We start from the raw sequence: 57,671 nt of genomic DNA on the forward strand, positions 1-57,671 counted from the left end.
GACTGTTACCAGAATGCGTTGGCGGAGCGGGTGAACGGGATTTTGAAAGGAGAGTTATTGCTACAAAGCCCGCAGGATTTGGCGCAAGCGCGGGAGATGGTGCGTGAAGCGGTGGATATTTACAACGCGGAGCGGCCGCATCATGCGTTGAAATACAGAACCCCCGATGCGGTACATAGGGGGTTCTGAGTAGAGAAATGCTAGTTGAAAATGTGTAAACCTATTTCAGGACTAGACATCTTTTCCCCTGTGCACTCACAGACACATTAATCCCCATGCTCTGCAAAGCAGCTTTGTCTGTTATCTCTCTATCATTGAACACTGAGTTAACTCATGTTTACTTTTTCACGTAACAGATAAACCAGTTTTTCAGCGCCGATGTTCAGCATGAGGCCAACTGATCTTGTCTGTGTAAAATCTTGTTTGTTGGCATACAAAAAGTTGTATAGATGACGGTCTGCAATGGGCTGGTGTGGGGTTCAAGATTCATTTGATATGGAACTGTCTGGTTCAATGCATACTTGCCAACCAAGGCATCAGGTTGTACCGAAACCTGAATCCTCCTTTCGTAGAAATGAGGGGGGTTGTCATATAGCAAACCTGCCTCAGGTCTTGTTCAACAGATGATCAACTCAGGTTGTATCTACACAGATGTACATATAGGTAACTGTCGTTGGTATAGATTTGCTTCCCAGGAGCTAACCAGCTCCCCTATCCTAGCGGCAGCACAATCTATACACGGGATATTGGTTACGGCCCTTCCCTACACAATTAAGTGTTGAAACTGAGCCTGACGCTGGCCCTGATACGCGAGACGTCAGTAACCGCTGCTCAACGATTCTGTTTAAAAGGCATATAAAAATGCCGCCCGGCTTTGCAACCGGGCGGCATTGATCATCTTCTGTTATCGAGGATGAGCTATCAGGCCGTCGCCAGCTTGGCCTGCTCTTCACCGCGCTTGAGCATGGCGTAGGAGACACCGGTCAGCAGTGACCCTGCTGCAATCGCCACGATATACATCATGACGTTGCTGATGGCGTGCGGGATGAACAGCACAAACAGACCGCCGTGGGGTGCCATCAGCTCGCAGCCGAACAGCATGGAGAGCGCACCGGTCAGGGCGCCGCCGACCATGCAGGCCGGGATGACGCGCATCGGATCCTTGGCGGCAAACGGGATGGCCCCCTCGGAGATAAAGCACAGACCCAGCACGAAGGAGGCCTTGCCCGCTTCCTGCTCCGCCTTGATGAACTTGGTACGGGCCAGGAAGGTGGCAATTCCCATCCCCAGTGCCGGAACCATACCGGCGGCCATCACAGCAGCCATGGGGGCGTAGGTTTTGGAGGCCAGCAGGCCGACCCCGAAGGCGTAGGCCGCCTTGTTGACCGGGCCGCCCATGTCAAAGCACATCATGGCGCCGATGATGACACCCAGCAGCACGGCGTTGGCAGAGCCCATGTTGTTGAGGAACTCGGTCATGGCATTCATGATGCCGGCCACCGGGCCACCCACCACATAGATCATCACCAGGCCGGTAAACAGGCTGGCAAAGAGCGGAATGATCAGGATGGGCTTGAGCGCTTCCAGAGTCACCGGCAGACGTACCTTGTCGCTCAGGTACTTGGCACTGTAACCGGCCAGGAAACCGGCCACGATGCCGCCAAGGAAACCGGCACCCAGCGAGCTTGCCAGCATACCGCCGATCATGCCGGGGGCGAGACCCGGACGGTCAGCGATGGAGTAGGCAATGTAACCGGCCAGCACCGGGATCATCAGGGCGAAGGCTGAGCCACCACCGATCTTCATCAGAGCGGCGGCCAGAGTGCCTTCCACCTTGAACGCTTCGATACCGAATACGAACGAGAGCGCGATGATAAGGCCGCCCGCCACCACCATCGGCAGCATGAAGGAGACGCCGGTTAACAGGTGCTTGTAGGGGCCGGCTTTTTCCTCTTTCTTGGGCTGGCTGGCGCCGCTGTGGCGATAGGTTTTCGCCTCACTCCACGCCTTGTCGAGCTCGGCACGGGTTTTCTTGAGCGCCGCGCCCGTGCTGGTGCGATAGACCGGCTTGCCGTCGAAACGGGCCATGTCCACCTCGATATCGGTGGCGAGGAATACCAGATCGGCAGCGGCAATCTCCTCGACGGTCAGGGCATTCTGGGCACCGACCGAGCCTTGAGTCTCGACGCGGATCTGATAACCCAGCTGTTTGGCCATGGTCTCCAACGCTTCTGCCGACATAAAGGTGTGGGCCACACCGGTCGGGCAGGCGGTCACCGCAACGATGCGCTTGCCAGCGGCGGCCGGTTTGGCGGCAGCATTGGCAACGGCGGTGGCGGCTTGATGGCGATAGAGGCTGGCACCGCTGGTTGCGGCTTCCAGCAAGGCAGCCGGATCCTGCAGGGCGAGATCCATGCTGCCCTGATAGACTCGCTTGCCATCATAGGCGGCGAGATCCACCGGGGCACTGGCGACAACCAGCACCAGATCGGCGGCAGCAATCTGCTCCTTGCTCGGTACTTGGCGGGGCTGCACGCTGGAGCCGACGTCGAGGGTGAGTTCCCAGCCAGCCAGTTTGGCCTGCTGTTCTATCCGTTTTTCAGCGAGAAAGCTGGTGGCAATGCCCGCCGGGCAAGCCGTAACCAAGATTGCTTTCATTGGGCATCTCCTGAGTTTTCCATTGAGGGGGTATGGCATTGAACCGGTGCCAGCGCATCCAGACGCTCTACGCGCACCTGTTCAAGTAAAGGGTTGAGCACATTGATATCGTCAAAGCCGACCGCAACCTGACTGACCGCCAAGGCCGAGACGGCGGTGGCCAGCCGCAGGGTCTGCTCTGGCGCCCAGCCAAGGCTGAGACCATGAGCGAGACCGGCCACCAGGGAATCGCCAGCACCGACCGTGCTGACCACCTGCATCCGCGGCGGAATGGCTTGCCAAACGGCATCTGTGGCAAACCATATCAGGCCATCGGCGCCGTTGGAGATCACCACGTTGGGGATGCCGCTTGCCTGCAGCGCGCGGGCACACTCGGCCTGCTCGCTCAGCGTCTTGATGGGGCGGCCTGCCCACTGGCTCAGCTCCTCCAGATTGGGTTTGACCAGGGTCGGCGCCGCCTTGATCCCTTCGCTTAAGGCCGCGCCGCTGCAATCGAAGATCACCTGCTTACCCTTGGCCTTGAGCAAGCGGATCAAATGGGCGCAGTAATCGGGGGCCACCCCTTTGGGCAGGCTGCCCGCCAGCACGAACCACTCGGCGTGAGGTGCCAATTGATCGATGGCCTGCTCCAGCGCGCTCACCTCCCCTTGCTGGATGGTGAGCCCCGGCAGGTTGAGATCGGTGACCCGACCGGACTGCTCGGAGATCTTGACGTTGATGCGGGTGCTGCCCGCCACGCGCACAAAGTGGTCATCCAGCGCCCGCTCTGCAAACAGGGAGACAAAGCTCTGCTCATTGTCTGCGCCCAGCCAGCCGGTGACGCCCACCTCGCGGCCCAAGTCCTTGAGCACCATGGCGACGTTGATCCCCTTGCCTGCGGCACGCAGGTTGGCCTCGCTCACCAGATTGACCTCACCCAAGCTCATTGCCTCGAGGCGAGTAGTGAGATCAAGGGCAGGGTTAAGGGTAATGGTGACAATCTTCATCAATGCGCCCCCTCGCCGAGACCAGCGGCAATGGCCTCACCGATCCCCTTGAGAGCCGCTTCGGCATCTGCCCCTTCGGCGCGAAATGCCAGACGGTGACCGCACTTGACCCCAAGGCCGATCACCTTCATCAGGCTCTTGGCGGAAACCGCTTCGCCGCTGCCATCCAGATTGGCCACCCGGATGTCGGATGCAAACTCTTTGGCCACCTTGACCAGCATGGCACCGGGACGAGCGTGCAGACCGTGGGGGTTGATGATGGTGAAGGTTTCGGAAAGACCGCTCGCGGGCCCTGCCTGCAACATGGCCAGCCCCTCAACGCCTGTGAGCGTAGCCAGCTGACCGGCAGCCGCCAGTTTAGCCAGATTCTCCAGCTGCGGCAGATGGCTGCTATCTGCGGCACAGAGCAGCAGCATGGCGCTGACCGGCAGATCCCCTGCCGTGAGGGCGCTACTCGGTGTGGCCAGCACCCAACCGGTATGGGCCGATGCTGTTTTCTGAACATTGGCCCGCGCCAGCCAGACGCCCTCGCCCAGGTAGGCGGGTTCACTTGCCAGCAGCGCGCTCACCATGGCGGCATCGCCCCAGCCCGCCGATTTGGCGCGGGCGGCTGCTCCCAGCAGCAACTGGTCGCGATCATCGGCCGGGAAGTCAACCAGGGTCAGGTATTGCACCTCTTTGGCGGCAGTGGTGCCAGTCAGGATGTTGATGATGGTGTCGGCATCGGTGGCCTCTTTGAGCTGGGCAGCCGCCTGCTCGTCACCCAGCACATGGGTGAGCTGGCGCAAAATGCCCAGATGCTCGTCGGACTTGGCGGCGATGCCGATAGCGACATAGGCGATCTGCCCCTCATCCCACTCGATACCATTGGGGAACTGGGCCACCATGACGCCGGTGCTCTTCACCAGATGACGGGTATCGGTGGTGCCATGGGGAATGGCGATGCCGCTGCCAAGATAGGTGGCATGCTGCGCTTCACGGGCCAGCATCCCATCCACATAGCCCGCTTCCACCAGACCGGCTTCGGTCAGTTTGCCTGCCAGCAGGGCAATGGCGTCTGACTTGGTTGCCACCGACTGTCCCAGCAAGATCTGCTCTCGCGCCAACTTCAACATAGAGACTCTCCATCAGGTTCCGGCCGCGCCGGTACGTCACAATTGAACATTCGGGTAACTCGCCAGCTGACAATAGACCCGAACACGGTTGACTGTGATCGGAGCCTGATTTTCAGGCCACTGGGTCTCTTCGTTGCTGACAGGCTGAATCGTTTCACTTACACTCAGACTGAATCGTTTCAGCGAATTGATCAAGTACCCACAAAGAGTGCTTTTCAATGATATGATCCCGCGCACACTTTTCGGTGCCCTCACCCGGCAGTGACCGTGGGCCTTGCAACTCAAACAGAGCCAATATGATGAAACTGGATGAAATCGCCGCCCTCGCCGGTGTCTCGCGCACCACGGCAAGCTATGTGATCAATGGCAAGGCCGACCAATACCGCATCAGTCAGGCTACCCGCGACAAGGTGATGGCCGTGGTCACCGCCCATAACTATCAGCCGGACAGCCGCGCCGCCTCCCTGCGTGGCGGCCAGACCAAGACTCTGGGCTTTATCCTGCCCGACCTTGAAAACGCCAGTTACGCCAAGCTGGCCAAACGGCTGGAACAGGGGGCCCGGGCGCAGGGATATCAGCTGCTCATCGTCTGCTCGGAAGATGAGCCCGCCACCGAAAAAGAGCTGGCCCAGATGCTGGTGAGCCGCCATGTGGATGCCCTGCTGGTGGCCAGCTGCCTGCCCCCGGACGACCCCTTTTACGGTAAATTGCAAGCGCAGGGCAGCCAGATCCTCGCCATCGACCGGGCGATGGCCGCCGACAAGTTCGTCACCGTCGCCAGTGAAAACGAGAAAGCGAGCTTTGATCTCACCAGCTCCCTGCTTACCCCGACCTTGCGCCATATCGCCTTGATCACCGCGCTGCCAGCACTCACGATCAGTCAGGAGCGAAAAACCGGTTTCGAGCAGGCGGTCGCCAGTCACAGCGCGGCTCGCCACCTGTGCGAGGGGGATCACTTCTCCCGTCTTGAGGGGTATCGCCTGATCAAAGATCTGCACCAGCAGCTGGGTCAGCTGCCCGAAGCGCTGATCACTACTTCCTATATCCTGATGGAGGGGGTACTAGACTACCTGTTGGAGCAAGAGATCGATATGAGCCAGCTCGCCATGGCCACCTTCGGCGACGATCGCCTGCTTGACTTCCTCCCCTTTGGCATCAACTCCCTGCCCCAGCAGCACGACGCGCTGGCGAGCCAGGCGCTGGATCTGGCGCTCAAGGCGGTGAACGGCGACTACCAGAGCGGGCTGCACTATGTGAGCCGCACCCTCAAGCGCCGTCGCTAACCTGACCGCAGCAGACCCGATTTGCTGTCAATGGGTGGGTAAAGCGAACAGATGACAATAAGGCTGCCAGCATCGGCAGCCTTATTGTTTTCCCCCACAACCCTACCCGCCCGCTTTGCTTTCTCTACCGTCTGGCCGACTAAACAACCGGCCTCCACACTCCTTTCACCCCGCTACTAAACGCCAACGCCACGACAAGGCACTCCCCCATCCGTGCTGCAACCACTTGGCTGACCTGTATCAATGAGCCCCTACCAGTCATTTTTTCGGTGCTATTTTCTGCAATTAGCTACCACTGTCATCATTTATTTCCACTTTTTGCCACAAGCCAGCACAAGAACCGTATAAAAGGGGTTGTTTCCGCTATTTTGATCCGCTAACGTGGCAACCATCTTTTACAACTGACAGGTTTTAGGTACAGATGTTCCCGTTCCGATATTGCTAGCCTCCGGCCCTATCCCCGGAGGCACCTTCTGATAACGCCAATCGGCCCCCTCTTGTTGACGTCACTGCTGACATCGCTACGTTCGGATGGATAACATGAATACCAAAACTCTGGGTTGTACCCTGTTGATTGCCGGCACCACCATAGGCGCCGGCATGCTGGCCCTGCCGCTGGCCTCCTCCTCCCTCGGCGGCCCCGCCACCCTGATGCTGATGGTCGGCCTCTGGGCCCTGATGGCCTTCACCGCCATGCTGCAAGTAGAGGCAAGCCTCAACACCGGCAAGTGGTACCTGCACCAGCTGGCGGATCATCTGCTCGGCCCCTGGGGCAAGCGCATCGCCTCCTTCTGTATCATGATGCTGTTCTACTCACTGGCCTCCGCCTACATCAGCGGCGGCAGCAGCCTGCTGGCACAGGCGCTGGCCGATGCGGGCATGACCCTCAGCCAGGAGCAGGCCGCCTGGGCCTTTACCCTGCTGTTTGGCGGCATGGTCTGTGTCGGCACCCGCTCGGTGGATTACCTCAACCGGCTGATGTTCACTGTCAAACTGGTGATCATGGTGGTGGTGCTGGCGTTGCTGCTGCCCCGCACCGAAGGACAGCATCTGCTCTCGATGCCGCTGGGTCAGGGCCTGTTACTGGCGGGCCTGCCGGTCATCTTCACCTCGTTCGGCTTTCACGGCTCCATTCCGAGCGTGATGCTCTACCTCGGTGACTGCCCCAAGCAGTTGCGCCGAGTCTTTGTCTGGGGCTCAGCCCTGCCGCTGATCCTCTACGTGCTGTGGCAGGTAGCAATCCTCGGTCTGCTCGGCCAGCAAGCCCTGCTGCAAACCGGTGGTGCGCTGGACAGCCTGCTGGCCAACGTCGGCAAGCTGGTGAGCTGGCCTGCGTTTAATCAGGCGATGCACCTGTTTGCCGATCTGGCGCTCGCCACCTCTTTCCTCGGGGTGACGCTGGGGCTGTTCGACTTTATGGCCAAGGTAACCCGCCGCAAGGACAACTGGCAGGGCCGCACCCAGACCGGCCTTATCACCTTTGTGCCGCCATTGCTGTTTGCCCTCTACTTCCCGCAGGGTTTTATCATGGCCCTCGGCTACGCTGCCATTGCGCTGGCGATCCTCGCGGTACTGCTGCCGGTGGCGCTGGTGTGGCAGAGCCGCAAGCAAGCACCCGCCCACCACTACCGCGCGCCGGGTGGCGTGGTGGCGCTGGGAGTGGCCGCCGCCATGGGCTTACTGATTGTCGGCGTACAGATCAGCGTCAGCCTCGGAATGCTGCCAGCGCTGTAATCCCCGATACTGAATGCCCCAAATAGCAAAGCCCCGCCAATTAACTTGGCGGGGCTTTTTGTTGGAAAAGAAATCAAGTGGATACAGGCATCAGCCATTAATTAAGACAGCGCCCCTTACCAAACAAACACCCAAACCTTCAGCTATATACCGACCTTTTTACTACCCAACCCTGAATAATCAGTTCAAAAACCGTTCATGCCCCTTCGCTACACTGCCCGCTCGTTTATCGCTATCAGGAGTTTGAAAACAATGATGTTGCACCTCAAGAAGAGCACCCTTGCCCTCGTCCTGCTTGCCGCCAGCGGCGCACTTAGCGCCGCCGAAATCGCCAACAACAATATTACCGAGGCGGAGATCAAGGCCGCGCAGGATGGTTGGGGCGCGGCGCTTATCAAGATCAGCGATGACTATCGCGCCGGTGGGATTGAGCGCGCCAAGGCGACTGCCGAGTCGGTGCTCGACAGCGCCTATGGCTACCAGCAGGGGCCAGTGCTGTTCAAACCCACCCTCGCCGGTGGCGAGCAGACCTTTCGCACCAACCGCGAGGGGGCGCTGGCCTACTTTGTCGGCAACAACAGCGCCTACCCCACCGACAAAGGGTTCGCCCTGAAAAACTGGCAGAGCTATCGCTATGACAATGCCGCCGTCTATATCAACGGCGACATGGCGCTGACCATGGGCAAGGTGCATCTGGTAGATCGCGACAACAAGGAAACTACAGTCGACAAGACCTGGGGTTTCAAGAAGGGGGATGATGGCAAGGTGCGTATCGTGCTACACCACTCCTCCCTCCCTTACGAGGGGTAATGACGGGGCGCAGCCCACCATCAACACGGTCAAAATACAGCCCTGCCACCTCGGCAGGGCTGTTTGTTTTGCGCCTGCGCTTGGCCGATGGCAAGTGAATAGATGACGGTCGTGCTAACGCAGTTTGCTGCTACCCTCAAGGCAAACCATTGAGATGCCGAGCAATATCGCGTCTCTCAACACCAGCCACTCGTTATCATCACACAAGGAGCCAGATACCATGACCATACTGCCTGTTTACGCGGCCCTGCTCGCCCTGCTGTTTGTGTTGCTGAGCATTAGAACCATTCGCACCCGCCATAGCCGCAAGGTGGCGCTGGGGCATGGGGATGATCCCGCCATGCTGCGCGCCATGCGGGTACACGCCAACTTTGCCGAGTATGTCCCCCTCGCCCTGCTGCTGGTCTATTTCGTCGAAACCGGCAACCAGACCCCCTGGCTTATCCATCTGCTGGGGAGCGCCTTGCTGCTTGGCCGCCTCTGCCATGCATTTGGCATGAGCCGCACGCCGGAGAACTTCCGTTATCGTGTGGCGGGAATAGGGCTGACCTTCACGGTGATCCTGGTGAGCGCGGCCCATATCCTGATCACGGCGCTGCTCCCCTGACCCGGCCGTCACGAATAGCTGGCGAAGCGGTCTGCCAGCCATACCCATCGGCTATTCTTCACTGCACAGATAGTCACAACAGTGCTGCTTAAACAAGCCCGATTCAGGAGTACGATATGAAGTGGATTGGCTGGTTACTGCTTGTCGGGCTGACTCCCGTTGCCCACGCAACCCCGCTAAAGCTGGCGGCAGCGGTCGAACACACTGCGATATTGCGCCCTTTTATTCATGACTGGTTTGGCCGGGCCGGCATCGACTTTCAGTTGATCCCCTGCACCTATGCCCGCTGCGAAAAGTTGATTGAGGCAGACCATGCCGTCGATGGCGATATGGCCCGGATCAAGGGCTTTGATCAGACCTATCCCCACTTGCTGCAGATCGGTGCCCCCATCTCGGAGGCGGCGATTTATGGTCAGCCAAGGGATAACCCGAGCTGGCCCCCTGCCAGGGGTACCGTGATTGGCTGCCTGCGTGGCATCCAGTGGTGCGAGCGCTTCCTCGGCAACTATCAGGTCATCTGGTTGAACGATGAGAAGCAGGGGCTTGCCCAACTGAATCGAGGCAAAGTGGACTGGCTCATCAAGATGCGCCCCGCCTCTCAACCTGCACTGGCGTCCCCCTGGCAGAAGATCACCAAAGAGCAGGTCTTTCTCTATCTCGATAAAAAGCACCGAGCGGAAATTGCGGCCCTGCTCAAGGTACAGCTGGCGTTTATCAATAACGGCCGCTGGCTGGCGATGCAAAAGCAGTACCTCTCCGCCATCTAGCGCTGCTCTCGCTGCACCACACAGAGCCGATTGTATGGCTGAAAAAAACAAAAAGCCCTGCCAGATTGGCAGGGCTTTTTCAGTCAACCGCATAGCTGGGGAGTCAAGCTCCCGAGCCGCTTACTGGTTGTGGGTAGAGCGACGTGGACGACGGGCCTGAGCCGGTTTGCCAGCGCCATCAGCCGGACGCTGACCACCTTGCGGCTTGGGCTTGCCACCGTTACCGGTACGTGCACCACCCGCATTGCCATTGGAGGCGGAACGACCGGCCCCTTGACGCTGGCCCTGACCTTGCGGACGCGGCGCACGGCGCTGCTCGCTCGGATCGCGGGGCTCTTTGCGCAGCGGCGCGCCGATACCACGGGCTATATTGTCCAGGGTCTCGCGGGAAGCTTCGAAACCGGCCACCTGCTCGCACGGAATGTTCTGCTTGGTCAGACGCTCGATCGCCTTGATAAGCTTGCCTTCATCGGCTGCAACCAGGGAGATGGCGTGACCGGCAGCACCGGCACGACCGGTACGACCGATGCGGTGAACGTAATCTTCCGCCACGTTCGGCAACTCGAAGTTCACCACCTGCGGCAGCTTGTCGATGTCCAGACCACGGGCGGCGATGTCGGTCGCCACCAGCACCTTGACGCTACCATCCTTGAAGCCGGCCAGCGCACGAGTACGGGCACCCTGGCTCTTGTTGCCGTGGATGGCGGCGGCGCTGACGCCGTTCTTGTCGAGGGTCTCGGCAACACGGTTGGCCATGTGCTTGGTACGGGTGAACACCAGTACCTGCTGCCAGTTGTTGCTGGTGACCAGATGACTCAGCAGCGCGATCTTGTTGGCCTTGTCGCACGGATGCACCAGCTGCTCGATACGCTCGGCAGTACTGTTACGCGGGGCCACTTCGATCACCGCCGGGTTATCCAGCAGACCGGTGGCCAGTTCGCGGATCTCGTCGGCAAAGGTGGCGGAGAAGAGCAGGTTCTGACGCTTCTTCGGCATCAGAGCCAGGATACGGCGGATGTCGCGGATAAAGCCCATGTCGAGCATGCGATCCGCTTCGTCCAGTACCAGGATCTCCACTTCGTCGAACTTGACGGCGTTCTGGTTGTAAAGATCCATCAGGCGGCCAGGACAGGCCACCAGCACGTCCAGACCACGGCGAGTCGCCATCATCTGCGGATTGATGCTGACGCCGCCGAAGACCACGTGGCTGCGCATCGGCAGGTGTTTGCCGTAGTTACGCACGCTCTCGCCCACCTGGGCGGCCAGCTCGCGAGTCGGGGTCAGCACCAGCGCACGAATGCGGTTCGGAGAGACCTTGCGCTTGCTCTCCATCAGACGTTGCAGCATCGGCAGGGTAAAGCCTGCGGTCTTGCCGGTCCCTGTTTGGGCCGCCGCCATCAGATCGCGGCCAGCCAGAACGGCGGGGATCGCTTGCTGCTGAATGGGAGACGGGGTGTCGTAGCCTTGTTCGGCAACGGCACGCAACAAGGGTTCGGCCAGACCGAGGGAAGTAAAACTCATAATTACCTGCTAGAGATAGGGGCGCCGGGGATTTGTGGTGGGGCTCCTCTGCTGAGCCGATGCCATCTCACAAGATCTGGGCCTATTGAGAAAACAACGATTTCCCCGGGGAGCAGAGCAAAGGGGAAAGAATAGAGGCGCAGTCTAACGGAGTTGCCCAGGATACACGAGAAAAATGTGATGCTCCTCCCAGCACGAACAGAAAATCCCCCTCCTGCCCCCCGAATAATCCCGTTGATTGATGTAGCACGCACCACACTATTAACTGGCAACACAATATCAGCCCTCGCAGGCATGGCTCGCAGGGCAAAAGCACGGGATAAAAGAACACCATAACGAGGTTTAGCTATGACCACGCCATATCGTCCCCGCGGCAGCTGGCAGGCAAGGATTGGCCTGCTGCTTCTGCTGCTAAGCCCTGCGCTGCAGGCCAGTCAGACTCTGACCGTGGCCTGGAGCCACTGGCCCCCCTTCAGCCAAATCAACAACCGGGGTGAGCTGGATGGGCTGGATGTCAGCCTGACCCGCAAGATCCTCACCCAGGCGGGCTTTGCCCCCAAGTTTCGCGAGCTTCCCTGGGCGCGGGCACTGCATCTGGTAGAGCACGATCAGCTGGATGTGGCGATGGCCGCCCTCCCTCTGCCGGAGCGCCAGAGCTATGCCCGCTTCTCGACCCCCTACCGCCAGAGTGCCTATGTGCTGCTGAGCAATGACCCGATTCCCGGCCATCAGGATCGCTGGGCGCAGCTCGATAATCTGCCCGCGTTGTGCAACGAGAAAGGGCTCAAGATAGGCAAGTTGCCCGGCACCCGCCCCATGCATCAGATGAATAGCTGCCCGGCGCTTAAAATGGCGACCGAATACAACGCCGATGAGCGGATGATCGATCTGCTGCTGGCCCGCCGCCTCGATGGCATCATCATGGAGTGGCAATATGCCCGCTACCGGCTGGCCCAGCTGGGGGCCGAAGAGTTTATCAGCTGCCAACTGTTGCTACACCACCAGCCGGTCAGCCTGATGTTTGCCAAAAACAGCGTGAGCGAAGAACAGATCCTCAAAATCAACGGGGCCATTCATGCCTTGCCCAAACCCCACAACAAGTTCTCGCCCCCCAGGTGTCGCCTCAATGCCGATCCGGGCGCCGCGGATCTGCTGACCCGCACCCTCCGCAAGCAATGATGGGATAAGCCGCCACCTGAAATAGCAAAGGCGACCCGAAGGTCGCCTTTTTGGTATTGTCGAACTTGTTCCCCAAACAGGAAGCGATCAGTCGATGAGCAGCAACAGCGATCAGCGCAGTTGCGGGGTATGGGTCAACACCCCTTGATTCTGGGCGCGATGGCGCAGCAGATGATCCATCAACACCAGCGCCAGCATGGCTTCGGCGATGGGCACGGCGCGGATGCCGACACAGGGATCGTGACGACCCTTGGTGATCATCTCGATTGCCTCGCCTTCGGTATTGATGGTCTTGCCCGGCACAGTGATGCTGGAAGTCGGTTTGAGCGCCATGCTCACCACGATATCCTGACCCGACGAGATCCCACCCAGAATGCCGCCCGCATGGTTGCTGGCAAAGCCCGCCGGGGTCATCTCGTCGCGATGCTCGGAGCCTTTTTGCTCCACTACCGCAAAGCCGTCACCGATCTCCACCCCTTTCACCGCATTGATGCCCATCATGGCATGGGCAATGTCGGCGTCGAGACGATCAAACACCGGCTCACCCAGGCCCACCGGCACATTGCTGGCAATGACCTGCACCTTGGCACCGATACTGTTGCCCTCTTTTTTCAGGTCGCGCATGTATTGATCCAGTTCTTCCAGCTTGCCCGCATCAGGGAAGAAGAAGGGATTCTGCTCAATCTGCGCCGCGTCAAACGCCTCAGCCTTGATGGGGCCGAGCTGGGAGAGAAAACCGGTGATCTCGATGCCGTGCACCTGTTTGAGGTACTTCTTGGCGATCGCCCCCGCCGCTACCCGCATCGCGGTCTCGCGTGCCGAGGAGCGACCACCGCCGCGATAGTCCCGCTGACCATACTTCTGGTGGTAGGTGTAGTCAGCGTGACCCGGCCGGAACAGATCCTTGATGTCGGAGTAATCCTTGGAGCGCTGATCGGTATTCTCGATGAGCAGCCCGATGGAGGTGCCGGTGGTCTTGCCCTCGAACACCCCGGAGAGGATCTTCACCTCATCCGGCTCGCGGCGTGGCGTGGTGTAGCGAGAGGTGCCCGGCTTGCGCCGATCCAAGTCTCCCTGCAGATCCGCTTCGCTGATCTCCAGCCCCGGCGGGCAGCCATCAACCACGGCGCCCAGCGCCAGGCCGTGGCTCTCGCCAAAGGTGGTGACCCGAAAGAGTTGACCAAAACTGTTCCCTGCCATGCGCGCTCCTGCTTAGTTCTTGTAGATGGCGAAATGATCCTGATACTGCACCAGCTCGTCACGGGTCATCACAAAGACGCCGTGACCGCCGTTTTCGAATTCAACCCAGGTAAAGGGGATCTCGGGGAACTGGGCTTCCAGATGGATCATGCTGTTGCCCACTTCGACCACCAACACACCGTTATCCTTGAGGAAATCTGCCGCATGGGCCAGCAGACGCTTGGTCAGTTTGAGACCATCGGAGCCGGACGCCAGCGCCAGCTCGGGCTCGTGACGGAACTCGTCCGGCAGATCCGACATATCTTCGGAGTCCACATAGGGCGGGTTGGAGACGATGAGATCGTACTTGTCGCCCGCCGGCAGATCGCGGAACAGATCGGAGCGGATCGGAATGACCTGCTGCTCCAGCCCATGATCGTTGATATTGCGCTCAGCCACGTTCAGCGCATCGATGCTGATGTCGATGGCATCGACTTCCGCTTCCGGGAACTCGTGGGCCATGATGATGGCGATACAGCCGGAGCCGGTGCACAAGTCCATGATCCGGGTCGGTTCATGTTTGAGGAAGGGCGCGAAACGGTTGGCCACCATCTCGGCAATGGGGGAACGGGGAATGAGCACCCGCTCGTCCACGTAGAACTCCCAACCGGCATACCAGGCCTTGTTGGTCAGGTAGGCGGCCGGTACCCGCTCCTGTACACGGCGGATAATCAGTTCGGCGATACGGTGACGCTCGCTGCTGGTGAGACGGGAGTGGCGCATGGCCGGGTCTACATCCGGTGGCAGATGTAACGCGGGCAGTACCAGCTGCACAGCTTCATCCCAGGCGTTGTCGGTTCCATGACCGTAAAAAATCCCGGCGTCGTTGAAACGACTCATGGCCCAACGCAACATGTCCTGGATGGTGTGCATCTCGGCAACCACCTCATCGATAAATATCTTGTCCAAATCCACCTCCAAGTCGAGTAATATCCGGCCCGAGCCCCGTTTACGTTGCGGGCAAGACGCATACCTAATACATGAGCATCTGATGAAAAAAACGCCCTCACCGACAGACGAGGAAACCCTGCTGTTCCGCGATGCGATAAAAGGTACCCGGAAAATCAAGCAAGATACCATAAGGGCCGAGTTACGCCCGGTCAAGCAGAAACGCGAATTGCGCGAAACCCGCGAAAAGCTTGGGGTTGACCACTATTTCAGCGATGAGTATCAGCCCCATCTCGACGATGATGGGCCGACCCGTTACGTGCGGGAAGATGTGTCAAAATTTGAGCTGAAAAAGCTCAAACGGGGCATTTATCCGCCGGAGATCTATCTCGATCTGCACGGCATGAACCAGCAGCAGGCAAAACAGGAGCTGGCCGCCCTGCTCACCCTCTGCCAGAAAGAGAACATTCACGTCGCCTCGGTGATGCACGGCATCGGCAAACATATTCTCAAGCAGCGCATTCCCAGCTGGCTGGCCCAGCACCCCAATGTGCGCGCCTTCCATCAGGCCCCCCGCGAATGGGGCGGCGACAGCGCCATTCTGGTGTTGCTGGATATCGAAGAGTAGTTAGCCAAACGACCACACTATACTGAATATCAATACGTTATTCGCCGTGGAGGTCGCATGTTTACACAGGGTTCCCATGCCGACATAAAGTCATCTCTCGACGCCATCGGCGCCGCCGTGGCGGTGTTCAGCCTCGACAAGGATGATCACTTTGTGCTGGTCTCTGCCAACGATACCTTTGCCAAGGCGTTCGAGCTGGATGTCCTTGGCAGCATTGGCAAACAGCTGAGCGAGATGTTCCCCCGCTACATCACCAATACCATCGAGCCGCCAATGCACGAATGTGTGCGCATGCAGACCGGGCTCGAGAGCGAGCTGCCCATCGACAGCCTCTCGCGTACCAGTTGGTGGCGCTTTATTCTCTCCCCAATCATCCCCGAGCAGGCACGGATCAACCGGATCATCGTGACCGCCATCGACATCACCGCCAGGATGCAGCTGGAAGAGGCGCTCACCACCAGTCGCCGCCGCTTCGAGGCAGTGGTCAACTCCGCCTATGACGGCATCATCAGTGTCAGCAGCGAGTCACGCATCGAGCTTATCAACACCGCCGCGTGTGAGATGTTCGGCATCGACGAAAGCTATCTCGGCAAGCGACTGGAAACCCTGCTGCCACAGCGTTTTCGCGCCAATCACGAAACCTATTTCAAAGCTTTCAGCAGCTCCCCCATCAATTCGCGCCCGATGCATGCCCGCGCCTCGGTGATGGGTCTGCGCCGCGACGGTAGCGAATTTCCGCTGGAGGTGACCATCGCCAAGATCAATCTGGGCCCGACCACCGAGATGACCGCCATCTTGCGGGATATCTCGGAGCGAGCCCGACTGGTGGAGGAGTTGAAGGTCGCCGCCACCACGGATCCCCTGACCGGCATTGCCAACCGGCGCCGGTTCAACGAACTGGTCAATGCCGAGATGCAGCGCTGCCAGCGTTTTGGCCATACCATGAGCCTGCTGCTGATCGATATCGACCACTTCAAGGAAGTCAACGATACCTTTGGCCATCAACAGGGGGATCTGGCGATCCTGAGTCTGGTGAAACGGATCAGCAAACAGCTGCGGGAGGTGGACATGCTGGGTCGTTGGGGTGGCGAAGAGTTTATCGTGCTGCTACCGGAAACCTCCCTCGAGCTCGCCTAGGCCAGCGCCGAGCGGATCAGGCTCGCCATCGAATCCCAGCACCATGCACTGGACGGGGCTCTTGAGATCTCCCTCACCATCAGTATCGGGATCAGTGCTAGCAAGGGCAGCCATGACACTGTAGAGAAGATGGTTAGACGAGCCGACACCGCCCTCTATCTGGCCAAGAAACAGGGGCGCAACTGCTGCCGCAAAGAGGAGCCGGAGCCGACTTAAGGACGCACGCCCCTGCTCTCTGGTGACACTGCTAACCTGTGCCTGCAGAGATAACCAACCGCAACGAATACAAAAGACAGCGCTACTCTCTTCGGTAGCGCTTTTTCTCGTCATGCTTTTGGTGCACTTTTCAATCACCACCATCAAGGGGACGGCTAAAGCGCAGTGGGCCGCCATCAGCCAGAGAGAGCCTCACCGACAGCATGCCGCCGTTGGGCAATTGCCAGTCGAAGAAGTCATCAAAACCGGCAATCGTTACGGCGCGGATCACCTTGGCGACCACACCGTGCGCCACCAGCAGTATCCGCTCCCCTTGCATGGTCGAAACAAGTTCCGTGATTCCCTGCGAGACCCGGGCAATCACCTCATCAATGGTTTCACCACCGGGAGGAGCTTCAGCCCAGCGCCGGGTGATATTGCGCGCCCACAGCTCGGGATAGCGTGTTCTTGCCTCTACCTGCGAACAGGCCGACATCCCGCTCACGAAAGGCAGGCACAAGCTCCACAGGCAATCCCAGCTGACGAGACAAGATGGCAGCGCTCTCCCTTGTTCGCAGCAGGGGAGATGCCAGCAGCCGATCGAACGGCGGCTCTGTCACTGCTACCTTCTCAGCCAGCCGGGATATCTGGCGTACGCCATCGTCGTTAAGTCCGATATCCAGCGCGCCCTGATAACGCCCTTCCGCATTGGCCTGCGTCTCGCCATGGCGGATAACTACCAGCTCCATGTCAACCTCCCTTGTTGGGGCTACCTTGGTTTTACTTCCCTTTGCGATAACGGGGATGCTCGTCCTGGATCGACAACCAGGGCAGCTGGCTGTCGGTATGGATGTGATAGGTTGGTGCAACAGTCTCTGGATTATCGAGAGAGGCGATAGCCAACGTGAGTAGTCAGGTACTGGGTGCAGCGATACGTGAGGGTGGAGCCACACTCGGCGCAAAATCCCCGTCGGATAAAATCTGAAGACGCATACTCGGTCGGTTTGCCGCATAACCACTGCACCTGTTCGGCGTGAAAATCCATCCAGGCCCCGACCGGTGCCCCCGTGGTGCGCTGGCAATCCCGACAGTGACAAAAATCGGCCGCAAAAGGTGCAGTCAGCACCTCATATCGGATCGCCCCGCAATGACAACCCCCCTTCATCTCGCACCCTAGTTGCAATTTTGGGTAATGACTCCAATCAGTTGAAATGGTGTCTTTCTATAAAGGCACCAATCACTTTCTCGTGGAGCTCAACGGAACGAGAGAAGCAGATGGTCTTGCGAGCCAATCGCTTGATGCGCATTCTGAGCGTCGGGTTGTTACGCTCGATACGCTGGGTGAATATCTTCCCGGTCAGATGCATCTCGCTCGGCACCTCTCTGGCATAGCTTCCCCAATCATCACTGGTGATAAAGCCTATCTGGAACGGAGAAAGCAGGCTCAGCAACCGACGGCATGTCTCATCGTTGCGTGGGCCAAAGGTATATGCCACGACTCGTTTTCTCTTGGTATCAAAAGCATACCAAAGCCAATGTCGATGCTGTTTGTTGCCAACATAGGCCCATTGCTCATCAAGTTCACAGATAAGTGCCACGTCATCGAGCACCACCTTTTCGGAGGTTACTTGCCTTGGGGTGAGTTTTTTAGGGTGCGTATGACTGTGTTGATGCCAATCTTGAGGACGCGAGCAGTATCACGAACACCTGAGCCGTTGAACGCCATATCAACAATCTTGTCTTTGACGCCAGGCTTGCGGGCTTCATAGGTGTAGGTGAGCTGAAACACGTGCGGACAGACGGGGCAACGATAGCGAACATGGCCGGCAGGGGTCTTCCCATGGCGATATACGTGGTCAGAGTTGCAGCGAGGGCAGTGAACGGTGATGGATGCCATGAAGCTGTCGGTCTCAAAAGAGTTCATCATATCAACTCAACCGATCGGATGCATCACCCACCTTGTGATATTCAGTGCAGCTGAAACAAAGGAAAAGAACCCAAACGAAAACGCCAGAGCGTGATCTTTCGCCCATTTTTAGAACAGTAGAGACGGCCAGGTGGCCTGCCATACGGTCATTGTTCGTGATGAAAAAAATGGCTGACAGGCTCAACCTGTCAGCCATCATCAATGTTCAAGAAAAATGCTCAAAATAGCCGGATGTCAGGCACGCACGGCACGGATCAGGATATTGCGCGGGGTCATGGGTTTGGCACAGAACTCCCCCACTTCGACCCGATAGCCCTGATCTTGCAAAAAGAGCGCGCGATCCAGCGCCAGCCAGATCTCGAGGGGACGGCGAAACAAATGACGCACCAGCTCCATGCGGGCGACATCACCAAAGCGGCGCTCCCCGTGTTCCAACCAAGCGGGGTAGTCCAGCCCGGCGGGCAGCACAATCCCTTTGCGCTCTGCAGCCCAAACGCAGAATGCCTCAAACGTGCCGGTCAGCAGGCTCTTTTGCATATTGGGCACCGGCAGATACTCATCCACCCCGCGCACCTGACGCTGCAGACAGTCAAACCCGAGCCGCCACACCACTTCCTGCTCGCGCAGGCGGGCGATCCGCGCACCGCCAGTCACCGTCTCCTGTAGCGGCAACTTGAGATCCGCCTTGCTCAACACCAGCTCGCTGGCGCTGGCCGCGGCTGACAGCGGGCGATAGTGGCTGGTACGGATCAGGTGGTAACAACAGGGAGAGATGGTCACTCCGCGGGCACTGCGCTCGGCCACCCGCTCCAGCAGATGGGTGTGCAGCTCGCCGCAGGCATGGAGTGCCATAGCGTGATGTTCGGGGGCGATCAGCGCCGCCGACTCGGGGGCAAAAGCATCGGCGCAGGTAAAGGTCATATTGGCGCCATCCCGCTCGGCCAGCAGCCGACCTTCGTCACAAAGCTGCCCTTGCAACTCCAGACTGAGGATCGGAGCCTGTCGATGAAGTGATACCAGCCGCCCAAGGTGGCCCTTGCCGGCACACCACTCCAGATAGGGGCCCTGATGGGCAGGCAGACAGGCGGTGAACGACTCGATCTGAGCCTGCTTGCGCCCCGGCATATGCAGCGCCATCTCCTTGCTGCAGGTGATGGGCTCCGGGGTAAACGGGGCAAGCTGGCTGAGTTGCTGCAGCTTGGTCCCCTCGGCAATCCAGGGGGCAAGCAGACTGCTGAGTGCATCCATATCCGCATCGAGCTCCGCCAACTGGGCAAGGGTCAGCCCATTGAGCAGTGCCGCCAGTTCGGGTGCCTCATCGACAAAGGCCATGGTCAGATGATGATATGGCTGATACTGCCACCAGCGTTTGTAGCGGGTGAGCAGTCGATCCAGTTGTTGAAAACGTTGAGCCAGCACGAATGCCCCTGCCTTGCAGTCAAAAAGGAGGCTCATTCTAGCGATCCCGCTTCAAATTGCACTCTCAATACCAAACGATCAGCGCCGCGCAACACCACAGCCAATCTTGTGAGCCAGGGCAGACCTGACAAAGTACGGGGTTTTATGCTATATTCCGCCCCCTCTTTCACGCGCCCCGCCCAACGCGGGACGCTTTACACTAGCTATGGGACCAACAACATGACCATCAACGCCATTCTGCAAGCGCGCGCGGGCGCCAAGTGTGAACTGTGCAGCGCCGAGCAGGCGCTGACCGCCTTCGTGGTGCCTCACTCCCCCGCCAGCGACGATGATCACAGCGTTGCTATCTGTGACACCTGCCGTGGTCAGCTGGAACAACCGGATACCCTGGTGGTGAACCACTGGCGTTGCCTGAGTGACAGCATGTGGAGCCAGGTGCCTGCGGTGCAGGTGATGGCATGGCGCCAGCTCAAAGCACTCTCCGGCAAGGGTGAAGTGTGGGCTCAGGATCTGCTGGACATGATGTACATGGAAGACGAAGCCAAGGCTTGGGCTGAAGCTGGTATTGCTGACGAAGATGACGACAGCGTACCGACCGTTGACTCCAACGGCGCCGTGCTGCAAGAGGGCGACTCCGTTACCCTGATCAAGGATCTGGACGTGAAAGGCGCCGGTTTTACCGCCAAGCGCGGCACCCTGGTCAAGGGCATCCGTCTGACCAACAACCCGCTCCATATCGAAGGCAAGGTCAACGGCGTGCAGATCGTACTGGTTGCTGCCTACCTGAAAAAGGCCTAAAGCCAAGGGCGATTGCTCTGCTGTCTACTACCAGAGCACATGCACAACGAAAAAGGATGGCGTCACGCCATCCTTTTTTATACCCGCTTGCCGTAAACGGCCAACCTGAGCCCATAACAGGCCAGCCAAAGCAACAAGGCGCATCCGGATGGACGCGCCTTGTTTACATGGCCGATGCCGTTAACCGGCAGCGAAAAAGGTCACTCAGGAGGAGAGCTTGCCATCCAGCTCGGCAATCTTGGCCGACCAGTAGGCAGGACCGGTTTCGTGGATATTGTTGCCTTCGGAATCGACCGCAACGGTCACCGGCATATCTTCCACTTCAAACTCGTAGATCGCTTCCATGCCGAGATCGGCAAAGGCCACCACGCGCGCCTTCTTGATGGCCTTGGCCACCAGATAAGCGGCGCCGCCTACCGCCATCAGATAGACGGCCTTGTGCTGCTTGATGCTCTCGACGGTTTTCGGGCCACGCTCGGACTTGCCGATCATGCCGATAAGGCCGGTTTCACCCAGCATCATATCGGTGAACTTGTCCATCCGGGTAGAGGTGGTGGGGCCTGCCGGGCCGACCACTTCGTCGCGCACCGCATCAACCGGGCCAACGTAATAGATAAAGCGGTTGGTGAAATCGACCCCTTCCGGCAGCCCTTCGCCATTTTTCAGCATGTCGGCGATGCGCTTATGGGCGGCGTCGCGACCGGTGAGGATCTTGCCGGAGAGCAGCACGGTATCACCGCTCTTCCAGCTGGCCAGTTCGGCCTTGGTGATGCCATCGACGTTGACGCGGCGCACGTTGCCACCCGCTTCACGGGTGATCTCCGGCCAGTCACTCAGTTTCGGCGGAGTCAGTTCGGCAGGGCCTGAACCATCCAGCTCGAAGTGAACGTGGCGGGTCGCGGCGCAGTTGGGGATCATCACCACCGGCTTGGAAGCGGCGTGAGTTGGCGCGGATTTCACCTTCACATCCAGCACAGTGGTAAGACCGCCCAGACCCTGGGCACCGATCCCCAGCTTGTTGACCTTGTCGTAGAGCTCGACCCGCAGCTTCTCTTCGGTGGTCTTGGGGCCGCGGGCGATCAGCTCCTGAATGTCGATGTGCTCCATCAGGGCCTCTTTGGCCAGCACCGCCGCTTTCTCGGCGGTACCGCCGATACCGATGCCCAGCATGCCGGGCGGGCACCAGCCTGCGCCCATGGTCGGCACGGTTTTCAGTACCCACTCGACGATATCGTCCGAGGGGTTGAGCATCACCATTTTGGATTTGTTCTCGGAGCCGCCGCCTTTGGCCGCGATGCTCACTTCCACCTTGTTGCCGGGGATCATGTCGATATGAACCACGGCAGGGGCGTTGTCTTTGGTGTTTTTGCGACTGCCGGCCGGATCGGCCAGCACGGAGGCGCGCAGCGGGTTGTCAGGATTGGTGTAGGCACGACGGGTCCCTTCGTCCACCATCTCCTGCACTGTCATGTCGCTGTCCCACTGAACTTGCATGCCGATCTTGACGAAACAGGTCACGATGCCGGTGTCCTGGCAGAGCGGACGATGACCTTCGGCGGACATGCGGGAGTTGATCAGGATCTGGGCCAGCGCATCTTTGGCGGCCGGGTTGGCCTCACGGTCATACGCCGCTTTGGCAGCCTGAACAAAATCCAACGGGTGATAATAGGAGATGTACTGGAGGGCATCTGCGATAGAATCGATGAAATCCTGTTTTTTTATAATGCTCATATCATCCTCACTGGTCCTTGTCTCTGCCACAGAGCAGGGCAAGGGCTTCCATATGATGGGCCGTGCTGACGTGCTGGCTAAAAACTATCAACCAGCAAAAAACGAACGACACGGCAGTTTTTTCTTAAGTCACCGACACCTATGATACGCTTGCCCACCAGCACCGACTAGGGTTCGGGAACCAAACTGTTGCCTGTGTAACATAAAATGACGCCAACACTTCATATCCATCATCTAGACCATAGTGCTGAACTCCATCAGCTTTTTGCCCGCCTGCAACATCAGCCGTGGGCCATGTTGCTGGAATCGGCGGGACCACTCGGTGCCGATAACGGCTTTGATATCATCACTGCCGATCCGCTGGCGACCCTCGAAACCCGTGGCGAGGTGACCACTCTGCGTATCGGGGCGAATATCAGCGAACACAGCGAAGATCCCCTCGCCCTGCTGGCCCATACCCAGCAACAGCTGCTGGGGGAGCTGGATCTGTGCGCCACTCACCTGCCCTTTATTGGCGGCGCCCTCGGCCTGTTTGGCTATGATCTGGGCCGCCGCTTTGAGCGACTGCCGGTGCAGGCCGCCGCCGATATCGCGCTGCCAGACATGGCGGTGGGCATCTACGACTGGGCGCTGCTTCGCAATGTGGCGACCGGCGACTGGCAGCTGGTGCACTGGGGGGATAAAGCGGGCCTTGCCAACCGGCTGGCCTGGCTTGAACAGCAGCAGGCCAAACCGGCCCCCGCTTTTGCCTTGCTGGGGGCGTGGCAGAGCAATATGAGCCGCGCCGAGTATGGCGAGAAGTTTGCCCGCATTCAGGAATATCTCGCCGCAGGGGATTGCTACCAGATCAACCTGACCCAGCGTTTCAGCGCCCCCTATCAGGGGGATGAGTGGCAGGCCTACTGCCTGCTGGCCACCGCCAACAAGGCCCCCTTCTCAGCCTTTATCCGTCTGCCGGAGAGCGCGCTGCTGAGCCTCTCCCCCGAGCGCTTCCTGCTGCTCGATGGCCGTCATATCGAAACCAAACCCATCAAGGGCACTCGCCCTCGCCACCCCGATCCGGCCATCGATCGGCAAGTCGCGCAGGAGCTGGCGCAGGCGGACAAGGACAGATCAGAGAATCTGATGATCGTTGATCTGCTGCGCAACGATATCGGTCGGGTCAGCCGGCCTGGCTCGGTCAGCGTGCCTCATCTCTTTGCGGTGGAGTCGTTTCCGGCGGTACATCATCTGGTCTCCACCATCCATGGTGAGCTGGATGCACACTGGCAAGGGGTCGATCTGCTGCGGGCCTGTTTCCCGGGTGGCTCCATCACCGGCGCCCCCAAGATCCGGGCTATGGAGATCATCGAAGAGCTGGAGCCCCAGCGCCGCAATGCCTATTGCGGCAGCATCGGCTATCTCAGCCAGCATGGCCGGATGGATACCAGCATCTGCATTCGCACTTTGATCGCCGAAGCGGGTCGTCTGCACTGCTGGGCCGGTGGGGGTATCATCGCTGACTCCGACGCCGACAGCGAATATCAGGAGACCTATGACAAGGTCGCCCGCATCCTGCCGCCGCTGTCGGCGCTGTAATCCTCCCCACTGTCAGGCCAACGCACAGGAGAGCTCCCCGCCATGGATCGCCACGAACTGCTGACCCGCTTCCAGTTGCAGCGACCCGCCCCGGCCCATCGCCTCGCCATTGGCGGGCTCAGTCCGGCGGCGGTGCTGATCCCGGTGGTGATGCGCGATGAGGGGCTCAGCGTGTTATTGACCCGGCGCAGCCCCCGGCTGCGTCATCATGGGGGGCAGATCAGCTTCCCCGGCGGGCGACAGGATCCCGGTGACGAGAACCTGATTGCCACGGCGCTGCGGGAGACCGAAGAGGAGCTCGGCATTCCGGCACGGCTGATTGAAGTGATCGGCACCCTCAACCCGCTCAATACCGTGTCACGATTCGAGGTACTGCCGGTACTGGGGCTGCTCGATGGCAACTATCCCCTCATCCTGAGTCCGGATGAGGTGGATCACGCCTTCGAAGTGCCGCTGACCCATCTGCTGGATCGGCGCAACCACATCCCCCTGACCCTTTCCAGAGGGGGGAAAGCACACACCATCTACTGGATCCCCTGGCAACAGCACTTTATCTGGGGGGCCACCGCCAGCATGATCAACCAGCTAGCCCAGCATCTCGCAAAATAACAATTTACTTACATTTTGCTGGGCGAGATTTAATCATTAACACTAAAATAACGTGCCAATTGATAAACAATAATTGAATTTTTCTTGTTTTGATCACATTTCCATAAGAAAGTGCGGTTTTTCGTGCCGTAAAGATGAATTTGATCAACATTTTTGATTAGAAAAACCGTATCCTTGCGCCGACTTAATAAGAACCACACATTCGGGGTGAGATAGATGTCAAACACAGTCACTGGCACGCAGGGAGTTGCGGCGTCAACAGAGCAAGGGATCAGCTCTACTCAAACCACTCGTTGGGAAAAACGCGACTCTACCTGGGTCATCAGTCTGTTCGGGACCGCGGTTGGCGCGGGGATCCTGTTCCTGCCGATCAACGCGGGTATGGGCGGTTTCTGGCCGCTGGTCGTCATGGCGCTGCTGGTAGGCCCCATGACCTATCTGGCCCACCGTGGTCTGGCCCGCTTCGTGCTCTCCTCCAAAAAGCCAAACGCAGACATCACCGAAGTGGTGGAAGAGCACTTTGGCGTGGGTGCCGGTAAATTAATCACCCTGCTCTACTTCTTCGCCATCTACCCCATCGTGCTGATCTACGGCGTGGGCATCACCAACACCGTGGAAAGCTTTATGGTCAACCAGCTGCAGATGAGTGCTCCGCCGCGCTGGATCCTCTCCATCGTGCTGATCATGGGCATGATGTCGGTGATGCTGGCCGGTGAAAAGCTGATGCTGAAAGTGACCGAGCTGCTGGTTTATCCGCTGATCGCCATTCTGGCCGGTATCTCCCTCTACCTGATCCCGGACTGGACCGGCGCGGCGCTGGAGCAAGTGCCCTCTGCCAAGGATTTCGCCACTACCCTGTGGTTGACCATCCCGGTGCTGGTCTTCTCCTTCAACCACAGCCCAGCCATCTCCAGCTTCTCCCTAGCCCAGCGCCGCGACCACGGTGATCAGGCTGTCGAGAAAGCCGATGCCATCCTCAAGCGTACCGCCATGGTGCTGCTGGGCTTCGTGATGTTCTTCGTCTTCTCTTGCGTGATGAGCCTGACTCCGGCCCAGCTGGCGGAAGCCAAGGCTCAGAACATCGCCGTGCTCTCCTATCTGGCCAACCAGCATGCCAGCCCCATCATCTCCTACTTCGGTCCGCTGGTTGCGTTCGTAGCCATCGTCTCCTCCTTCTTCGGCCACTATCTGGGTGCCCGTGAAGGTCTGAAAGGGATGATCGTGCAGAACATGCGCAAGTCCGGCAAAGAGCCGAACGCCAAGAAAGTCGAGATGTTCATCATCGCCTTCTTCATCCTGACCCTGTGGGGCACTGCCATTGCAAACCCCTCCATCCTGGGCATGATTGAATCCTTAGGCGGCCCGATCATCGCCACCATCCTGTTCATCATGCCGATGTACGCCATCAAGCGCGTACCGGCCATGGCGAAATATCAGGGCCATATCAGCAACGTATTTGTCGCTGTGATGGGGATGATCGCCATCTCCGCCATCCTCTATCAGCTGGTCGGTTAATCCCCCACCTGCCACTGATAGCAAAAAGCCAGCCGAACTCTCGGCTGGCTTTTTTATCTCTGCAATCTGTGCCTCCGCGATTCCCCTGCTCTCTCCTTATTACTCTCCTCACCTTGTTGGATATCTGCATGCTCACCAGCGCCATGGCAGGCCCGCAGCTCAATATCGCCAACACGTTTACTCCCCCTCACCAAACCATGATGGCGTGTCTGATAGGACGGGTTCATCTGCCGCAGCCAGCCACCTCCATTCTTCTGTGATGCTGTGATGCTGTGATGCTGTGATTGTCTTGAAGGTCTGGGGTAAGCCATAGCAATTGGCTCTTGGCAGAGCAGGCAGAAATGTATAGCACACCACAGAGGGAGTAAGCACAACTCAAAGGGATAAAGATAAGGCAGCGCCCTGGACAAGGGCGACAGAATGTCCGGCACATCAGCCAATGAGATTGATTAAAGAGGAAAAGAGAGCAAAGCCGACAATAAAAAGCGCCCTCCGAAGAGGGCGCAAGTGTGTTGCGAAACTGACCGTTGCGAGATCAGGCTTCGCGGCTCGATACCGGAGCCACATCCAGCAAGGTTTCATCTTCGGCCATGCACGCTGCGGCGGTGAACAGCACGTCGGTGGAGCTGTTAAGGGCTGTCTCGGCAGAATCCTGCAGCACACCGATGATAAAGCCGACGGCCACCACCTGCATGGCGATGTCGTTGCTGATACCAAACAGGCTACAGGCCAGCGGGATCAGCAGCAAGGAGCCACCGGCGACACCGGACGCGCCACAGGCGCTGACGGTGGCAACCACGGAGAGCAGCACAGCCGTTGCCATGTCCACTTCCATCCCCAGGGTATGTACCGCCGCCATGGCGAGGACAGTGATGGTGATGGCCGCACCCGCCATGTTGATGGTGGCACCCAGCGGAATGGAGACCGCATAGGTATCCTCCGGCAGACGCAATTTTTCACACAGCGCCATGTTGACCGGGATATTGGCCGCAGAGCTGCGGGTAAAGAAGGCAGTTACACCACTCTCTTTCAGGCAAGTCAGCACCAGCGGATAGGGGTTGCGCTTGATCTTCCAGAAGACGATCAACGGGTTGACCACAAAGGCGATAAACAGCATGCAGCCGATCAGCACCACCAGCAGTTGAGCATAGCCAAACAGGGCATCGAAGCCGGTCTCAGCTAGAGTGGAGGCAACCAGACCCAGGATCCCGAGCGGAGCACAGCGGATCACCGCTTTCACGATGGCGGAGACACCGTGAGACAGGTCAGTGATGAGCGCCTTGGTGCTCTCGTTGGCATGGCGCATGGCGATACCCAGACCGATGGCCCACGCCAGGATCCCGATATAGTTGGCATCCATCAGCGCCTTGACCGGGTTGGTCACCACGTTGAACAGCAGGGTCTGCAGCACCTCGGTGATCCCGCCTGGCGGGGTGATCTCGGCAGTATTGGCCACCAGATGGAGGTTGGAGGGGAACAGGAAGCTGGCAATCACCGCGACCACGGCCGCAGAGAAGGTACCAAACAGATAGAGCAGCAGGATCGGTCGCATATTGGTCTTCTGACCCTGCTTGTGACCAATGATGGCCGCCATCACCAGTACGAATACCAGCAGCGGGGCTACCGCTTTCAGTGCGCCAACGAACAGACTGCCGAGCAGACCTGCCGTTTTCGCCCACTCGGGGGCAAACAGTGCCAGCAAGATACCGAATACCAGACCAACCAGGATCTGGCTGACCAGACTGGTGCTATTGACCAGCCGAAGGAGGGGGTGTTGTTGTGTCATCAAAAAAAGTCCCTAAGCACCGTAGTGCATGAATCATGAGTCCTGTCTGCAACCACCCATCGGGAGACCCCTGTCGCCCGAATGTGGTGTCTGTGGCCAGCCTTCTGTCGGGCCGATCCGCCAGTCACCGGATTGCATGACGGAATATCCCATTCGCCATCTTTTTTTTCCAGAGACTCACCAAAAAATATCCCGTTTCCATCACAAAAAACCGCAACAAAACCTTAACCACAGCGCAACCACCCATTTTTGTACGTTTTATCGACACTCTCTGCCCTTACCCTCACGACCATTCCTGTGTCACCCGTGACCGGCATCGCTGTGCTATCATCCCCCATTTGCCGCGGAGCCTTACCATGATCCCATCCCTGCTCAACCAATATTTTGGTTTCTCCGCACTCAGGCCAGGTCAGGAAGCGGTGATCAGCCGGGTGCTGGCTGGTCAGAGTGCCGCCGCCATCTTTCCCACCGGCTCCGGCAAGTCCCTCTGTTATCAACTGCCGGCCCTCGCCCTGCCTCACCTGACCCTGGTTATCTCGCCGCTACTGGCGCTGATGCACGATCAGCTCGCCTTCCTTAAAAGCAAGGGAATAAGCGCCGCTACCCTCGACTCAAGCCAGAGCCCGGAGGAGAGCCGACGAGTGATGCAGCAGGCGCTGGATGGCCAGCTCAAGATCCTGATGATCTCGGTGGAGCGACTCAAGAACGAGCGCTTTCGCCGCTTTATCCAGCAAGTGCCGCTCTCGCTGCTGGTCGTCGATGAGGCGCACTGTATCTCGGAGTGGGGCCACAACTTTCGCCCCGACTACCTCAAGCTGCCGAGCTATCGCCATGATCTGAAGATCCCGCAGGTATTGCTGCTCACCGCCACCGCCACACCGGCGGTGATTCAGGATATGCAGACCAAATTCGGCATCGCGCCGGAGGGGGTCGTGGTCACCGGTTTCTACCGCCCCAATCTTGATCTGGCGGTCATTCCCCTGTCGCCCGACGCGCGGGATAGCTGGCTCGCGCAGGAGTTGGCCAACGATCCGGCGGCCCCCACCATCGTCTACGTCACTTTGCAACACACCGCAGAAGCCTGTGCCGAGCAACTCATTAGAGAAGGGATCAACGCCCGCGCCTATCATGCCGGACTCGACTCGGTGCTGCGCAGTCAGATCCAGCACGACTTCATGGCGGGCAAGGTGGATTGCATCGTCGCCACCATCGCCTTTGGGATGGGGATCGACAAAGCGGATATCCGGCGGGTCATTCACTACGATCTGCCCAAATCCATCGAAAACTACAGCCAGGAGATTGGCCGCGCCGGACGGGATGGCCAACCATCGCGCTGTATCGTGCTGGCCAACCAGAGCCAGCTGCCGGTGCTGGAGAACTTCGTCTACGGCGATACGCCGGATTTGAGTGCCATCCTCCAGCTCCTTGCCATCATCAAGCAGAGCGGGAGCGAGTGGGAATTCACCCTGCTGCGTCTCTCCAACGACACCAATATCCGCCAGTTGCCCCTTAAAACCCTGCTGGTCTATCTGGAGATGGCAGGCATCATCACTCCGGCCTATAGCTATTACGCCGACTACCGCTTCAAATTTGTGCTGGATAAAGGCGAGATAGTGAGCCGCTTCAATCCGGATCGCCGCCAGTTTCTGGAGCAGCTGTTCGCCTGTGCCCCGCAAGCGCGCAGCTGGTGCACCATGGACTTTGACGCCCTCTGGCAGGGCTATCAGGGGGAGCGGCAGCGGGCCGTTGCGGCGCTCGACTATCTGCAGCAACAGGGCTGGATCGAACTCGAAAGCAAGCAGATGACCGAGGTCTACCGGATCACCCGTCAGGGGTGGGACTGCGAGCAGGAGGCTAACGCGCTCCATGCGCTCTTCTTGCAAAAAGAACAGAGTGAGCTGGCCAGACTGCAAGCCATGCTCGACTTTTTCACCTCAAGTGAGTGCCTGAGCCACCGCCTCGCCCGCTATTTTGCCGATGAGGTGGCGCCGGTTCATTGTGGCCACTGTTCGGTTTGTCGTGGCAAGGTGGCACATCTCCCTCCCCTGCCCCAACTGGCCATGCCAAACGAGGCGGGGATCCGCGCCTGTTGCGATCCGCTGATTGCCAAGACCGGTTCCGTGGATGCTCGTGTTCTGGCCCGTTTTTTGTGTGGTATCGCCACACCGCTGACCAGCCGGGTCAAGGCCAAATCGCTGGCAGGCGCAGGCCAGTTGGCCGCCCACCCGTTTGCCCGCGTCCTGGCGGCAGTGCAACAAGCCTACCGTTGCTAGGTGAGTGCCCGCTGCGTCAATAGCCACCAGCAGAAACAAGCGTTTACAGACGCAGAAAAAGAAGACCCTCGCGGTTGCGAGGGTCAAGCCAACGGAAACGTGCTTAAACAGAGCTTGGTGAAGCAACCGTCAACTCTCTTGCTAAAGCATCTTGCTGCTCACACATCGCCAATCTAGGGTACTCATAATGTAGCGTCAATGTAAAAATTAGAGCCAAAACCCCAAACAAAGTGATTTACGTTGACGTTCACGTAATGACATTCTCATCCATAACCCCGCCAACCCGCAGCCCCATTGCCTTTCGTCAAACCCCTTAATCTTTTCGCAATAAGTTCCCTGTTTCCCACAAACATTTATTTTTTATGTCTTTGACATTTACCTCACTATCGTGGCAAAAATAATTTAACAGTCAGTAACATAGCGGTGTTGTTGACTGACCCTCCCCGCACAAGGATCGGGCAGGTTTCTTCAGAATTTAACCTATCAACCGTGATGGATTACTGGAGTCTGTTGACTAGGCTTTAAAAGCGCACAACACAAAAGCAGTCATCCACTTTTTTCAGGGTAAGCGACTATAACGAGGGCAAAGTTATGGGCATATTCGAGCATTACCAACAGCGATATGAAAAAGCGAGAGAAGAGGAATATACCATCCAGGAGTTCCTGGATATGTGTAAGCAGGACAAAGCCTGCTACGCCTCCGCAGCCGAACGTCTGCTGACCGCCATTGGTGAGCCGGAGATGGTAGACACCTCAGCCAACCCCAGACTGAGCCGACTCTTCTCCAACCGCGTCGTGGCACGCTATCCCGCCTTCAAGGATTTCTACGGGATGGAAGAGGCCATCGAACAGATCGTCTCCTACCTCAAACACTCCGCCCAGGGGCTGGAGGAGAAGAAACAGATCCTCTATCTGCTGGGCCCCGTTGGCGGCGGTAAATCCTCGCTGGCAGAGAAACTCAAATCCCTGATGCAGAAGGTGCCCATCTATCGCATCAAGGGCTCACCGGTCAATGATCACCCCTTCTGCCTGTTCGATATCGAAGAGGATGGGGAGATCCTAGAGAAAGAGTACGGCATCCCGCGCCGTTACCTGCGTCCCATCATGTCCCCCTGGGTGGCCAAACGCCTGCACGAGTTTGGTGGCGACATCACCAAGTTCAAGGTGGAGAAGGTCAACCCCTCCATCCTCGATCAAATCGCCATTGCCAAGACTGAACCCGGTGATGACAACAACCAGGACATCTCCTCACTGGTCGGCAAGGTCGACATCCGCATGCTGGAGCACTTCGCCCAGGATGACGCCGATGCCTACTCCTACTCAGGCGCGCTGTGTAAAGCGAACCAGGGGGTGATGGAGTTTGTCGAGATGTTCAAAGCACCCATTAAGGTGCTGCATCCGCTGCTGACAGCAACCCAGGAGGGTAACTACAACGGCACCGAGGGGCTCTCCGCCCTCCCCTTTGACGGCATTCTGCTGGCCCACTCCAACGAATCCGAGTGGCAGCAGTTCCGCAACAACAAGAACAACGAGGCCTTCCTCGACCGGGTTTACATCGTCAAGGTGCCTTACTGCCTGCGCGTCTCGGAAGAGGTGAAGATCTACGAGAAGCTGCTGATCAACAGCGAATTGACCGAGGCCAAATGCGCTCCGGGCACCCTTGAACTCTTGGGCCAGTTCTCGGTGTTGTCACGGCTGAAAGAGCCGGAAAACTCCAGCATCTACTCCAAGATGCGGGTCTATGATGGCGAGAGCCTCAAAGACACCGATCCCAAGGCGAAGAGCTATCAGGAGTATCGCGACTACGCCGGTGTGGACGAAGGGATGAATGGTCTCTCTACCCGCTTTGCGTTCAAGATCCTCTCCCGCGTCTTCAACTTCGACCACGCGGAAGTGGCCGCCAACCCGGTGCACCTCTTCTATGTGCTGGAGCAGCAGATCGAGCGCGAGCAGTTCCCGCAAGAGCTGCACGATCGCTACCTTGAGTTCATCAAGGGTTATCTGACCCCGCGTTATGTGGAGTTCATCGGCAAGGAGATCCAGACCGCCTATCTCGAGTCCTACTCCGAGTACGGTCAGAACATCTTCGATCGCTACGTCACCTACGCCGACTTCTGGATCCAGGATCAGGAGTACCGTGACCCCGAAACCGGCCAGCTGTTTGACAGAGCGTCTCTCAACAGCGAGCTGGAGAAAATTGAAAAACCCGCCGGGATCAGCAACCCGAAAGATTTCCGTAACGAAATCGTCAACTTCGTGCTGCGTGCCCGGGCCAACAATGCAGGCCGTAACCCCAACTGGACCAGTTACGAGAAGCTGCGCACCGTGATCGAGAAGAAGATGTTCTCCAACACGGAAGAGCTGCTGCCGGTTATCTCCTTCAACAGCAAAACCTCGGCCGAGGAGCAGAAGAAGCACGATAACTTTGTCGAACGGATGATGGAGAAAGGCTACACCCGCAAACAGGTGCGACTGCTCTCCGAATGGTATCTCAGGGTACGCAAGTCATCCTGACCCTGACTGTTCAAGGGGGAGTTATGGCGCATTTTATCGACCGCAGGCTCAACGGCAAAAACAAAAGCGCTGTCAATCGGCAGCGCTTTATCCGCCGCTACAAGAAGCAGATAAAACAAGCGGTCTCGGATGCTGTCTCCAAGCGCAGCATTCAGGACGTAGACAAGGGCGAGAGCATCAGCATCCCGACCAAGGATATCGGCGAGCCCCATTTTCATCAGGGGCAAGGCGGTAAACGGGAGATGGTGCATCCCGGCAATGATCAGTTCGTCTCCGGCGACAAGATTGACCGCCCCAAAGGAGGGGGCGGTGGACAGGGTTCAGGCGAGGGGCAGGCATCCAATCAGGGTGAAGGGGCCGATGATTTCGTGTTCCAGATCTCCAAGGATGAGTATCTCGATCTGCTGTTTGAAGATCTGGAGTTACCCAGGCTGCAGAAAACCCAGCTCAATCAGCTGATGGAGGTCAAAACCTATCGGGCGGGCTACACCTCAAACGGGGTGCCCGCCAACATCAACGTGGTGCGTTCCCTGCAAAATTCGCTGGCGCGGCGCATGGCGCTGCAAGCAGGCAAGAAACGCCAACTGCATGAACTGGAAGAGCGGCTGGCTCTGCTGGCCAACGATCCCAACGAGCACTTTGCCGAAATCGCCCTGCTCGAGAAGGAGATCAGGGAGCTGAAACGACGGATCGATGCGGTGCCGTTTATCGACACCTTCGATCTCAAGTTCAACAACTTCGTCAAACGGCCCGTCCCCTCCAGCCAGGCGGTGATGTTCTGCCTGATGGACGTCTCGGGCTCCATGGATCAGGCCACCAAGGAGATGGCCAAGCGTTTCTATATCCTGCTCTATCTGTTCCTGAGCCGGACTTACAAGAACGTAGAAGTGGTCTATATCCGCCACCATACCCAGGCCAAGGAGGTGGACGAGCACGAGTTCTTCTACTCCCAGGAGACTGGCGGCACCATCGTCTCCAGCGCCCTCAAGATGATGAACGACATCATCAACGAACGTTACCCCGCCAACCAGTGGAACATCTATGCGGCGCAAGCGTCGGATGGTGACAACTGGGCTGATGACTCACCGCAGTGCAGGGAGATCCTGGCGCGGGACATCATGCCAAGGGTGCGGTACTACTCCTACATCGAGATCACCACCCGTGCCCACCAGACCCTGTGGCACGAATATGAGTCGGTAGCCAGCCAGTTCCCCCACTTTGCGATGGAGCACATTCGCAAGGTCGAGGATATCTATCCGGTGTTCCGCGAGCTGTTCAAGAAACAAGCGGCGTGAGGAGGTCACATGATCGAAACAGAAAAACGTGTAGCGCCACTGGATGACGGACCAGACTGGAACTTCGATCTGCTGGAGACCTATCACCAGGAGATCGCCCGGGTCGCCCGCTTCTACAAGCTGGACACTTACCCCAACCAGATCGAGGTGATCACCGCCGAGCAGATGATGGATGCCTACTCCAGCGTCGGCATGCCCATCGGCTATCAACACTGGTCGTTCGGCAAGCGCTTTATCCATACCGAGCGCAACTACAAGCGCGGCCAGATGGGGCTGGCCTACGAGATCGTCATCAACTCGGATCCCTGCATCGCCTACTTGATGGAGGAGAACACCATGCCGATGCAGGCACTGGTGATGGCCCACGCCTGCTACGGTCACAACTCCTTCTTCAAGAACAACTACCTGTTCAAGGCCTGGACCGATGCCTCCTCCATCATTGACTACCTGCTGTTCGCCAAGAACTACATCACCCAGTGTGAAGAGAAGCACGGTATCGAGGCGGTGGAGCAGTTGCTCGACTCCTGCCATGCCCTGATGAACTTCGGGGTGGATCGCTACAAGCGGCCCCAGAAGATCTCGATGGCAGAGGAGAAGCGGCGCCAGAAGGCGCGGGAAGATTATCTGCAGACTCAGGTCAATGAGCTGTGGCGTACCCTGCCCAAGCAGCATAAAGCGGCTGGCGTGGAGGACAGGCGCTACCCCGCCGAGCCCCAGGAGAACATTCTCTACTTCATCGAGAAGAATGCCCCCTTGCTGGAGCCCTGGCAGCGGGAAGTGGTGCGCATCGTGCGCAAGATCAGCCAGTATTTCTATCCGCAAAAGCAGACCCAGGTGATGAACGAGGGGTGGGCCACCTTCTGGCACTACACCATCCTCAATCACCTCTATGACGAGGGCAAGCTGAGCGATCGCTTCATGATGGAGGTGCTGCACAGCCACACCAACGTGGTTTATCAACCGGCTTACAACAGCCGCTACTACTCGGGGATCAACCCTTATGCGCTGGGGTTTGCCATGTTTACCGACCTGCGCCGCATCTGCGAGAACCCGACCGAGGAGGATAGATACTGGTTCCCCGACTATGCCGGCAGCAACTGGGTCGAAACCCTCCACTTTGCCATGCAGAACTTCAAGGATGAGAGCTTTATCAGCCAGTTCTTAAGCCCGAAAGTGATGCGGGATATGAAGTTGTTCGCCATTGATGACGACGATCTGAAGAACTATCTGAAGGTCTCCGCTATCCACAATGACGAGGGGTACCGTCAGGTGCGCAATACCCTGTCGGCCCAATACAACCTCAGCAATCTGGAACCCAATATTCAGGTCTACAACGTTGCCGTGAAGGGGGATCGCTCCCTCACCCTGCGCTATGTGCCCCACAACCGCATACCCCTTGGCGACTCACGCCATGAGGTGCTCAAACACCTGCACCAACTGTGGGGATTTGACGTGGTGCTGGAACAGGATAACGGCGATCTGCCTGCAGATATCATCGGCCGCTGCCCGGAGCGCAAACCTGGGATCTGACCCGTGATCAGATATATCTACGGCCCACTTCGGTGGGCCATTTTTTCGGCCTTCGCCTCTGCCTGCATCATCGCAGCACCACCTGAATAACCCGAACAAACCACAATATAGAAAGAGGCCCGCATGGTGTGCGGGCCTCGTGGTCTTGCGGTCAATCTGCAGCGGTTATCAGTAGAAGGTCTGCTGCTCTGCGGCCATTGCCTTGAGGCGGGCACAGGGGGCAAACCGGTCGCCATGGCGCTTCTGGTAATACTCCAGACGGCCAACCAGATGATCAATTCCTAAGGTGTCCATGTAGCGGAACGGGCCGCCAAGGAATGGCGGGAAGCCGATGCCGAAGATGGCCCCGATATCGCCATCACGGGCCGACGCCACCACACCGCTATCCAACGCCATGGCCGCTTCGTTGAGCATCAGCAACACGCAGCGCTCGGCGATCTCCTGACGGGCCAGCTTGGCAGAAGGCTTGATGCCGAGCACGCCATAGACGCTCTCGTCCACCGTCTTCTTGCCCTCTTTGCCGGTCAGCTTGTTGCGCGGTGCCGCCTTGCCATAGAGGTAGAAGCCCTTGCCATTCTTGCGTCCCTTGCGATCATTTTGCAGCAGCTTGTCGAACGCCTTGGGCGCCTGGAACTGCTCTCCGCCCAGCTCTTTCTCGAGAATGGGGGAGATCTTGGCGCCCACATCGATCCCCACTTCGTCGAGCAAGGTGATGGGGCCAACCGGGAAGCCAAAGTCCAGCAGCGCGCTGTCCAGCACCTCCACCGGCTCCCCTTCCAGCACCAATCGCGCCGCCTCATTCATGTAGGGCGCCAGGATGCGGTTGACGTAGAAACCGGCTTCGTCCTTCACCACGATGGGCGTTTTGCCCTGGGCACGGGCAAAAGCCAGAGTGGTGGCAACCGTCTCGGCACTGGTGCCAGCGTGAGGGATGATCTCCGCCAGCGGCATCTTGTCCACTGGGCTGAAGTAGTGCAGCCCCACGACTCGCTCCGGATGCGCCGCCTCTGCTGCAATCTGGTTGATAGGCAAGGAGGAGGTGTTGGACGCAAACACTGTGTGTTCACCGCACTCGCGCTCTACATCTTTCACCATCTGGTGTTTGAGCGCGAGATCTTCAAACACCGCCTCCACCACCATGTCGACCCGGTGGAAACCGGAGTAGTCGAGGGTGCCGGTCAGCAAGCTCATTTGCTTCTCAAGCTCACTGCGCAAGATATGACGGCGCTTGAGCTTCTTGGCCAGGATGTCGTAGCTGTAGCGCATGGCATTGCCGATCCCGCTGCTTGCCACATCCTTGATCCGCACCGGCACGCCCGCCTTGGTAGCGGTGACGAACGCGATGCCCCCCCCCATCAGACCACCGCCCAGCACTGCGGCATGGGCCACCTTGCGCGGCTCGGCCCCCTGATAGGTGACCTCTTTCTTCATCTCGGTGGTAGCAAAAAAGATGGAACGCAGGGCGGCAGACTCAGCAGTCATCACCAGCTCGCCAAAGTGGCGGGATTCAGCGGCCAGACCGGCCTTCATCCCCTCCTCTACGCCGATGCGCACAACATCCAGGATCCGGTCTGGCGCCGGGTAGTTGCCACGGGTCTTGGCTTTCACCCCCTTGCTGGCTTGATCGAACAGTACCTTGCGACCCAGCTTGTTGGTCTCCAGCACCTTGCCTTGCAGATCCCGTTTCAACTGATGTCGCGGTTTGCCCTTCTTGGCCAGCTTGATGGCAGCATCCAGCAAGATTGACGGCGACACCACATCGTCCACCAGCCCCAATTTTTTGGCTTGTTTGGCGCGAACCTGCTTGCCGGTCAGCATCAGATCCAGCGCCTTGGCCACTCCGATAAGGCGCGGCAGACGCTGGGTACCGCCAGAGCCCGGCAGCAGGCCAAGCTGAACTTCCGGCAATCCCAGCACAGATTTGCCGTGTTCGGTCACCACCCGGCCATGGCAGGCCAGCGCCAGCTCCAGCCCGCCACCGAGGCAGGGGCCATGAATGGCGGCGATCACCGGAATGGTCAGCCCCTCGATCTCGGCGAAAATCTCCTGCCCTTCCCGAGACAGGGTCTCGGCATCCTTGGCACTGGTACAGGCGGCCAGCATGGTGATGTCAGCGCCAGCGATGAAGGAGTCCTTTTTGCCGGAGGTGATCACCAGCCCGATCAAATCCTTGTTGCGTTTTACCTCGTCCAGTACGGAGCGGATCTCCTCGACAAAGGCGGCCTTGAGGGTATTCATGCTCTCGCCCGGCACATCCATGGTGAGGATGCCGATGCCATCTTTACGAACATCCAGGGAAAAAGTCTTAGCGCTCATCATTCAACCTCCAACACCATAGCCACGCCCAATCCACCCGCCGCGCAGGCGGTGTTGAGCCCCAATCCCCCGCCGCGACGACGCAGCTCGTGCAGGGTCTGGGTGATCATCCGCGCACCGGTCGCGGCAAAGGGGTGGCCATAGGCCAGCGAACCGCCGAGGACATTGAACTTCTCCATGTCCACCTCGCCGATAGCCTGTTCGCGGCCCAGCTTTTCACGGGCAAACTCGTGGCTGGCAAACATCTTGAGGTTGGCCAGAGTCTGGGCGGCAAAGGCTTCGTGCATGTCGATCAGGGTCAGATCGCTGAGCGTGATACCGGCTCTGTCCAGCGCCAGCGGCGTGGCGTAGGAGGGCCCCATCAGCATGTCCTGCCAGACATCGATGGCCGAGAAAGCGAAGCTGCGGATATAGCCAAGCGGTTCGAGGCCCAGCTCTTTCGCCCGACCTTCCCGCATCAACAGCACGGCAGCAGCGCCATCGGTCAGCGGCGTGGCGTTGGCAGCAGTGACTGTGCCATGGACTCGGTCAAACACCGGCTTGAGCTTGGCGTAGCTCGCCAGATCCGAGCTTTCACGGATATTGTTGTCCCGCTCGAGCGGTGATTTGTAGGGCGGTACATGGGCGGTAAACACCTCGCCGCTCAGCTTGCCATCGGCCCAAGCCTGCGCGGCCAGGGTGTGGGAGCGGTGAGCCAGCGCATCTTGCGCCTCGCGGCTGATCTGGTGGCTCTTGGCCATCTGCTCGGCGGTCTGCCCCATGGAGAGGCCAGTAGAGTATTCCGCCACCGCAGGCGGCACCGGCAGCAGATCCTTGACCCGCAACTGGCGCAGAATATTGAAGCGTTGCTGCAGATTGCGCGCCTTGTTGAGATCCACCAGAGCGCGGGCCAGCTTCTTGCTCACCCCAATGGGGAGCACAGAGGAGGAGTCGGCACCGCCGGCGATGGCGATATCCACAGTCCCCGCCATGACGGATTCGGTGACGTTGGCCACCGCCTGGAAACTGGTGGCGCAAGCGCGGGAGACGCTATAGGCATCGGTATTGACGCTCATGCCGGTACCGAGCACGATCTCGCGGGCAATGTTGGGGGCTTCCGGCATCTGAACCACCTGGCCAAACACCAGCTGGTCGATAAGCTTGGGGTCGAGATCGGTGCGGGCGAGCATCTCGCTCACCACCAGTTTGCCGAGATCCACCGCAGGCACGCCATGAAAGGCGGTGGCCTGCTTGGCAAAAGGGGTACGCAGCCCCGCCACGACGGCAATCCGTTCGCCCTGGCGAGTCGTCAGTTTCAATGGCTGTTTCATCCTGGCTCCTTGGTTTAAAAGGCAGAGGTCTGACCTCATTGCGCCACATCTTAACAATCCAATCACAAGTTTCATACAGCTGATTGAAACTAAATTAAGCGCGGCAAGGCCCCTTTGCTCGCCCTTGGGAAGCAACTGGAGTATAAAAAGATCAACTTCCATAAAAACAACGGGTTTATCGCATGGCAGCGGCCGAGTTCAGAGCACTTAGGGACTATCTTGGCAGTCAGATCCTGGGGCAAGAGGAGCTAATAGAAGGGCTCCTGATTGCCCTGTTATGTGAAGGACATGTGTTAATCGAAGGGGCCCCCGGCCTTGCCAAAACCCGTGCCGTCAAAGCGCTCGCTGGCGCCGTCGAGGGGCGCTTTGCCCGTATCCAGTTTACCCCCGACCTGCTTCCTGCCGATCTCACCGGCAGCGAGGTGTTTCACCCGCAGGATGCCAGTTTTGTTTTCCAGCCAGGCCCCCTCTTCAACCATCTGGTGCTGGCAGACGAGATCAACCGGGCGCCGGCCAAGGTGCAATCAGCGCTGCTGGAAGCCATGGCCGAACATCAGATCACCGTGGGCAAAAAGAGCTGGCGGCTGCCACATCTCTTTATGGTGGCCGCCACCCAGAACCCCATCGAACAGGAGGGAACCTATCCCCTGCCGGAGGCCCAGCTCGACCGCTTTCTGCTCAAGCTGATGGTGGATTACCCGAGCCCCACGATGGAGCTCGCCATCTTGCAGCTCAACGCCAGCGGCGAACAACTTGGCGCGGCGCCGGTGACCCTGAGCCAGACCAGCTTGCAAGGTGCTCGCAGCGAAGTGCTGGCGGTGACCATGCAAAGCAGACTGGAGCACTATCTGGTGGAGCTGGTCTGCGCCACTCGCCCGGGCAGCGGTCTTTGCCCTGCCCTTGAGCCATTGATTGTCGTGGGGGCAAGCCCCCGCGCCACACTTGGGCTGGCTCGCTCCGCCCGCGCCCGAGCCTGGCTTGCCGGACGAGATTATGTGCTGCCGGAAGATATCCAGCTGCAAGCCTATCCGGTGCTGCGCCACCGCCTTATTCCCAGCTATCAGGCACTGGCCGACAATCTGGATAACGATATCCTGATCGCCCAACTGCTGGATCAGGTGCCATGTCCCTAGCGCCGGAGCTCCATCCCGATATCGCCCTGTTGCTGCCACGGCTGCTCAATATCAGGCTATGGGCCAAGGCCAGGAAGCCACCTCACGCAGGCAGAAGCAGCAGCGAACGCGGCAAACCGGGCCGATCTCCCGGGATCACGTTTCGGGAGCTGCGCGCCTATCAGGCTGGTGACGAGGTACGCCATATCGACTGGCGAGTGACCGCACGCCTCGGCCGTCCCTATACCCGCCTCTATAGCGAGGAGCTCGATCAAGCGCACTGGCTGCTGCTCGATCTCTCTCCTGCCATGTATTTCGGCTCCACGCTGCAGCTCAAGGCGCGTCTGGGGTGCGAGCTGGCAGCAGCCTTGATCTGGCAAGGGGAGCCGCGGCACAACACCCTGATCTGCCACGGGCTTATCCCCCATCACCAGAGCCAGCGCGGCAGCGTGCTGCCCCTGCTCGAATCCCTCTGCCATCACTATCAGCAAGGGCTGGCCCGCCGGGCGCTTTCTCACTCACTGGCCGATACCTTGTCCGGCGTGAAGCTGCCTCACGGAGCCAAGCTGACGATCATCACCGATCACAGACCCTGTGAGTCGGCGCTCTGTCAGCAGTTGCAACTGCTCTCGCGGTACCACGATATTCACTATTGGCAGATCCGCGATCCCCTCGAGGCTGCCCTTCCCCCTGATGGCCAGCTGCCGGTGGCCATTGATCGGCCAGGGCAACACTATCAGGGCTGGCTGGATGGGGGCCATGCCGGTTTCTCCCGCCGCTACCAGCAAGCTGCCGAACAGCAACTGACCCACGGCAAGCAGCAGTTGCTACCGCTGGTGCAGCGCCTCTATCTGCTCGATAACGGCCAGACGCTGCAACAACAGTGGCAGGAGGGATTATGTCATCAGGGATGAGCTCGCCCGCCGAACTCGACAGCGCCAGTCCCGCCTCCGAGGCCATCACTCCGCCGCTGGCCGCCCTGATGCGAGACATCCACCCGGGGCCGGATCTGATTGAACAGAGTCTTGACCCCAGAGTGCAGGCGCTATTGTGGCTGTTGATCACAGCGTTATTGCTGCTGCTGATCGTCCTGATTGCCAAGAGGGTGATACGTTACCGCCGCTGGTGTCGTCAGCTGGTAGGAGATCCGGCGCTGCTGGTGGCACGCATACAGGAGGCCCTGCGTCATGAAGCACTGCAACGCTGGCCCGAGGCGCGCCAGCTGCAGGGAGAGGCGTGGCTCGCCTTCGTCGACCGTCACGGCGGCAGCGATTTCAGCCTGTTCGCCCCTCACTGGAGCAGTTGGCTCTATGGCAGCCAGAACCCGACTCGCGAGCAGTGCGAACAACTTCGGCAACATTATCGCCGCTGGGGTCAAACCCTCTTCTTGCAACGCTCTCCCCGCTCGAAGCGTAAAGCCGCGCGGAGGCGTCCATGATCCTGGCCTGGCCCTGGTTTGCGCTGGCGCTGGTGCTGCCCTTGCTGGTGCGCTTCGGCTTGCCGCCCCTGCGTCGCGGTTATCTGGCTCACCCCGGGTTTGCGCTGTTGCGCCCCCACACCGGATTGCCGCTCTGGCGCGCCATGCTGCTCTGGTGCGCCCTTATCCTCGCCCTCTGCCGCCCCCAGTGGTGGGGGGAACCGGTTATCCAATATGAAGGGAGTCGGGATCTGCTGCTGGCGGTGGATCTGTCAGACAGCATGCGCACCCCGGATATGCTCGACAGCGGCGAGCAGCAAGCACGGCTAACGGCGGTGCGCCAGCAGATCAAGACGCTGATCGCCAAACGTGCCGGAGACAGGGTGGGCCTCATTGTATTTGCCGATCACGCCTACCTGCTCTCTCCCCTCACTCAGGAGATCCCGGCGCTGTTGACCTTGAGCGACGAGCTCGATTTTGATCTGGTCGGCCGAACCACCGCCCTTGGCGAGGCGATCCAGCTGGCACGTCAGCATGGGGATCCTGGTCGCCCCACCGCCCTGCTGCTGGTCACCGATGGTCGCAATACCGCAGGCAGTGCCGACCCGCTGCAGGAGGCCAATCTCGCCGCCGCGCAGGGAATACGGATCTATACGCTGGGGGTCGGAGCCGATCCCGATACCTTTATCCAACCCTACGATGAGGCGGGCAACAGTCAGGCCGATCCCAGCAGCGAACTGGACGAGCCGCTTCTTCAAGCGCTGGCCCGGACAGGCCAGGGACGTTACTTTCGGGCACGCACCCAAAGCGATCTCGAGGCCATCAACGCGACCCTCAATGCCCTTGAACCGGCCCCTATGCCCGTTGCCCACTACCAACCGGTGATCGAGCTCTACCCCTGGCCGTTGGCACTGCTTTGTGGCCTGCTGCTTCTACCATCAGGGCGCGGCAGGCTGGAGTTTCGCATGGTGCGTAACTGGCTGGCACGAGGCACGCGTAGATGGAGTTGATCTTGCTCCGCCCCCTGTGGCTGATCGCACTCATCCCCTGGCTCTGGCAAGGATGGCGCCGTCGTCGCCAGCCCCCGCTGATCGCACCTGCTATGCAGGTTTATCTGCTGCCAGCCTCTCGTCCTCAACGTCCCTGGCTCTGGCTGGCAACCCTGCCCGCCATTTTGGCCCTGAGCGGACCGGCACTGCGCGGTGAGCTGCAACAGCAGCCTGCAGCACCGCTAGATATCTGGCTACTGGACTTGTCACGCTCGATGACCGCCACCGATCTCAAACCGGATCGGGCAACCCGGGTCAGATGGCAATTACAGCAGCTGCTGAGCCACGCCAAGGGCGAACGCATTGCGCTGATCCTCTACGCAGGTGACGCCTACCTCGCCATGCCGCCAACTCGGGATCATCAGGCCCTTTCGCTGCTGCTGCCAGACTTGCGCCCCGATATCATGCCGCTGCAGGGCAGCAACCCGGCACGGGCGGTGGAACTTGCCATGAAGCAGCTGGCCCCTGGAGAACAAGCGCGTCTACTGCTGATCACCGATGACCTCACCCAGAATCAGATGACCCAAATCGCCGCCCTGTGGCCCTGCCAGCAACGCCTTCTTTGCCGCGACACCCAGTCGGCACGCCTCGATATTCTGCTTGCTAGCAGTGGTCAACCGGCCCCGATGCCCGCCACTCCGGCCAATGAGTTGGGGTTTGCCACCCGCATGCCCGCGCAGTTGCCCGCCCCCGATAGTCAGGCCATTGCCGCTCTGGCCAATCGTCTCGGTGGTGAGCTGCAGTGGCTTGGCAGCGACGCACCCCGCTTTGCACCGCTGCCCACCACGACCTCGGCCCTCACCCCGGCGCCACTGGATCTTGGCCCCTGGTTGCTGATCCCCTTGTTACCGCTCGCCTTGCTGGCCAGAGTCGGCGCCCGGTTGATGATCGCACTGATGGTGGGAGCGCAGTTGCTTGCGACACAAGATCTGCAAGCAGCAGAGCGGGCGGATCTGCAAGCGATGCAGGCTTATCAAGAGGGGGATTTTCAGCGGGCAGCCCGCACCTTCAACGATCCAGTCTGGCGCGGCAACGCCTGGTATCGGGCCGGAGCCTACCGGCAAGCGATCGCAGCCTATCAGGAAGCAGCGAGTGCCACTGCCCACTACAACCGCGGCAATGCCCTGCTGCAACTGGGGGAGTTTGCCGCCGCCAAAGAGGCCTATCTGGCCGCTCTGGCGCTCGAACCCGGCCATGAAGATGCGCTCTATAACCTCTCTCTGTTACAGGGCGCAGCGGCGGCTGCTCCCGATACCAGCAACAGCAAGCAACCCGAACCATCGGCTGAACAGCAGGCAGCAGCAATGCCCTTGCCACCCTCCCCCCCGGTGTTGCTGCTGGAGCAGCGGCTGCGCAAAGAGGCGCTGCGCCGGGATCTGATCAAGGTGGAGGAGCCCTGGTGACGCGGGCAGGATGGGGGCTGTTGCTCGCACTGGCGACTCCACTTTGCTGGGCCTTGCCCCCACGGGCAGAGCTGCTGCCGGGGGCCGACCCCAGCGATTGGCTGCTGATCATCGAAGCGGATGGCGAGCGCCAGAGCAGCGAACTGGAGATCACCCCCCTACTGCGCCAGTTTGCAGTGGGCAGAGTGACCATGAGCCGGGTCACCACCCCGGTACAACAACTGACTCGCTGGCAGATCCCGCTGCACCAGAGCGACTCACCCGCTAATACAAAGGTGGTGATTGCACCGCTCAAACTCGGAAATGAGTTTACCCCCTCGCTCACCCTGCCATTGAGAGAGGCGAAAGCGGCGGCGCTGCCGCAACCCGCAGCCCCCTCGCCCCTCGAGATGCAGGCCAGCCTTGATCATCAGGGCCCGCTCTATCCCGGCCAGCCGGTGATCTACCGGCTGACACTCTGGCTGCCTACCAGCATGCAAAACCCGGCCCTGAGCGAGCTTAGCTCTGCCCACTTCGCCATCCGTCGCCTCGGTAGCGACGAGTGGATCGCACCCGCTCAGGCAGGTCTGCCCGGCAGGCTCACCCGCAGTTGGCTCGTTCAGGCAAAAGCGCCTGGGCTCTGGCACCTCGACTCGCCCCGCTTGCAGGGGCAGCTCACGCAGCAAGGGGGCAAGCCACAACGGCTCTCGGCCCGCGCGGCACCACTCGAGGTTCGGGTCGACAAAGCCCCTGCCACGCCGGTCGCCACCCGGCTGACCCTGAACCAGCGCCTTGAACCGGCCACCAAGGGAGAAGTGGGTGAGCCGCTGATCCGGATCCTCACCCTGACCATGGAGAATGGTGACAGCGGCCAGATACAGCTTGCCCCCCTGATGGCCCATCAACTGCCAAACGGCATACAGGCACATCCCGATGGCGAGCAACAGCAGGAGCGTTACCGAGATGGCAAGCTGCTATTTGAGCGACAGTGGCGCCAGAGTCTGGTCGCGGAGCAGAGTGGCGACTATCAGCTGCCCCCCATTGATCTGCCCTGGTTTAATACCCAAAGCGGCCGGATTGAACAGGCCAGCCTGCCCGCCATCTCACTGACGTTTAATGCAGCGACAAGTTCGCAACCTGATGATCAGCGCCCGCAAATGGCGCTGCGAGAGAGCCTTTGGTGGGTCGTGCTGGCCGTAGCGCTGCGTACGCTATGGCACAACGGGCCCCGCTGGCACGCCTTCTATCAACTGCAACGTGCCCTTGCCCGACAACAGCCGGATGCCAGTCGCAAGGCGCTGATCAAGTGGGCGACCATGCGCTGGCAGGTCTCCTATTATCAATTAGGCCAGTTGCCTGACGCTGGGCATAATCGGCTCGGCAACGCGCTCGCCGCACTCGAGCGAGCCTGTTTTGCACGGCCCTCTTCTGGCCCGCCCATCGAGTGGCGCGCTCTGGCGCGTACCCTCAGGGCTGATGAAACCGCCGGTATTGCGTACCTGATTTACCTGCTGGCGCACGGGAGTTCCCGCTCCCGTTGCCACGCCCCCTGACAAGGATTGCCCTATGGCACTGCTGTTTTTTAGAAAAAAACGTGCTCAGCAGCATATTGGTGGAAATGATCCGGCCACTTCGCCGGTCTCTGATCCCATGGCTGACAAACAAACCAAATTTGAAGCACTGGTTCATGCGCTGCATGGCGATCTCTACCGGTATGCCTACTGGCTGGCCCGGGATCCCAACGTAGCGGAAGATCTGGTGCAAGAGACCTTCCTTCGTGCCTGGAAGGCGATCGACACCCTGCAGGATGACAAGGCGGCCAAAGGGTGGCTGATCACCATCCTCAGACGGGAGAACGCCCGCCGCTTTGAACGCAAACAGCTGGAGCTGGTGGATCTCGACGATCACCCTCAACCCCAGTACGATGCGCTGCACAGTGAACAGGAGATGGAGAACGAGTGGTTGCACCGTCACATCGCCCGGTTGCCCGAGGAGTACCAGGAGCCACTGCTGCTGCAAGTCGTGGGAGGATTCAGTGGTGAGGAGATTGCCGAGATGCTCGGCCTCAACAAGAACACCGTCATGACTCGACTGTTCCGCGCCCGCAACCAGATCAAGGAGGCGATGGAGCAGAAGAACCAAGCAAGAGGACACGGACATGGATGAACTCGAATTTCGCCGCAACGCCATGATCCAGCCCCACGATCAACTGCCGGATTTTCTCAAAACAGCTGAAGCCAGCCAGGCCAATCGGAACTATCTCGACGAGATGAAGCAGTTCGACAGAAGCCTCAAGCGCGCCATGCAGGTAGAGGTTCCCGCCGGACTGGCCGAGCGGATCCTGCTCAGGCAAGCCATGCAGCAAGACAGTGACGCGCCAGATGATTTGCCGCCATCCCGCCCCCTTGGCACGGCGCCGGTCAAGATCCGGACATCGACATCCTGGCGCCAGATCGCCCTGGCTGCATCGGTCGCCTTCCTGCTGGGAATGAGCACCCGCTGGATCACGCTGCCAGAAACGGCTCCTGCGGCCCTCTCCCTCGCACAGGTGGCGATGGCTCATGTCTATGGCGAAGAACCCTTTATTGAAGGTGTCGATGAGCAGGTCAATCTGCATAACATAAATGCCAAGATGGAGAAGTATGGCGCCACCTTAAGCGGGATGGATGGGCTCAAGGTGACCTATGTCAATCACTGCTCGTTTTATCAGGGACCTGCCTTGCACATGGTGATCCAGGGAAAGATGGGGCCTGTCACCCTCTTTTTAGTGCCCAAACATGTTCCATTAACCCTGCAACAGGCCACCTTTGAAGATGGCACCCTCAAAGGGGAGATAGTCCAGCTCAAAGGCGCCAATATGGTACTGATTGGCGAGATGAAAGAGCCACTTGCCCCCGTTGCCAACGCCCTGCAGTCACGTCTGCAGTGGGACATTTAACATCGCCGGTTAACAACCTCAGATCCATCCTCAATAGCAGGCGGCGGTCACGAGCCGCTGCCTGTTCCCCCCCTGATTACTCCCCTTTGTCACTCATTTGCCTCAAGATTTCGAAAAATTGACAAAATTATTTTTGTGACGGAGATCGGCAATCCAGGTCAATAATCCACCTTTACACCCTCAAAATGATGAATTAAACAGCAAGTTAAAACAAATGATTAACACATCGATCACTTTTATGTATTCTGCTGTCACTGGTCTGATTTCTTACCTCCTACCAGATCCATAGAATCACGCCAGAATTGATTGGGAAGAAGCTGAAATAAAAACGGATTTTGTCGAGGTTTGCATTGAACGTGCAGCCAATATCGGCAAAAAAATCTGCCTACAAGAGAGAACACCATGACGACAACAATTTTCAAAAAGAGCCTGATTGCCGCCACCATCGCGCTGGCCACCGGTCAAGTCCATGCCGCGGCATTCCAGTTGAACGAGCACTCGGCCTCCGGTCTGGGTCGCGCCTATGCCGGTGAAGCAGCTATCGCCGACAACGCCTCCGTTCTGGCCCGTAACCCGGCTGCCATGACTACCTTCGACAAGATGGCGGTTTCTGTGTCCGGTACCTACATCAAACCGGATGTGGATGTGGAGGGCAAAACTAGCGGTAACCTCACTACCCCAACAGGAACTGTTCCAAACTACTTCAATCGTGATGCATCGGCTTCAGATATCGCACCTGCAGCCTTTGTTCCCGCATCCTACTTTATCCAGCCACTAAATGATCAGTGGGCATGGGGTATTGGGCTTTTCTCTAACTACGGTCTGTCTACCGAGTATGACAAGAATTTTGCTGCTGGTTCAGGTGCTGGCGATACAGAGCTTTTAACTTTCAATATCAACCCGAATATTGCATATCGCGTAAACAAGCAATTTAGTATTGGTGCTGGTATCAATGCTGTATACGCAGAGGCTGAACTGAATCGTTACGCTGGTGTCTTGGCTCCAGTGCTGTCTCAACCTGTTAAGGCTGGTGGAACTGGTGTTCCGCATTCTGCCGATACAAAAATTGCAAGTTTGAAGGGTGATACATGGGGCTTTGGCTGGAACGTTGGCACACTCTATGAAGTAAACGAAAATCATCGTTTCGCGCTGACTTACCGTTCCCAAGTCGATCTCAGTTTTGATGGTGACTTTAAAGGCACCACTTCCGGCTATAAAACCGTTGACGGGAACCTAAAACTCGACCTGCCTGCTCAAGCTGAATTTGCAGGTTACCATCGTCTAAACCAACAGTTCGCAGTCCACTATTCAGTCAACTGGACAGACTGGAGTGCATTTGAAGAGCTGAAAGCCACAAGCTCTCAATGCAAAAACGGTGTATGTCTGCAAAAAGATGAAAAGTTCAAAGACTCTACTCGCTACTCCATCGGTGGTACCTGGTATATCAATCCGGCTTGGGAAGCACGTCTGGGCTTCGCCTATGACAACACCCCGATTGAAGCTGAATACCGTAGCTTGAGTATTCCGGACTCAGATCGTATCTGGTATAGCGCTGGCGCCACCTACCATATCAACACCGATATGAGCGTGGACTTTGGCATGGCCTACCTTGATGGCAAGAAGGTCGATGTTAATGAGGGCTTGGTAAGCCACGATGGAACCATCAACAACCCACGTTGGCAAGGTACTTCCCACGGCAACGCCTTCCTAGCTTCTGCCCAGTTCAACATGAAGTTCTGATTATTGATAGAATGGAAAGAGCGCCGCCAGGCGCTCTTTTTTTATCCCACAAAACCATCTCAGCGCACACATGTAGCGCACACGTGTTTATTTTTCTTTTCTAATCAAGCCATTAGAGTGCATCATCCCAGCATTTAATCTTGTTTTATCCAGATACAGGCCATTACCGTTGCCTTACTGGTCATACCATATAAAATCCTGCCTCCATTCATATGACCGATTGAACCTTCGGGTAACAGCAAGGATTTTGCCATGCATCCCATCATCAAACCGTCCGCCATCGCCCTGCTGGTGATCGCAGGTCAGACTCATGCCGCCGGGTTCCAGCTGGCTGAACAGTCCGCTACAGGCCTGGGACGCGCCTTTGCCGGTGAAGCCGCCATTGCCGACAACGCCTCCGTATTGGGCCGCAACCCGGGTGCCATTACCCGCTTCAAACAGACCGCCTTCTCCGGCGGCTTCATCTATATTCGCCCCCGGGTCGATATCGAAGGGCGTGTGAGCGATAAGTTCGTGACCCCAGTGGGTAGCCTGCCCATCGGCAACAAGTCCGCCGACGCCAGCGACGTAGCGGGTGATGCCTGGGTACCCAACCTCTATGTCGTCACCCCCCTGAATGAACTGCTCAGCCTGGGGCTCTCCCTCTCCTCCCAATACGGGCTCGGGATCGAGATGCCAAAAGGGTACAGCGCCGGCCACTTTGGCAATGTGTCCGATATCAAGACGGTCGAGCTCGGCACGGCCCTGGCCTATCAGTTCACCCCCTTCTTCTCCGCAGGCATGGGGCTTTCCCTTATTCGTGGCGAGGGGGAAGTAGGTGGCACTTTCCCCCACCAGGACAAGATCGCCAAGCATCTCGAAGGCACAGGGAACGAGCTTGGCTGGAATATCGGTGTGCTGCTCACCCCAAGCGAGCGGACCCGTATCGGTCTCACCTATCGCAACGGGGTCGATCTCAAGCTCAAGGGGGATGCCGTCGGGGTAGATGACCAGGGACAGACGTTCAAAGATACCGGCAATCTGGTGCTGCCACTGCCTGCCACTGCCGAACTTGCCCTCTTCCAGCAGCTCACAGACAAGCTCGCGCTCCATGGCAGCGTCAACTGGACTAACTGGAGCAAGTTTGTCGGGCTGGATGCCAGTCTGGATCATCAGGGGCCGATGCACATCAAGGATGAAAACTGGCAAGACAGCTGGCGCTATGCGCTCGGCATGACCTATCAAGTGGCGCCCAAGTGGCAACTGCGCTCCGGCATTGCCTACGATGAGAGTCCGGTCCCTGCGGCTAATCGCACCATTTCCATCCCTGACTCGGATCGCATCTGGTACAGCCTGGGAGTGGGATATCAGTACAGCAAGGCGCTCTCGGTCGATGTGGGCGTCACCCTGATCGATGGCAAAAAAGTGGGGGTACATGAATCCTTCACGCAATCTGTTCGCCTGCCCAACGGCGTTCCGGCCCACTACCAGTCCAATTTTGACGGCACTTCCGAAGGGGATGCCTGGCTGGCTGGTGCACAATTGAGCTATCTCTTCTAAATTCCTTCCCTGCAAAAAACGCTATGCCAATTATTGCCTTACTCAATAAGGTGAACACTGGCATAGTGTTCTGCAACACCATAAAATCAACCCAGTACCTTTACTGGAGCAAGGCATGTATTCCTACGTAGCAAGACAGCCGATCCTCGACAGAGACCTCAAAACTCATGCCTATGAGCTGCTCTTTCGCGATAGTCTGAATAATGTCTTCCCGAGCATCTCCTCCCAGCAGGCGACGTCACGCCTGGTGGTCGAACAGTTCCTCCAACAAAATATCGATCAGCTGTTGGGAGGCCGCCCCTGCTTTATCAATTTCCCCCACTCACTGCTGCTGGAGGGATTGGCAGAGTGCCTGCCGCCCGAAAAAGTGGTGATTGAGATCCTGGAAGATTCCCCACCAGATGATGCCCTGCTGGAAAAGGTGAAACAGCTGCACAAGCTGGGATATCAACTGGCACTCGATGACTTCACCATGTCGCCGGATTGGGAGCGCTTCCTCCCCTTTATCCACATCATCAAGTTTGATCTTCGTGCCACCCCCCTGATGCAGATCAAAGTGTTTATCCAGCGGCATCAGACCCTGGGGCTCACCTATCTGGCGGAAAAAGTAGAGGACAAGGCGGAGTTCGAGCGGGTCAAACAGCTGGGGATCCAGCTGTTCCAGGGCTTTTTCTTCAGCAGACCCGAGATGGTCAAGCAAGCCACTATGGAGCCGGCGCAAGTCGTGGTGATGCAGTTGCTCAACGTGGTCAACGAGGCAGAGCCTGATATCAACAAGATTGAGCAGCTGCTCGGTCAGGATATATCCCTTTCCCTCAAGCTGTTGCGCTATGTCAATCATCTCAAAGGCCATGCCAACCCCATCTCCTCGTTTCGCCAGGCTGCGATATACCTGGGCAATACCCAGCTAAAGCGTTTTGTTTCACTGGTGGCCGCGACCAATGCAGGCAAGGGGAAAAGTGCCGAGCTCTACCAGATGTCGATGATCCGTGCCCGATTCTGTGAGCTGCTGGCCCACGCCCACGCCCCGAGCCAGCAGGCACAACAAGCCTTTATCACCGGTCTCTTCTCCCTGCTGGATGTACTGATGGAGCAGCCGATGGACAAGCTGCTCGGCACTATCCCTCTTATCGACGATATTCGGCTGGCGCTGCTGGAGCGCAAAGGCAATCTGGGTTTCTACCTCGCGTTTTGTGAAGATTACGAGAGCGCCAACTGGTCGCGGGTAACGGCCAGAACAGCCCGCCTGGGGCTGAGCGAGGATAAGGTGAGTCACCTCTATCTGGCCGCCACCACCTGGGTCACGGAACAACTGTTGGCGATGGAAGCCACCAATTAATTCGTCTCGTCATCCACCTCGACCGCGATAGCGGTCGCCTCCCCGCCCCCGATACAGAGCGCGGCCACGCCTCGCCGCAAACCCCGTTGCCGCAGCGTGGCGATCAGCGTCACCAGAATTCGTGCGCCACTCGCCCCCAGCGGATGACCAAGCGCACAGGCCCCACCATGCACATTAACCTTGTGATGAGGGATGCCGACCCCGCTCATGGCCAGCATGGTGACCATGGCGAAGGCCTCGTTGATCTCAAAGAGATCCACCTCTTCCACCGACCATGCCAGACGCGACAGCAAGCGTGAAATGGCGCCAATGGGTGCAGAGGTAAACTCGGCGGGCAATGCCGCGTGGCTCTGATATCCGACGATCCTTGCCAGCACTGGTACCTGCCAAGCTTGCGCCGTGGCGCCATCCATCAATATCAGCGCAGCCGCACCATCCGAGATGGAGCTCGAATTGGCCGCCGTAATAGTGCCCTCCTTGCCAAAGGCAGGCTTCAGGGTCGGGATCTTCTCCGGTCTGCCCTTGCCGGGTTGTTCGTCTTCAGCCAGCAACAAGCACTCACCGCGATAGACGCTTGTCAGCTCGGACACAAACGCACCGGCGTGCTGCGCATCGCGGGCCCGCTGCAATGATGCCAAGGCAAACTCATCCATGGCACTGCGGGTCAAACCGGCCAGATCGGCGCTGCGCTGGGCATGTACCCCCATCAGCTGGCCATCATAGGCATCTTGCAAACCGTCGAGGAAGAGGTGGTCCAGCACCTTTTGATGCCCCATCCGAAAGCCGCTACGGGCGTTATCCAGCAGATAGGGGGCACGGCTCATGCTCTCCATCCCCCCCGCGACCACTACCCTGTTGTCACCAAGGCGGATGGTATCCGCCGCCAACAGCACTGCTTTCATGCCGGATCCGCACACCTTGTTGACCGTGGTAGCAGGCACACTATCTGGCAACCCTGCTTTCAACAACGCCTGCCGAGCTGGCGCTTGCCCCACGCCCGCAGCCAGCACATTGCCCATAAACACTTCATCGACCTGCTCCGGACGCAGCCCGCTTTGCTGCAGTGCCGCCTCGATGGCACAGGCTCCCAACTCAGGCGCAGTGACCTCTGCCAATGCCCCCTGAAACGCCCCCATCGGAGTCCGTTTTGCCGCCACAATTGCAATATCCATTTGCCTGCCTCTGTTTGTTACATGGCCATAACATAGGGGTTCTGACGCAATGGAACAAGAGTTGCAGTGCAGTTTACGTTTAGGTAAGGTGCAGACAGGATTTAGTTCGCCAAGAAGTCTGTATGAACAACAAGGATGAAGGACGGCGCTTCAGCATCAGTGAGCTGGCCCGGGAATTTGATATTACGACGCGCAGTATCCGTTTCTACGAGGATCAGGGGTTGCTCAATCCAGCCAGAGAGGGACAAACCCGCATTTACAGCAAGCAGGATCGGGTTCGCCTCAAGCTCACCCTGCGCGGCAAGCGGCTCGGGTTCAGCCTCGCCGAGATCCGAGAGCTGTTTGATCTCTATGATGCCGACAAGAGCAGCCGCACCCAGTTACAAACCATGCTGGGACTGGTTGAGGAGAAACGGGAGACACTGCAACAGCAGATGGAAGATATCAGGATGGTGCTGCTGGAGCTGGATGCCGCCGAGCAGCACTGTCAACAGGCCCTTAGCCAGCTGGGATAACCGCATTGCTGGCTTATCAGGTAAAGTCCTTTCAGCCTGTCACAAGATGCCAGATAGCAAAAAGCCACTCCTGAGAGTGGCTTTTCTTCAACCTGACGGTTCGCTATTAAACGCGAACGAAGTCCAGGTGGATCAGCTTGTAACGTACCGGGTGACGCTGGATAGCTTTCACTTTTACGTTAACTTCTTCACCGTTGATAACCAGAGTCAGTACAGACTCATAGAATTCCGGCTTCTCTTGAGCCAGGATCATTTTCTTGTGGTCAACAGTGATGGACAGGGCTTCTTTGCCTGCACCGTAAACGATGGCAGGAACTTGGTCAGCTTGACGCAGGCGGCGGCTCGCACCTTTCCCCAGGTCAGAACGGACTTCAGCTTGGAATACGAAAGACATAGTATGTATCTCTTTTGGATGAATTTATGGTGCTAACTGCGACCGGTCAGCACCTCGCAAAACGAGCGCGAATACTACCACGGGCCAAATTCGGATACAAGGTACCGACTCTGCATTTAGCGCCCTTGCTCCAACCGGGCGAATTGCTGCTGACGCTGGGCTGGGCTCAGAGCATCAAACCGCGCCAGGGTCTCGGCGCGCGGGCAGTAGAGTCCCTCCCCCGTTCTGACCCGAATGCTCTTGCCAAGCCGCGGCTGATTCTCTGCCACCAGCGCCAGCAAATAGCTGTAGGTATCGGCTCCCCGGGCGCTGGATAACTGGTTGGCAATGCGCCACAGGGTCTCCCCTGCGGCGACCTGATGACACACAGTTTGTGGACCGCCGGCCGCAGGAGCCGAGAGGGTAAGCATGACGTCACTGCCTGCGGATAAGCTAGCCGTGTGGCTGGCGAGCGCCATATCGGTGCTCGCTACTCCCTCATCCCCTTGGGCACCACTCATCCCCGCAGTGCGAAAGGTCACCCCCAGCTGAGCGAGCAGAGGTTCGCTCTCGTCGGGGTCGCTGGGCATATCAACACCACCAAACGCGTCTTGGGGTGTGCGGAACTCGGCAATAAAGGGAGCGATAGGTTGCGCGTGATAAGCAGGGGAACCACTCCCCTGCTGCACGATTGCACCAGTCGCAACAACCTGCCCGGGGACGACCCCGTAAGCCATCTCGTCGATGCGCCGCAGCCTTGCCAGATAGGTTTTGGAGAGCTGCGCCTCCCCCTCGAACAGATCGAAGGGGGGCACTAACCTGGCTGGAAAGAGGATCTGCCAGCGACCGTGCTTTTGCTTTTGGGCCAGCGGCGGAAACTGATTGCCACGCCAGGCCACAAACATCGCAGGCGGCGTGCGCGCCAGCGGGTAATATTCCGGGTTCAACTGCACCCAAGTTTGTTCCGCGATGGGTTGATAACCGCTGATCACCACCTGCGCCACACTCAACCAGATCCCCAGCATCCTTGCCTCCCTGATTTGCGGTTTGAAGGGGCTACCTGACCGGCGACCCCTTCTCATCACCCGCTATCATGCTGTTAAAACAGTTAGATAGCAGCTTAGCACTGAGCGATGGCGTTAAGCACCCGTTTATCGGAGACCGGATAAGGGGTCCCCAGATTCTGAGCGAAGAACGACACCCGCAGCTCCTCAATCATCCAGCGGATATTGACCACCTCGGTGGGAATAAGCTGGGATTTGGGGATCTTGGCCAGCAGCGCCTTGTACTCCGACTCCACGCTGTGCACTTTGAGCATGTAGACCCGATCCCGGTTGGGATCGATGGCGAGCTTCTCGAGACGACGCTCGATGGCGCGCAGATAGCGCAGCAAATCAGGCAACCGCTGCCAACCGGTCTCGGTGACAAAGCCCTTGTGAATAAGGTTGCCGAGCTGCTGCTGGATATCCGACATGGCAAAAGCGGTATCGAGCTGCATCTTGCCCTTGAGCCGCTTTTTGATCTCGTGGGAGAGGGTCAGCACGGCTTCCACCTGCTTGGCCACCTCCACCACTGCATCGTTGAGCTCGGCACGGACAAACTCCTTGAGCGCCTCGAAACCGGCCTCGTCCCAGGCCAGCCCGCCATGTTGCTCGATCAGCTTGTCGCAGCCACAGGCGATACAGTCATCAATCAGCTCCGCCACCTTGCCAAACGGGTTGAAATAGAGCCCCAGCTTGGCCTTGTTGGGCAACTTCTCCTGCAGATACTTGATGGGCGATGGTACGTTGAGCAGTACCAGCCGACGCTGACCGGCCCACATCAGCTGCTGCTGCACCACCGGGCTCTCCACCAGCTGGATGGCGACCGAATCCTTCTCGTCTACCAAGGCCGGATAGGCCTTCACCTCGAACCCGCCCCGCTTCTGACTGTACTCTTGCGGCAGCTCGCCAAAGCTCCACAGAGTGAGACCGGACTGCTCGATATCATCGTCCGCCACTTGCGACAGGGTCTCCTGCACCTTGCCGCGCAGCGACTCTTTCAAGGCTTCCAGATCTTTGCCTTCCGCCACCTTCTTGTGCTTGTCATCCACCACCCGGAAGGTGAGTTTCAGGTGGTCGGGCACCGCAGCCCAGTCCCAGGACTCTCGGGGCACGGTCACGCCGGTCATGCGGCGCAGCTGGCGCTCCATCTCGTCCAGTAGCGGCCCCTGTTCGGGGTTGATGCTGGCGAGCAGCGCATCGGCATAGTTCGGCGCGGGCACAAAGTTCTTGCGCATCGGCTTGGGCATCGACTTGATAAGGGCCACCAACAGCTCGTGACGCAGCCCGGGGATCAACCACTCAAACCCCTTAACCTCCACCTGATTCAGGAGCGGCAGCGGAATATGCAGGGTCACACCATCCGCCGCCTCACCCGGCTCAAACTGATAGGTCAACTTGAGCTTGAGGCGCCCCTGTTGCCAGAAGTTGGGGTAGTCGAGATCGCTGATGTGGGCGGCATCCCCCTTCATCAGCATCTCTTTTTCGAAGTTGAGCAGCTCGGGATCCCGCTTTTGCGCCTCTTTCCACCACTTGTCGAAGTGACGGCTTGATATCACCTCCTCCGGCAAACGGGCATCGTAGAAGCGGAACAGATCCTCGTCATCCACCAGGATGTCGCGCCGACGGGATTTGTGCTCCAGCGCCTCCACCTCGGCCAAGAGCTTGCGGTTATCGCTGAAGAAACGGTGACGGGTCTCGAAATCCCCCTCCACCAGCGCGCGGCGGATAAACAGCTCACGACACAGCGCCGGATCGATACGGCTGAAGTTGATGGTGCGCTCATTGACCAGGGTCAGGCCATAGAGGGTCACCTTCTCCTTGGCCATTACGGCGCCGTTTTTCTTCGACCAGTGGGGGTCGCTGTGGTGCAGCTTGATGAGGTGGCCTGCCAGCGGCTCCACCCACTCGGGCTCAATTTTGGCGTTGATACGGGCGTAGAGGCGCGAGGTTTCCACCAATTCTGCGGCCATCACCCACTTGGGCGGCTTCTTGAACAGACCCGAGGCCGGGAACAGGTGGAAGCGGCCGTTGCGGGCGCCGAGAAACTCCGGTTTTTCCAGATCCTTGTTGCCGATATGGCTCAAGAGTCCGGTCAGCAGCGCGCAGTGCACCGTCTTGAAATCTGCAGGTTCATGGTTGGCTTTAAAACCCAGCTCCTTGACCGTCTGACGCAGCTGGAAGTGAATGTCCTGCCATTCACGCACCCGCAGGTAGGAGAGAAACTCCTTCTGGCACATGCGGCGGAACGGGTTGCTGCCAAGGGCATCCTGCTGCTCTTTCAGGTAATTCCACAGATTGACGAAGGCAAGGAAGTCGGAATCCTTGTCCTCAAAGCGTCTGTGCTGCTCGTCAGCGGCTTGCTTCTTCTCCATGGGCCGCTCGCGGGGATCCTGAATGCTGAGGGCCGCGGTGATCACCATCACCTCGCTCAGGCAGCCGGTCTGCGCCGCGCTGATCACCATCTTCGCCAAACGCGGATCAAGGGGGATGCGCGAGAGCTGGCGACCGGTCTCGGTCAGCTGCAACTTGGCTTCGCGCTCGCCGGTGGCGGGCAGCTCGCGCACCGCCTCCAGCTCTTTCAAGAGGGTCAGGCCGTCCTTGATATGGCGCGACTCCGGTGGCTCGACGAAGGGAAACGCCTCCATATTGCCAAGGCCGAGCGCCAGCATCTGCAGGATGACGGAGGCCAGGTTGGTACGCAGGA

At 58.7% G+C, this 57,671-nt stretch carries 45 protein-coding genes and 2 pseudogenes (1 of these 47 running past the window's edge); 29 read left to right on the forward strand and 18 right to left on the reverse strand.

The features are described from left to right. Positions 1–189 (forward strand): integrase core domain-containing protein (locus tag AB5Y90_RS14980; protein WP_368167111.1); only part of this gene is annotated, 189 nt, incomplete at its 5' end. 732 nt (positions 190–921) lie between these two features. Here the strand turns inward: AB5Y90_RS14980 and fruA are convergent. The 3 genes from fruA to fruB are packed head-to-tail and all read right to left on the reverse strand — an operon-like array spanning position 922 to position 4,759. Beyond that, on the reverse strand, positions 922–2,658 hold the full coding sequence (fruA, locus tag AB5Y90_RS14985) for a PTS fructose transporter subunit IIBC (protein ID WP_307896755.1): 1,737 nt from the start codon (positions 2,656–2,658) through the stop codon (positions 922–924). Further along, complete coding sequence (pfkB, locus tag AB5Y90_RS14990; RefSeq protein WP_259588633.1) at positions 2,655–3,644, reverse strand: 1-phosphofructokinase; 990 nt, start codon at positions 3,642–3,644, stop codon at positions 2,655–2,657. The genes fruA and pfkB overlap by 4 nt, the downstream gene beginning before the upstream one ends. After that, entirely contained in the window at positions 3,644–4,759 is a 1,116-nt protein-coding gene (gene fruB / locus AB5Y90_RS14995; protein WP_368167113.1) for a fused PTS fructose transporter subunit IIA/HPr protein, read from the reverse strand. Before fruB ends, pfkB begins: the two co-directional genes overlap by 1 nt. A 296-nt stretch (positions 4,760–5,055) precedes the next feature. On the opposite strand from fruB, the gene cra reads away from it, so the two are divergent. The 5 genes from cra (at position 5,056) to AB5Y90_RS15020 (ending at position 9,960) form a co-directional block, all read left to right on the forward strand. Next, positions 5,056–6,042 carry a catabolite repressor/activator gene (cra, locus tag AB5Y90_RS15000; RefSeq protein ID WP_307896752.1) on the forward strand — a complete coding sequence of 329 codons (987 nt, stop codon included), beginning with the start codon at positions 5,056–5,058 and terminating at the stop codon, positions 6,040–6,042. A gap of 540 nt (positions 6,043–6,582) precedes the next feature. Next, positions 6,583–7,776, forward strand: a complete 1,194-nt coding sequence (locus AB5Y90_RS15005) for an aromatic amino acid transport family protein (protein ID WP_307896751.1) — start codon at positions 6,583–6,585, stop codon at positions 7,774–7,776. 252 nt (positions 7,777–8,028) lie between these two features. Then, positions 8,029–8,586: a hypothetical protein gene (locus tag AB5Y90_RS15010; RefSeq protein WP_058057663.1), complete on the forward strand. Its 558-nt coding sequence runs from the start codon at positions 8,029–8,031 to the stop codon at positions 8,584–8,586. Between the two features lie 220 nt (positions 8,587–8,806). Next, a complete protein-coding gene (locus AB5Y90_RS15015; protein ID WP_307896750.1) occupies positions 8,807–9,193 on the forward strand; it encodes an MAPEG family protein in 387 nt (128 codons plus the stop codon). Between the two features lie 116 nt (positions 9,194–9,309). Beyond that, positions 9,310–9,960 carry a hypothetical protein gene (locus tag AB5Y90_RS15020; protein ID WP_279504795.1) on the forward strand — a complete coding sequence of 217 codons (651 nt, stop codon included), beginning with the start codon at positions 9,310–9,312 and terminating at the stop codon, positions 9,958–9,960. 120 nt (positions 9,961–10,080) lie between these two features. Here the strand turns inward: AB5Y90_RS15020 and AB5Y90_RS15025 are convergent, their stop codons facing one another. Next, positions 10,081–11,481, reverse strand: a complete 1,401-nt coding sequence (locus AB5Y90_RS15025; protein WP_005333194.1) for a DEAD/DEAH box helicase — start codon at positions 11,479–11,481, stop codon at positions 10,081–10,083. Positions 11,482–11,829: 348 nt separating this feature from the next. Here AB5Y90_RS15025 and AB5Y90_RS15030 point away from each other — a divergent pair, with 348 nt between their 5' ends. After that, complete coding sequence (locus AB5Y90_RS15030) at positions 11,830–12,660, forward strand: substrate-binding periplasmic protein (RefSeq protein WP_368167116.1); 831 nt, start codon at positions 11,830–11,832, stop codon at positions 12,658–12,660. A gap of 111 nt (positions 12,661–12,771) precedes the next feature. Here the strand turns inward: AB5Y90_RS15030 and aroC are convergent, their stop codons facing one another. Next, positions 12,772–13,860: a chorismate synthase gene (gene aroC, locus AB5Y90_RS15035; protein ID WP_005345334.1), complete on the reverse strand. Its 1,089-nt coding sequence runs from the start codon at positions 13,858–13,860 to the stop codon at positions 12,772–12,774. Between the two features lie 12 nt (positions 13,861–13,872). After that, positions 13,873–14,808: a 50S ribosomal protein L3 N(5)-glutamine methyltransferase gene (gene prmB, locus AB5Y90_RS15040; protein WP_005360393.1), complete on the reverse strand. Its 936-nt coding sequence runs from the start codon at positions 14,806–14,808 to the stop codon at positions 13,873–13,875. A gap of 82 nt (positions 14,809–14,890) precedes the next feature. Here prmB and smrB point away from each other — a divergent pair, with 82 nt between their 5' ends. Both smrB and AB5Y90_RS15050 read left to right on the forward strand, forming a co-directional pair. After that, positions 14,891–15,415, forward strand: coding sequence for an endonuclease SmrB (gene smrB / locus AB5Y90_RS15045; RefSeq protein WP_005333198.1), 525 nt, complete (start codon positions 14,891–14,893; stop codon positions 15,413–15,415). Positions 15,416–15,472: 57 nt separating this feature from the next. Next, positions 15,473–16,768 (forward strand): annotated as a pseudogene (locus tag AB5Y90_RS15050) (diguanylate cyclase). A 130-nt stretch (positions 16,769–16,898) separates the two neighbouring features. Here AB5Y90_RS15050 and AB5Y90_RS15055 read toward each other — a convergent pair. The 4 genes and pseudogenes from AB5Y90_RS15055 to AB5Y90_RS15070 all read right to left on the reverse strand — a co-directional run bounded on the left by AB5Y90_RS15055 (position 16,899) and on the right by AB5Y90_RS15070 (position 20,129). Beyond that, positions 16,899–17,700: pseudogene (locus AB5Y90_RS15055) on the reverse strand (histidine phosphatase family protein). Next, a complete protein-coding gene (locus AB5Y90_RS15060; protein ID WP_368167118.1) occupies positions 17,628–17,912 on the reverse strand; it encodes a GFA family protein in 285 nt (94 codons plus the stop codon). Before AB5Y90_RS15060 ends, AB5Y90_RS15055 begins: the two are co-directional and overlap by 73 nt. 37 nt (positions 17,913–17,949) lie before the next feature. Beyond that, a protein-coding gene (locus tag AB5Y90_RS15065) for an IS1 family transposase (RefSeq protein ID WP_368167137.1) occupies positions 17,950–18,644 on the reverse strand; the annotation gives its coding sequence in 2 pieces (ribosomal slippage) (positions 17,950–18,398 and positions 18,398–18,644; 696 coding nt in all). A 264-nt stretch (positions 18,645–18,908) separates the two neighbouring features. Next, positions 18,909–20,129: a methyltransferase gene (locus AB5Y90_RS15070; RefSeq protein ID WP_368167120.1), complete on the reverse strand. Its 1,221-nt coding sequence runs from the start codon at positions 20,127–20,129 to the stop codon at positions 18,909–18,911. A gap of 183 nt (positions 20,130–20,312) precedes the next feature. Between AB5Y90_RS15070 and AB5Y90_RS15075 the strand changes: the two genes are divergently transcribed. After that, positions 20,313–20,891: an alkylphosphonate utilization protein gene (locus AB5Y90_RS15075; protein WP_005333203.1), complete on the forward strand. Its 579-nt coding sequence runs from the start codon at positions 20,313–20,315 to the stop codon at positions 20,889–20,891. 204 nt (positions 20,892–21,095) lie between these two features. Here AB5Y90_RS15075 and AB5Y90_RS15080 read toward each other — a convergent pair whose 3' ends face one another. Next, entirely contained in the window at positions 21,096–22,622 is a 1,527-nt protein-coding gene (locus AB5Y90_RS15080; RefSeq protein ID WP_201910792.1) for a fumarate hydratase, read from the reverse strand. A 207-nt stretch (positions 22,623–22,829) separates the two neighbouring features. Here AB5Y90_RS15080 and pabB point away from each other — a divergent pair, with 207 nt between their 5' ends. From pabB to AB5Y90_RS15095, 3 genes are all read left to right on the forward strand, one after another. Then, entirely contained in the window at positions 22,830–24,200 is a 1,371-nt protein-coding gene (gene pabB / locus AB5Y90_RS15085; protein WP_199415847.1) for an aminodeoxychorismate synthase component I, read from the forward strand. 42 nt (positions 24,201–24,242) lie between these two features. Further along, positions 24,243–24,809 (forward strand): CoA pyrophosphatase, encoded by a 567-nt coding sequence (locus AB5Y90_RS15090; RefSeq protein ID WP_005351753.1) that lies wholly within the window; start codon positions 24,243–24,245, stop codon positions 24,807–24,809. Positions 24,810–25,025: 216 nt separating this feature from the next. Further along, positions 25,026–26,324 (forward strand): serine/threonine transporter, encoded by a 1,299-nt coding sequence (locus tag AB5Y90_RS15095; protein ID WP_005345325.1) that lies wholly within the window; start codon positions 25,026–25,028, stop codon positions 26,322–26,324. 535 nt (positions 26,325–26,859) lie between these two features. Here the strand turns inward: AB5Y90_RS15095 and sstT are convergent. Then, complete coding sequence (gene sstT / locus AB5Y90_RS15100) at positions 26,860–28,110, reverse strand: serine/threonine transporter SstT (protein WP_368167122.1); 1,251 nt, start codon at positions 28,108–28,110, stop codon at positions 26,860–26,862. 356 nt (positions 28,111–28,466) lie between these two features. Here sstT and AB5Y90_RS15105 point away from each other — a divergent pair, with 356 nt between their 5' ends. The 4 genes from AB5Y90_RS15105 (at position 28,467) to AB5Y90_RS15120 (ending at position 35,722) form a co-directional block, all read left to right on the forward strand. Then, the gene (locus tag AB5Y90_RS15105; protein WP_307896743.1) at positions 28,467–30,383 is read left to right on the forward strand and encodes an ATP-dependent DNA helicase RecQ; all 1,917 of its coding nucleotides are present in this window, start codon (positions 28,467–28,469) and stop codon (positions 30,381–30,383) included. Between the two features lie 591 nt (positions 30,384–30,974). Continuing rightward, on the forward strand, positions 30,975–32,897 hold the full coding sequence (locus AB5Y90_RS15110) for a PrkA family serine protein kinase (RefSeq protein WP_005333223.1): 1,923 nt from the start codon (positions 30,975–30,977) through the stop codon (positions 32,895–32,897). 23 nt (positions 32,898–32,920) lie between these two features. Next, positions 32,921–34,192 (forward strand): YeaH/YhbH family protein, encoded by a 1,272-nt coding sequence (locus AB5Y90_RS15115; protein WP_307896742.1) that lies wholly within the window; start codon positions 32,921–32,923, stop codon positions 34,190–34,192. A gap of 9 nt (positions 34,193–34,201) precedes the next feature. After that, the gene (locus tag AB5Y90_RS15120) at positions 34,202–35,722 is read left to right on the forward strand and encodes a SpoVR family protein (protein ID WP_005333227.1); all 1,521 of its coding nucleotides are present in this window, start codon (positions 34,202–34,204) and stop codon (positions 35,720–35,722) included. A 168-nt stretch (positions 35,723–35,890) separates the two neighbouring features. Here AB5Y90_RS15120 and fadJ read toward each other — a convergent pair whose 3' ends face one another. Both fadJ and fadI read right to left on the reverse strand, forming a co-directional pair. Continuing rightward, positions 35,891–38,038: a fatty acid oxidation complex subunit alpha FadJ gene (gene fadJ / locus AB5Y90_RS15125; RefSeq protein WP_257687773.1), complete on the reverse strand. Its 2,148-nt coding sequence runs from the start codon at positions 38,036–38,038 to the stop codon at positions 35,891–35,893. Continuing rightward, a complete protein-coding gene (fadI, locus tag AB5Y90_RS15130) occupies positions 38,038–39,348 on the reverse strand; it encodes an acetyl-CoA C-acyltransferase FadI (protein ID WP_368167124.1) in 1,311 nt (436 codons plus the stop codon). Before fadI ends, fadJ begins: the two co-directional genes overlap by 1 nt. Before the next feature lie 182 nt (positions 39,349–39,530). Here fadI and AB5Y90_RS15135 point away from each other — a divergent pair, with 182 nt between their 5' ends. The 11 genes from AB5Y90_RS15135 to AB5Y90_RS15185 all read left to right on the forward strand — a co-directional run bounded on the left by AB5Y90_RS15135 (position 39,531) and on the right by AB5Y90_RS15185 (position 51,864). After that, entirely contained in the window at positions 39,531–40,481 is a 951-nt protein-coding gene (locus AB5Y90_RS15135) for a MoxR family ATPase (protein WP_257687770.1), read from the forward strand. Continuing rightward, positions 40,472–41,374, forward strand: coding sequence for a DUF58 domain-containing protein (locus AB5Y90_RS15140; RefSeq protein ID WP_257687769.1), 903 nt, complete (start codon positions 40,472–40,474; stop codon positions 41,372–41,374). The genes AB5Y90_RS15135 and AB5Y90_RS15140 overlap by 10 nt, the downstream gene beginning before the upstream one ends. Then, complete coding sequence (locus AB5Y90_RS15145) at positions 41,359–41,898, forward strand: DUF4381 family protein (RefSeq protein ID WP_368167126.1); 540 nt, start codon at positions 41,359–41,361, stop codon at positions 41,896–41,898. The genes AB5Y90_RS15140 and AB5Y90_RS15145 overlap by 16 nt, the downstream gene beginning before the upstream one ends. Then, positions 41,895–42,887 (forward strand): VWA domain-containing protein, encoded by a 993-nt coding sequence (locus AB5Y90_RS15150; RefSeq protein WP_307896740.1) that lies wholly within the window; start codon positions 41,895–41,897, stop codon positions 42,885–42,887. The genes AB5Y90_RS15145 and AB5Y90_RS15150 overlap by 4 nt, the downstream gene beginning before the upstream one ends. After that, complete coding sequence (locus AB5Y90_RS15155) at positions 42,878–44,329, forward strand: VWA domain-containing protein (protein WP_368167128.1); 1,452 nt, start codon at positions 42,878–42,880, stop codon at positions 44,327–44,329. Before AB5Y90_RS15150 ends, AB5Y90_RS15155 begins: the two co-directional genes overlap by 10 nt. Before the next feature lie 20 nt (positions 44,330–44,349). Continuing rightward, positions 44,350–45,861, forward strand: a complete 1,512-nt coding sequence (locus AB5Y90_RS15160) for a hypothetical protein (RefSeq protein WP_306459283.1) — start codon at positions 44,350–44,352, stop codon at positions 45,859–45,861. Between the two features lie 13 nt (positions 45,862–45,874). Then, positions 45,875–46,474, forward strand: a complete 600-nt coding sequence (locus tag AB5Y90_RS15165) for a sigma-70 family RNA polymerase sigma factor (RefSeq protein ID WP_257123076.1) — start codon at positions 45,875–45,877, stop codon at positions 46,472–46,474. Continuing rightward, positions 46,467–47,246, forward strand: coding sequence for a DUF3379 domain-containing protein (locus tag AB5Y90_RS15170; RefSeq protein WP_257123077.1), 780 nt, complete (start codon positions 46,467–46,469; stop codon positions 47,244–47,246). The genes AB5Y90_RS15165 and AB5Y90_RS15170 overlap by 8 nt, the downstream gene beginning before the upstream one ends. 402 nt (positions 47,247–47,648) lie before the next feature. Further along, positions 47,649–48,986: an outer membrane protein transport protein gene (locus tag AB5Y90_RS15175; protein ID WP_179901558.1), complete on the forward strand. Its 1,338-nt coding sequence runs from the start codon at positions 47,649–47,651 to the stop codon at positions 48,984–48,986. 252 nt (positions 48,987–49,238) lie between these two features. After that, complete coding sequence (locus tag AB5Y90_RS15180) at positions 49,239–50,525, forward strand: OmpP1/FadL family transporter (protein WP_257123079.1); 1,287 nt, start codon at positions 49,239–49,241, stop codon at positions 50,523–50,525. 115 nt (positions 50,526–50,640) lie between these two features. After that, positions 50,641–51,864 (forward strand): EAL and HDOD domain-containing protein, encoded by a 1,224-nt coding sequence (locus AB5Y90_RS15185; RefSeq protein ID WP_257123080.1) that lies wholly within the window; start codon positions 50,641–50,643, stop codon positions 51,862–51,864. Here the strand turns inward: AB5Y90_RS15185 and AB5Y90_RS15190 are convergent. Beyond that, positions 51,861–53,036, reverse strand: a complete 1,176-nt coding sequence (locus AB5Y90_RS15190; RefSeq protein WP_307896735.1) for a thiolase family protein — start codon at positions 53,034–53,036, stop codon at positions 51,861–51,863. The two genes, AB5Y90_RS15185 and AB5Y90_RS15190, sit on opposite strands and share 4 nt — an antisense overlap. 122 nt (positions 53,037–53,158) lie before the next feature. Between AB5Y90_RS15190 and AB5Y90_RS15195 the strand changes: the two genes are divergently transcribed. Continuing rightward, positions 53,159–53,551, forward strand: coding sequence for a MerR family DNA-binding transcriptional regulator (locus AB5Y90_RS15195; RefSeq protein ID WP_368167131.1), 393 nt, complete (start codon positions 53,159–53,161; stop codon positions 53,549–53,551). Between the two features lie 106 nt (positions 53,552–53,657). Here AB5Y90_RS15195 and rplY read toward each other — a convergent pair whose 3' ends face one another. From rplY to hrpA, 3 genes are all read right to left on the reverse strand, one after another. Continuing rightward, positions 53,658–53,945 carry a 50S ribosomal protein L25 gene (rplY, locus tag AB5Y90_RS15200; RefSeq protein WP_005333252.1) on the reverse strand — a complete coding sequence of 96 codons (288 nt, stop codon included), beginning with the start codon at positions 53,943–53,945 and terminating at the stop codon, positions 53,658–53,660. Between the two features lie 116 nt (positions 53,946–54,061). Continuing rightward, positions 54,062–54,949: a hypothetical protein gene (locus AB5Y90_RS15205; RefSeq protein WP_368167133.1), complete on the reverse strand. Its 888-nt coding sequence runs from the start codon at positions 54,947–54,949 to the stop codon at positions 54,062–54,064. Positions 54,950–55,044: 95 nt separating this feature from the next. Further along, positions 55,045–57,671: the 3' portion of an ATP-dependent RNA helicase HrpA gene (hrpA, locus tag AB5Y90_RS15210; RefSeq protein WP_257687761.1), read on the reverse strand. 1,273 nt of this gene lie beyond the right edge of the window; 2,627 of the gene's 3,900 nt are visible here — the last part of the coding sequence; its start codon lies beyond the right edge, outside the window; its stop codon occupies positions 55,045–55,047.

The organism is Aeromonas sp. R4-1, assembly GCF_040908325.1.
GTDB lineage: Bacteria > Pseudomonadota > Gammaproteobacteria > Enterobacterales > Aeromonadaceae > Aeromonas > Aeromonas veronii.

Excerpts from the sequence above, each read along its gene's own strand:
- fruA (WP_307896755.1), bottom strand. The coding sequence starts at position 2,658 with ATGAAAGCAATCTTGGTTACGGCTTGCCCGGCGGGCATTGCCACCAGC.
- pfkB (WP_259588633.1), bottom strand. The coding sequence starts at position 3,644 with ATGAAGATTGTCACCATTACCCTTAACCCTGCCCTTGATCTCACTACT.
- fruB (WP_368167113.1), bottom strand. The coding sequence starts at position 4,759 with ATGTTGAAGTTGGCGCGAGAGCAGATCTTGCTGGGACAGTCGGTGGCA.
- cra (WP_307896752.1), top strand. The coding sequence starts at position 5,056 with ATGATGAAACTGGATGAAATCGCCGCCCTCGCCGGTGTCTCGCGCACC.
- AB5Y90_RS15005 (WP_307896751.1), top strand. The coding sequence starts at position 6,583 with ATGAATACCAAAACTCTGGGTTGTACCCTGTTGATTGCCGGCACCACC.
- AB5Y90_RS15010 (WP_058057663.1), top strand. The coding sequence starts at position 8,029 with ATGATGTTGCACCTCAAGAAGAGCACCCTTGCCCTCGTCCTGCTTGCC.
- AB5Y90_RS15015 (WP_307896750.1), top strand. The coding sequence starts at position 8,807 with ATGACCATACTGCCTGTTTACGCGGCCCTGCTCGCCCTGCTGTTTGTG.
- AB5Y90_RS15020 (WP_279504795.1), top strand. The coding sequence starts at position 9,310 with ATGAAGTGGATTGGCTGGTTACTGCTTGTCGGGCTGACTCCCGTTGCC.
- AB5Y90_RS15025 (WP_005333194.1), bottom strand. The coding sequence starts at position 11,481 with ATGAGTTTTACTTCCCTCGGTCTGGCCGAACCCTTGTTGCGTGCCGTT.
- AB5Y90_RS15030 (WP_368167116.1), top strand. The coding sequence starts at position 11,830 with ATGACCACGCCATATCGTCCCCGCGGCAGCTGGCAGGCAAGGATTGGC.
- aroC (WP_005345334.1), bottom strand. The coding sequence starts at position 13,860 with ATGGCAGGGAACAGTTTTGGTCAACTCTTTCGGGTCACCACCTTTGGC.
- smrB (WP_005333198.1), top strand. The coding sequence starts at position 14,891 with ATGAAAAAAACGCCCTCACCGACAGACGAGGAAACCCTGCTGTTCCGC.
- AB5Y90_RS15060 (WP_368167118.1), bottom strand. The coding sequence starts at position 17,912 with ATGAAGGGGGGTTGTCATTGCGGGGCGATCCGATATGAGGTGCTGACT.
- AB5Y90_RS15070 (WP_368167120.1), bottom strand. The coding sequence starts at position 20,129 with ATGAGCCTCCTTTTTGACTGCAAGGCAGGGGCATTCGTGCTGGCTCAA.
- AB5Y90_RS15075 (WP_005333203.1), top strand. The coding sequence starts at position 20,313 with ATGACCATCAACGCCATTCTGCAAGCGCGCGCGGGCGCCAAGTGTGAA.
- AB5Y90_RS15080 (WP_201910792.1), bottom strand. The coding sequence starts at position 22,622 with ATGAGCATTATAAAAAAACAGGATTTCATCGATTCTATCGCAGATGCC.
- pabB (WP_199415847.1), top strand. The coding sequence starts at position 22,830 with ATGACGCCAACACTTCATATCCATCATCTAGACCATAGTGCTGAACTC.
- AB5Y90_RS15090 (WP_005351753.1), top strand. The coding sequence starts at position 24,243 with ATGGATCGCCACGAACTGCTGACCCGCTTCCAGTTGCAGCGACCCGCC.
- AB5Y90_RS15095 (WP_005345325.1), top strand. The coding sequence starts at position 25,026 with ATGTCAAACACAGTCACTGGCACGCAGGGAGTTGCGGCGTCAACAGAG.
- sstT (WP_368167122.1), bottom strand. The coding sequence starts at position 28,110 with ATGACACAACAACACCCCCTCCTTCGGCTGGTCAATAGCACCAGTCTG.
- AB5Y90_RS15105 (WP_307896743.1), top strand. The coding sequence starts at position 28,467 with ATGATCCCATCCCTGCTCAACCAATATTTTGGTTTCTCCGCACTCAGG.
- AB5Y90_RS15110 (WP_005333223.1), top strand. The coding sequence starts at position 30,975 with ATGGGCATATTCGAGCATTACCAACAGCGATATGAAAAAGCGAGAGAA.
- AB5Y90_RS15115 (WP_307896742.1), top strand. The coding sequence starts at position 32,921 with ATGGCGCATTTTATCGACCGCAGGCTCAACGGCAAAAACAAAAGCGCT.
- AB5Y90_RS15120 (WP_005333227.1), top strand. The coding sequence starts at position 34,202 with ATGATCGAAACAGAAAAACGTGTAGCGCCACTGGATGACGGACCAGAC.
- fadJ (WP_257687773.1), bottom strand. The coding sequence starts at position 38,038 with ATGAGCGCTAAGACTTTTTCCCTGGATGTTCGTAAAGATGGCATCGGC.
- fadI (WP_368167124.1), bottom strand. The coding sequence starts at position 39,348 with ATGAAACAGCCATTGAAACTGACGACTCGCCAGGGCGAACGGATTGCC.
- AB5Y90_RS15135 (WP_257687770.1), top strand. The coding sequence starts at position 39,531 with ATGGCAGCGGCCGAGTTCAGAGCACTTAGGGACTATCTTGGCAGTCAG.
- AB5Y90_RS15140 (WP_257687769.1), top strand. The coding sequence starts at position 40,472 with ATGTCCCTAGCGCCGGAGCTCCATCCCGATATCGCCCTGTTGCTGCCA.
- AB5Y90_RS15145 (WP_368167126.1), top strand. The coding sequence starts at position 41,359 with ATGTCATCAGGGATGAGCTCGCCCGCCGAACTCGACAGCGCCAGTCCC.
- AB5Y90_RS15150 (WP_307896740.1), top strand. The coding sequence starts at position 41,895 with ATGATCCTGGCCTGGCCCTGGTTTGCGCTGGCGCTGGTGCTGCCCTTG.
- AB5Y90_RS15155 (WP_368167128.1), top strand. The coding sequence starts at position 42,878 with ATGGAGTTGATCTTGCTCCGCCCCCTGTGGCTGATCGCACTCATCCCC.
- AB5Y90_RS15165 (WP_257123076.1), top strand. The coding sequence starts at position 45,875 with ATGGCACTGCTGTTTTTTAGAAAAAAACGTGCTCAGCAGCATATTGGT.
- AB5Y90_RS15170 (WP_257123077.1), top strand. The coding sequence starts at position 46,467 with ATGGATGAACTCGAATTTCGCCGCAACGCCATGATCCAGCCCCACGAT.
- AB5Y90_RS15175 (WP_179901558.1), top strand. The coding sequence starts at position 47,649 with ATGACGACAACAATTTTCAAAAAGAGCCTGATTGCCGCCACCATCGCG.
- AB5Y90_RS15180 (WP_257123079.1), top strand. The coding sequence starts at position 49,239 with ATGCATCCCATCATCAAACCGTCCGCCATCGCCCTGCTGGTGATCGCA.
- AB5Y90_RS15185 (WP_257123080.1), top strand. The coding sequence starts at position 50,641 with ATGTATTCCTACGTAGCAAGACAGCCGATCCTCGACAGAGACCTCAAA.
- AB5Y90_RS15190 (WP_307896735.1), bottom strand. The coding sequence starts at position 53,036 with ATGGATATTGCAATTGTGGCGGCAAAACGGACTCCGATGGGGGCGTTT.
- AB5Y90_RS15195 (WP_368167131.1), top strand. The coding sequence starts at position 53,159 with ATGAACAACAAGGATGAAGGACGGCGCTTCAGCATCAGTGAGCTGGCC.
- rplY (WP_005333252.1), bottom strand. The coding sequence starts at position 53,945 with ATGTCTTTCGTATTCCAAGCTGAAGTCCGTTCTGACCTGGGGAAAGGT.
- AB5Y90_RS15205 (WP_368167133.1), bottom strand. The coding sequence starts at position 54,949 with ATGCTGGGGATCTGGTTGAGTGTGGCGCAGGTGGTGATCAGCGGTTAT.